We start from the raw sequence: 50053 nt of genomic DNA on the forward strand, positions 1-50053 counted from the left end.
GCACCATGCCATCCTAGATGGGGTTGAAGGGCTTGCTTTAAGGCGCTATACTGATTCATAGGGTTTTCGAGATTAGTGCTATTTCTCATAAAACCCTACTCCCGCCTACTTTTCAAGCTTTTTGTCCTGTACTTAGCACCACAACTAGGGGAGAGCTTTAAAGATTAGCTATTTTTCTGGTGATAGTGAGGATGAAAGGTTTCCAAGCAAGACTGATTAAATAACCCAATCCTGCCACTAAAATAATTGTCGCCCCTGAGGTGAGATTTAAACTATAGGATAACCATAAACCAATCAAAGTAAAGACAATTCCTAAAATAATCGCTAGGACCATCATTCCCTTCATATTTTTAACAAATTGTCCACTGATAGCCGCAGGAATAGTTAACAAAGCAATTACCATAATTAATCCTACTACCTGCATTACTGCCACAATAGTTAAAGCGGTTATTCCCATTAAACCTAAATAAATTATCTCCACGGGAATATTACGAATAATCGCAAAGGTTTCATCAAAAGATATGGCTAACAACTCCTTATAAAAGATACTAACTAAGGCTATAATTAATATATCTATGCCCGCCATTATCCATAAATCATCCCTCGGTACAGTTAAAATACTACCAAAAAGATAACTCATTAAATCAGCTTTATACCCGGGGGTTAAATCAATAAAAATTACCCCAATCGCCATACCAATCGCCCACATCACCCCGATTAAAGTATCGGCTCTCTCGCGGATGCGACGCTGTAAAAACCCCATGCCTAAAGCCGAAAAAAAGGTAAAAAATATCGCCCCCACCACGGGATTAATCCCCAAAAAATAACCGATTCCTATCCCTCCATAGGCAGCGTGAGCGATTCCCCCACTGATAAAAACCACGCGATTAACTACTACCAAAGTACCAACAATCCCACAGGCAATACTAACCAATATTCCTGCTGCGATCGCATGGCGCATAAAATCAAATTGTAAAGCCTCTAGCATAGGTTGTTTTCAGTAATCAGTAATCAGTAATCAGTAATCAGTCAACAGTCAACAGTAATCAGTAATCAGTAATCAGTAATCAGTAATAAAGACAGTACTGTTAATGTTATTTAATAAGGACCCAGACAGAATTAATTACACATATTTTTCCCTTGCCTCGGCAAAAATAAGGATTAAATGGCCTAAAATCTGTCACGAGACCATTTAATTAATTATTATTCATTCTTAATTCTCCTAACTACTGACTACTGGCTACTGACTCCGTTCGTGAGCTTTTGTCGAACGCTGATCTCACGGCCGAAGCCTAACCCTAACAACAATTTTTGATTTTTACAAGGGGTTTTCTCTTTCCAGAGTGTGGATTTAATTTTGTCCAACTACTTACTCCTCACTTCATACTGCTGACTGAAAACTCAAATCTGATCACTAATCACTGCCTAGTAATTTAGGATCATACATCCACTGACATCAATTCCTCGACTAAATCAAAATTAGCCGTTACCGATTGCACATCATCGAGGGATTCTAGGGTGTCGATTAACTTGAATAAAAGACGGGCCTGCTCTCGATCGCTCACTTCTAGGGTATTAGTGGGAATCCAGCGTAATTATGCTTCTTTAAGCTTAAATCCCGCTTCTTGGAGAACTTTATTCAATCTCTCCAGGTTAGACACCTCAGTAAACACCTCTGCTCCTTGACCTTCCTCCTGACTCTCAAAAAACTCGTAGGATTGGGCTTCTCCCTCTAGGGAAGCTTCTAAAAGCTTATCCTCATCAATAGTTCCCTCAAGGCGAATTACCCCCTTATGGTCAAACATCCAGCCCACACAGCCCGTTTCGCCTAAATTACCGCCATTTTTGCTAAAAGCCGCCCGCAGAGCCGCTGCCGTGCGATTGCGATTATCGGTCAGTGCTTCGATCAGGATCGCCACCCCTCCGGGACCATAACCCTCGTAGCGAATTTCTTCAAAAGCCGAGTCATTTTCAAAAGTTCCCGCCCCTTTAGCGATCGCTCTTTCGATATTTTCATGAGGAATACCGGCCGCCTTGGCTTTTTCGATCGCCGTGCGTAGCTGAAAATTGCCCGCCGGATCGGCAACCCCGTTACGGGTAGCCACGATAATCGCCCGGGATAACTGGGTGAAAGTTTTGCCTTTTTTTGCGTCAACGCGGGCTTTTTGTCGTTTAATATTTGCCCATTTACTATGACCAGCCATATCTATAACGGTTATCTTAATGGTGAGGTACGCTGTATCATCGAAAATACTGGGTTTAAAACCCCGTCCTTTTAGGACGGCTTGACATTGAGAATGTTTCGCTAATCAGTGAACTGAAAACTCACATCTGATCAATGATAACTGATAAATGATACGATTAGTCTGGGCTTCACCTTGACGAGAAAGATTGTCATCGATGGCGAAAAATTCTCTTCGAGATTATTTAAATAAAACGGCGACCATAATAATTAACCATTGCCTGACTAATCAAATGGGCAAATTGGTAGTTGGATATAATCCAGGTATCAAGCCAGAGATTAATATCGGCTGTTCTAACAATCAAAACTTTGTGCAAATTCCTTTTTGGCAGTTGAGACAAAAACTGAAAGATTTGTGTTCGAGGTACGGAATGGGGTATGGTGAACAAGAGGAATCTTACGCCTCTAAAGCTAATTTTTACGATCAAGATCAGATTCCTATTTACAATGCCAATAATCCCAGTCAACAGAAGTTTTCTGGCAGAAGGATTAAGGGAGGATTCTATAGAATAAAGGATAAGCATCTTGTGGCCGCCGATATTAATAGGAGTGCCAATATTTTAGTTAAAAGTAAGCACAGACTCAGTGTTGAGCGAGTGTCTAGCGGGTTTTTGGCTACCCCTTTCAGGATTTACATCTCTTAAGAATCCCCGTCCGTTTTAAGTGTCAAAATTAAAATAAATAGGGTCATCTGGCCGAATTCGGTTAAAACCGACTTGAATTATTACTTTGTCTGAGGAGCTTTTCAAATTGACAGACGATCGCGTTTATTGGTTAGCATGGTCAAGTATTGCTGGAGTTGGGCCAATTTCCCTGAAGCGACTCTATCAGCATTTTGGCAGTGTCGCTGTGGCTTGGAATGCGTCCGCTTCTGCGATCGCAGAAGTGGCGGGATTTGGCAAAAAGTTAATGGTAGCGGTCCAGGAAGGGCGATCGCAAATTGACCCAGAAGCTCTTTTCGCCGAACATATCCAGAAAAACCCCCTTTTTTGGACTCCTAGCGACCCAGAATATCCCCGCTTTCTCTGGGAAATTCCCAGTCCGCCCCCCTTACTTTACTATCAAGGAAAGGTCAATTTAGGGGAAAATCAGGGAAATATCCCCACCGTCGCCATTGTGGGTACTCGTAACCCCACGGAGCACGGCCGGCGCTGGGCGCGGCGCTTAAGTACCCTTTTGGCCCAACAGGGATTTACTATTGTTTCTGGTATGGCCGAAGGAATTGATGGAGAGGCACACCAAAGCTGTTTAAAAGCGGGGGGAAGGACGATTGCCGTCTTGGGAACGGGGGTCGATGTGGTTTATCCTAGTCGTCATCGGCAGCTACAGGCGGACATCCAAAAGCAGGGTTTAGTCATAAGTGAACATCCTGCGGCAACTCAACCGAATAAAGCCCATTTTCCCAGTCGTAATCGCATTATCGCCGGTTTAAGTCGTGCGACGATTGTTGTCGAGGCCCCAGAAAGGTCAGGCTCCCTGATCACTGCCAGTTATGCTAACGAATTTGGCGGCGATATCTATGCTTTACCCAATTCTCCCGATATTGCTGCCGCTAGGGGTTGTTTACAACTGATTCATCAGGGGGCAGAAATTATCGTTTCTGAGGAGAAATTATTAGAAATGTTGGGGGCAATTCCCACCATAAACCAATCTGCACCAGTTAATCTCTCCCCTTCACTCCCTCCAGAGAAATCCCCAGTAGTTAATCTTACTCCTCAACCGAATCTAGAACCTAGATTGGTACAAGTGTATGAGTTGTTTGATAGAGATGCTCTGTTGTTTGACATTATTGTTCAAAAAATGCAAATCCCCACCTCAGAAGTGGCGGGGATCTTATTGGAATTAGAATTAATAGGTTTAGTGACTCAGTTACCCGGTATGCGTTACCAGAAAACCTAGTCAACTACTCTACAGGTGTTTAGTTAGGGTATTAGCTAAAGTGGTTTTCGGTACAGCCCCGACCACCATATCGACTTTTTGACCTCCTTTGAAGATCATCAGAGTGGGAATACTGCGAATCCCGTACTGACTAGCGACATTGGGGTTTTCGTCGGTGTTGAGTTTCACCACCTTGACTTGCCCTTCGAACATTTCGGCAATTTCTCCGACAACGGGAGCCACCATTCGACAAGGGCCGCACCAAGGAGCCCAGAAATCCACTAGGACAGGGTCGGCACTATCTAAAACTACTTCTTTAAAGGTGGCATCTGTAACGGCAGGAACCTCTGACATACTTAAGAAATCCTCTAGTAATCACGGTTATCTAGAATACGCAAAAATTCCATTCTAGAGATTCGTGGTGCGATGTTGACATTCCACTGGTGAAAAGGACGAGAACTAGCTCTAAATCCAATGTAGAGGCTTTAACTTGCATCAGAGGTAGCTTCTTGGATCAATTTCACAAGGGGCATTCTTGTATTTTATAACCCTAGAGGCTCTATTTTGACTTTTTTTTGATAAAGTTTTGTAATATTGCCCCGGTCAGGGAGGGGTGATGGCAGCCAGATCAAATTTTCCTGAAGAAAAACCCGAAAAGTCAGCGATTTTATCTAGACTTAACCTGAGTTTGATTATGATCAGCATAGGCCACCTCCTAATTGAGCTTTTCTATGAAAATTCTGGTCTTAAATGCGGGATCGAGCAGTCAAAAAAGTTGTTTGTACGATTTAGAGTTTCTCCCCGGCCATCCTCCCCAACCAATTTGGGCAGCGGGGATCGATTGGACTGTTAACCCTGATTACGGGGTTTTAACGGTAAAAGCTAAGGGAATTAAACAGGAAATTAATCTTTCTAGTCAGGATCGTCCGGCGGCAATTGCTCGGATGTTAGATACCTTAGTCACTGGCGAAACTAAGGTAGTAGCCAACCTCGCCGACATTAGTATAGTCGGTCATCGAGTTGTCCATGGTGGCACGGAATATTCCCAGGCGACCATGATCACTCCGCCAGTCAAAGAAACGATTAAAAAGCTGATTCCCCTTGCTCCTAGCCATAATCCCGCTCATTTAGAAGGAATTGAGGCAATCGAGCAAGTTTTCGGCGATGTTGCTCAAGTAGCAGTGTTTGACACTGCTTTTCATCGTTCTATCCCTCCTGAGTCTTCTCTTTATCCCATTCCCTACCAATGGAGTGAACTGGGAATCCGTCGCTATGGTTTCCATGGCACCAGTCATCAGTACTGCTCCCAACGGGCCGCCGAATTGCTGGGAAAACCCCTAGAATCCTTGAAAATGGTGATCTGTCATCTGGGCAATGGTGCTTCCCTATCGGCAGTCAAGGGGGGTAAAAGTATCGATACCACCATGGGATTTACTCCCCTAGAGGGATTGATGATGGGAACCCGCAGCGGTTCGATCGATCCAGGGATTCTGATTTATCTAGAGCGAGAATATCAATATAATCCCGATAGTTTAAATGGCTTGCTCAATAAAGAATCCGGTTTAAAGGGAATTTCCGGTATTTCTGGGGATATGCGGGCAATTACCACGGCAATGGCCGAAGGCAACCAGAGGGCAAAATTAGCATTTGAGATGTATATTCATCGTCTGAAAAGTTTAATCGGATCGATGATCGCTTCTCTAGAGGGGTTAGATGTGTTGGTATTTACGGCAGGAATCGGCGAAAATTCAGCTTTAGTACGGGAAAAAGCCAGTCAAGGCTGGTCTTTTTTGGGTTTAGAGTTAGATTTGGCTAAAAATGCCGCCCATCCCCAGGATGAGGATATCGCCAGCGAGACATCTAAAGTGCGAGTGATGGTAATTGCTACGGCGGAAGATTGGGCGATCGCACGAGAATGCTGGCATTTATCTCCATAGACCTTACCGTTGGCCATTCTCTTTTGGCTGTTCCGCTGCGGGAATCTCGATAATCGGATGGTTGAGAGCAATCATCAAATGGTCTCCCTCTTGGCTAATATTGCCCGGACTGATTGCCATTCGAGAGAGAGGAGCATTGCGTCCCGAGACGAAGTAGGAGCCAACAGCGATCGCCATAGCAGTGAAAATTGCGCCACCATAAACATAATATTGCCGACGACGCTGACCATCGACTTTTCTCAACACCTGTTCTGCTAACTGGTCGCTGGCAATAGTAACCGGTACGGGAATTTGCTTTAAATTAGTTTGTAATCCCAAGAGCTGCTGATAGAGTTTTTTAGCAGCAGCATCATGGTCTAACCAATGCTGAACTAGCTTCCTTTCCTCTACCGTTACTTCGTTATCAATATAGGCACTAATTAAATCGAAACGATCAGCTTCTTCGTTATCCTCATCTAAGAATAAAATATCCTCGGTTGCGGAGTTGGAATCGCCGTCATCGTGACGTAACAAAGACTTGATCCATTGAACGTCTTCGGGTTGATAATTATTCATGGTTGACCTCGACCGGAAGCGATCGGTATGCAATCACTTTTCACCAGCACGGAGCTAGTTAAATTTAACGACTCCTCACTTCGGCCGTTAGTGCCGAATCACCACAATTTTCTTTAGCCTTCCGTAAAATAGGGCTGTAAAACAGATTGTAATTTAGCGCGAGCGCGAGCAATGCGGGATTTAACAGTTCCTAAAGAAACTTCCGTGATCTCGGCAATTTCTTCGTAGGCCATACCTTCAATTTCTCGGAGAATAATAGTTGTCCGAAAAGCTTCAGGTAAATCAGCGATCGCCGCCTGTAATTGATCGTAGAATTCGTGGGTGGTGAGATGTTCATCGGGACTGGGGTAATCGGACTCGATATCCCAATCGATTTCGCCATCTTCCACGCGCCGGGGAGCATCGAGGGAAATGGGGTGATTAACCCGCTTGCGTTTCCGCAATTCGTCGTAAAAAAGATTGGTAGCAATGCGACTTAACCAACCGCGGAACTTGAGGGGTTCATGGAGACGGTTAATATTGCGATAGACGCGAATCCAGACCTCTTGAGCCAAATCAGCGCGATCTTGCCAATCGGGAGCCAAATGATAGAGTAATTTATCAACATGAGCTTGATAGCGTCGCAGCAGTTCCGCAAAAGCTGCTCGATCTGGCTGACACCCTTCCTGACAGCGTGCAATTAGATCGTAGTTGGAGAGTTTGTCAGGGGACACGGGGTTTTGAGACTTTTTGGACTCAAGTGACCAAGATGCTGGAATCGATTGACTCATGGGATTTCCTCAAGGGTATAAGCTCCTCACTCAGAGGTTGAGGACGGGAGAAGTCAGTAAAGGTTCCCGAAAATAAATAATTTTTTTCCCATATTTTTATTCTAACTGATCGAAGCGATCGGATCGGGTTCCCATAGCTGAGTCGATAGCCAAACTCTCAAGCTCAAACCCCTTCCGTCGGATTTCTTGTTTTCTTCTGGTTTGTCTGACTCTAGTTGCTGATTTACCGAAGGGTTTGTCGATTCACCTTCCTCTTAGTTGTAAAATGCCTGTAACTCTAGTCTCTCCCCAACCCCCAACCCCTATTTTCCGTCTAAACTTTTGTCTAGGGGTAGTCTGGGAAAGTATGGACAACTGTTAAACTAAGTAATTCGGGACTCAGATCACAATATAGACTATGGCTTACTATTGGTTTAAAGCATTTCACCTGATTGGGGTGGTTGTTTGGTTTGCGGGATTATTTTATTTAGTACGTTTGTTTGTATATCATGCGGAGGCAGCAACAGAAACGGAACCCGCACAAGCTATTCTGAAAGCGCAATACGAGATCATGGAGAAGCGACTCTACAATATCATTACCACACCGGGGATGATTGTCACCGTGGCCATGGCGATCGGTTTAATCTCCACAGAACCGGAAATTTTAAAATCGGGATGGTTACATATTAAATTATCCTTTGTGGTTCTTTTACTGCTCTATCATTTCTACTGTGGTCGCATCATGAAAAAGCTAGAAAAAGGGGAATGTAATTGGACGGGACAACAATTCCGGGCGTTAAATGAAGCACCAACCCTGTTATTAGTAGTTATTGTCCTTTTGGCAGTATTTAAGAATCAATTACCCCTCGATTTGACCACTTGGTTAATTGTAGCTTTAGTGGTATTAATGGCGGTGACAATCCAACTTTATGCTAAAAAACGTCGCCAAGATCAAGAAAAACTTCGGCAAAATACTCCCCAAAAAGAGGAAGTAGCGACCAGGTAAATTATCCTAATCCTTTTCTAGGTTTCCAGGATAACAGTTAAGAGTGGTTTGACAGCTGTGGGATGGTCTTTTTAGTCCATCCCAATTGTATAGGGAGAAACCTTTAGCTTTTAATTTTTTGGCTTTTTGCTATTTTTGAGCTTATACCAAAACTATTTGTAATAGTGTGATTAACTCCCAAGCTATGGATTGTTTCTCCCCGCTCCGGCGCTCCGCTGCTCCCCTATACTTTTTAAACAGGATTTAGTATTATAAACCTCTTGCATAATTAATTTTTCAGGGTTCAAAAACGGCAAAAATAAGGATTAAATTGCCTAAAGTCTGTAAATAGACCATTTAACTGATGATTATTTATTCTTAATTCTCCTGACTACTGACTACTGGCTACTGACTCCTAACCCTAACAACAATTTTTGATTTTTACAAGAGGTCTTATGAATAATTGCTGGATAGATTGGGAAAAAATAACTAGGGATTTTCTGAGTTCCCGCAAAATCAAGCAAGTTGCTGAATTGCGAGGATTCTATCGAGTTAATCCCTCTGGTATTCCTAGAATTCCCCCCGATTTAGAGTTGAGAGACTACCAAAATACAGCGATTATCAGTTGGTTTCGTAATCGGGGACGGGGAACTTTAAAAATGGCCACCGGCAGCGGTAAAACTATTACTGCTTTAGCTATTGCCATGGAACTTTACCAAGCGATAGAATTGCAAGTATTATTAGTGATTTGCCCCTATCGTCACCTAGTCAATCAATGGCAACGAGAAGCGGAAAAATTTAATCTTAAACCTATTTTAGCCTACGAAAGTGTCCATATATGGCAAAGTCAACTATCCACAGAATTATATAATGTGCAAGCGGGTAATCAAAAATTTGTCACTATTTTAACTACTAACTCAACTTTTATTAGCGAGGGGTTTCAATCACAAATAAAATTTTTTCCTGATAAAACTTTAATCGTTGGTGATGAAGCCCATAATTTAGGTTCCCCCCGATTAGAAGAGTTATTACCCCGTTCTTTAGGTCTAAGATTGGCTTTATCCGCCACTCCTGAAAGATATTTTGATGAGGAAGGAACCGACGCTATTCTTGATTATTTTGGGCAAATTCTACAGCCAGAATTTACCCTAGCTGATGCTATTAGTAAAGGTGCTTTAGTCAATTATTTTTATTATCCAGTCTTGGTTGAATTAACCGATGGTGAGGCTTTATTATACGCAAAATTAACCCAAAGGATCGGCTGGATTTTACAGAAAAATAGTAATTTCAATGGCAATGAAAATTTGACAGCATTGTTAATGCAAAGGTCACGATTAGTCGGTTCAGCAAGTAATAAATTACAGGCTTTACAACAACTGATGCAAGAGCGTTTAGATACGAATCATACTTTATTTTATTGTGGGGATGGTTATCTGGAAAATTATACTGCTAATTATCGTCGTCAAGTAGAGGCAGTTACTCATTTATTGGGCAATCAATTAGGTTATCGAGTTGCTACCTACACCGCAGAAACTTCCCTAGAAGAACGAGAAAAAATTCGCCAACAATTTGAGGAGGGTTATCTGCAAGGATTAGTGGCAATTAGATGTTTAGATGAGGGAGTAGATCTGCCATCAATTCAAAACGCAGTCATTCTGGCTAGTAGTGGTAATCCTCGACAATTTATTCAGCGTCGCGGGCGAATATTGCGCCCCCATCCCGAAAAAAAACAGGCCACTTTATTTGATATGATTGTTATGCCACCCACCTTAGATCGAGAAATCTGGGAAGTAGAAAGGAATTTATTACGCAAGGAATTAAAACGCTTTCTAGAGTTTGCCCAATTAGCTATTAATGCTCAAGAAGCTGAGACTAAACTAGGGGAGATTCAAGATAGATATTGTCTTTTGTCTAATTAAAACTTGAAAAGTTAAATCTTGGCAGCTTTTATGCTAGGATAGAGGTTAGTCAAGAATTGATCGCTGAGAAAAATTAACCCAACCGAATAGCGATCGATAAAGTTGTATAATTTTCTTTCCTCTACTTCTAAACTTCTATGCCTCCCCGTCAACAACCCCGCCGCATTGCCCGAGAACTTGCCCTTTTGAGTTTAAGTCAGATTAAAGGCAATCCTGAAAACCTGGAACAGCAAACTTTAAACGATTTAATTTTAGTCGCAGTTAGAACCTTAACCCTGGAAATTCAAGAAACCTTAGAAACTGCCGCTGCTGAAATTAGTCGTGGTAATGAACGGATTCTCGCTAGTGATACCAAGGCAACAAATCTAAAAAGCGCCCAAACCATGGTAAAAGAGGCAATTTCTCTTACCCATAATGCCATTAATCGTTTGGGAACCGTGATAGATTTTCCCGAAATTGTCCAGTTATCTAGTCAGTACGAAGTGCGGGAATATGCCCTAGAATTAATCGGTACAGTCTATCGTCGTCGTGCGGAAATCGAACAGGAATTAACCAGCGCTTTAGTAGATTGGCAACTGCATCGTTTACCAAGAATTGATCGGGATATCCTGCAAATTGCCGTGGCAGAAATGCTCTATCTCGATATACCTCAAAAAGTAGCAATTAATGAAGCGATCGAATTAGCCAAACGTTATTCTGATGATGAAGGTTATCGCTTTATTAATGGCGTTCTCCGACGGGTAACAAATAAGCTAAACGAAGCAGAAAAAGCCGTATCTACCCAGAGTTAAACGGGGAGTAAATTAATACTACAATGACCACATTTTATAGGGAAATTTCTGTAAGTTGCTATTGTAGTAGCACCCATCTCCCGTGACTTCTTCGCCGATCCAATCAGGAATAGTAATGACTTGCTCCTCTTGTTCTAACTCAATTTCAGCCATAATTAAACCTTGATTATCTCCTAAAAACTCATCAACTTCCCAAGTTAAATCATCCAAAGAAATGCGATGACGAATTTTTTCAATTAAAGGTTTTTTACAGAGGTTTTCTAACATGATCTCCGCATCTTCTAGGGGAATTGCATACTCGAACTCCAGCCGACTAATACCCTCAGTCTTGCCTTTAATGGTTAAATAACCCAGATCTCCAACTACACGAACTCGCACAGTTGTCAATCCCTCTTGGGTAGGAATATATCCCTGACGATACAACTTCCCGGTCGCAAGCGATCGCCAAGAATCCCCTTTAACCAGAAACTTCCGTTCAATTTCAACAGTCATAAGTTTTTGATTAAGCCGTAGCCACGGCAGCACCCTGGGTTCCTAGTTGAATTAACTCGATCTTGTAGCCATTAGGATCTTCCACGAAAGCAATCACCGTAGAACCGTGTTTCATCGGGCCCGGCTCCCTGGTAACATTACCACCAAGGACTTTAATTTTCTCACAGGTGCTATGGATATCATCCACGCCTAGGGCAATATGACCGTAAGCATTACCCACTTCGTAGCGATCGACTCCCCAATTATAGGTCAGTTCGATGACAGCATGATTAGCCTCATCGCCATAACCGACGAAAGCGAGGGTAAATTGACCATTGGGATAGTCTTTCTGGCGCAGTAACTTCATTCCTAGCACATCGCAGTAAAATTGTAGAGATTCCTGCAAGTTATTGACCCGGAGCATGGTGTGTAAGAGACGCATGATTATTTTTAGATGACATCGATCGAAAAATTACTTATCCTTGATTGTAACCAGTGCTTGGGCCTTCTTATCTCCTTGAGGCTCAACCATTATAATAATACAAGTGTACGAAAAACTCACCAGTAAAATCACCTGCTCCCCAAAGCGGTTAATAGCTGTGAACAGAATCACCTAGTTTGATCAAATCTCTGGGACTGCAATATAATGTTAAATGTCTAGGGAAGTATAGAAAATAGGAATTGGCACGGGTTAAAACTATGCGTTTTTATTTAGAGTATATCAATCACTTAGGTCGTTTACAGAAAAAATCCGCCCATCGTCGTCTGCAAGCGGGTTTCACGATTACAGAAGTTTTACTGGCAGGTGTAATGATGCTGATTGCCGTCTTGGTGTCGGGAATTGGCGTGATTAACCTGCTCAGAAGCAATTATCGAGCTAATGCCGATAGTGAAATCCGAAATAATCTTAATCGTACTCTAGAGTTTGTTTCAGACGACCTGAGACGGGCAAGAATTATCCTTCCGAGGGAAGATGTGATCAAGACGGATAAAGTACCCAATTGGGAAACAATAAAAGCAAACAAAGGAGCGCAAGCAGTTCTTGCTTTCCAAATTCCCGACCCCAACAATCCCGGTAATGCTCCACTCACTCAACAGATCGTTTACTATACCGCAGACCCTCAAAACAGCTTAACCGGTCCGCGAGTCTTGTGGCGCTATGGTCCGGACTTGGACGCTAATGGCAACTACATCACCCCCGCAGATATTAATACTTGGCAACATTCCCCCGTCACTGATAGGTTAGCGGCGGCTGCTGTTAGCCCCAATTGTCCCAAGGATTTTAACCGAATCCCCGCCAATCCTAGCAGTGCGGACGGTTTTTATACCTGTGTTCGCGAACTTGGTGATCAAGTGATTTTGAATGCCAACGCTCAGGTAGAGATGACTACTCTGACTGCTGGAAAAAGGGATAAAGTTGACTACGCTGCCAGTACCAGAGTTGCCACCAGAGCCTTTGAACTATTTGATATCCCACCCACTTTTGCTCTGGGAGCTAATATAGGAGCTAAGAAAATAGAAACTATACCCGTCCTTAACATAGCAGCAAATGTTATGGCTGAAGTTATTCAAGGACCCAATTGTTCCCCCTGCAGTGTTGCTGCTTCGCCTGACCCTAATGCTCCGCCACCAGGAGTAGATATTCCTTCAACTGTTCCGGTAAATGCTGGAGAAGCTGTTATAATCAGGGTCAATGACCTGATTAATAACCAATTTCCGGATACCAGTCAGGGTCAAGAAATAAATGCATATACCTCTACTAGCACCAATTCACCCAGGCCCCTTAATAATAACCAGGTTTTATTGGTGTTTACGACGAGTACGACTCCGCTAAACTCCTATCAGGTTTTATTAACTATTACCCCTAAATAAACTTATGGCAATAAGCTGGAACCTTGATGTTCTCCTCCTTAGTTAACTCTATTACTTCCAGGAAATCATGGTAAAATCCCCTTAACTGGATTCTGGGCTAAAAAATCTAACTTAAACAGCGAATTGCCTCCAATAAACCCCTCGCTTTGTTGAGGGTTTCTTCGTACTCTTTCTCCGGCTCAGAATCAGCTACTAACCCTGCTCCCGCTTGCACAGAAACCAGATAATTTTGATTACCTTGGGGACGAACAATCATAGTGCGAATCGTGATCGCACTATTTAACTGTCCCTCAAAATCGTAGTAACCATAAACCCCTGAATAGGGACCACGACGACAGGGTTCTAATTCATGGATAATTTCCATGGCGCGAATTTTCGGGGCCCCACTGACGGTTCCCGCCGGAAAACAAGCTTTTAATAAATCCCAAGCAGTTTTATCGGTTGCTAAATCCCCCACCACATTACTAACAATGTGCATAACGTGGGAATAACGTTCAATGATCATTAATTCATCCACTTTGACCGTACCTCGATCGCACACCCGGCCTAGATCATTTCTGCCCAAATCCACTAACATAATATGCTCGGCAATTTCTTTGGGATCTTGCAGTAAATCCGTTGCTAAAGCTTGGTCTTCATTGAAGTTTTGTCCCCGGCGACGGGTGCCAGCAATTGGTCTGACCGTAGCCTTTATTTTACCTAATTCGTCCCGTTCTGCCTTAACCATCACTTCAGGACTAGAGCCAATAATTTGCCAATCCTTAAAGTTATAAAAAGCCATGTAGGGAGAAGGATTAATCAGACGCAGAGAACGATATAAATCGAAGGGATGACCCTGATAATTGGCATTTAAACGCTGGGAAATAACCACCTGAAAAATATCCCCCGCTTTGATATAATCCTTAGCTTTCAGGACATTTTGACAGAATTTTTCCTGAGTTGTATTGCTTTCATAGACTAATTCTTTCCCCTGACCAACCGGTAATAATTCTAGAGTTTTGGCATTAGTTGGTAGGGGTAATCGTAACTTGAGAACTAACTGGGTCACTCGATCGCAGGCCGCTTGATAAGCGGCCGCTAAATCGGGATTTTTACCCCGGATATCGGCATAAGCTATCGCCCAGATTTTCCGTTTAACTTGATCGAAAATAATTAGATTATCCACCTGCATCCAAATACCATCCGGTAGATCGGCATCGGTAGCGGGATAAATAGGCACTCGCGGTTCGATCCAATTAATTAATTCATAACCCCAAAAACCAAATAAACCCCCTATTCCGGCGGGTAATTGCGGCAATTTAACCGGCACAATCGGGGCTAAACATTGAGTTAAAATCTCGAAAGGATCCCCGGAAAAAATCTCTTGAGAACCATCGCGAAAAGTTTGGGTAGTGGTGTTTCCCCGCGCTTCTAATACCCAGACGGGATCGCCTCCTAAAAAGCTGTAGCGTCCCAAGGTTTCGCCCCCTTCCACCGACTCTAATAAAAAATTGTAGGCTTGATCGGCACAAATTTTATACCAGGCCGAAACGGGCGTTTCTAGGTCAGCGATCCATTCTTGATAGACAGGAATAAAGTTACCTTGGCCGGCGAGTTGACGAAAGCGATCGAAGTCGGGGAAGATCATATTTTGATGGTTCAGGAAACGGATAGCACAACACTTGTAGGGGAGAAAACTGATACTAAATCCTGTTTAAAAGGTATAGGAGAGTGGGAAGAAGGAATTAGGAATTAGGAATTAGGAGTTATGAAGGAGTGGGAAATGGGAAGTGGGAAGTGGGAAGTAACAGAAATCGAGAGTCAGAAGTTAAATCTTGGGGCTAAATAGCTTCTAAATCTAACTCCCCACTCTCGATTTTAGGGATTATTTATGCTTCGTAGGGAGTGACACCAGAGAACTTAATTGTCGCTGGTTCGGGGTTTTTGCCGATATTGCGGTCTTTTTTGCCGAAAAATTCACGACCGGCGTTAACTTTTTCGGGGAAGACACCATCAGCAGGGTGGAGATACTGCACTTCACCACTGGGGTAAATCCGATAGATTTTGTAATCTTCGATTTTGGGCTTGAATTTCGTCCGCAATTGGGTACCAAGAGCGAGCGCGTGTTCTTTGCGGGCTAAATAGAGGAGATTTTCGCCTTCGTTCATGATAGCGGCGCCACCGGTGGGCATTTCAAAGACTTGTTCTTTGCTGCTTGTCCAGGTGATGGCGTACTTTTCTTCCAGATCGGCTTTGGCGAGTAAACCGCCCGTGCTGCCACCGAACTTAGGAGCTTTTCCAGAAAGTTCTGTCATAGGATTTTGTTCTCTCTACAAAAATAAAGAAAAGGGGTTTTAGGGAATCCTATCACTGACACCCCCTCTCTCTAGTAGTCTTGTCAAGAACTGTAACATTATTTTGTACTAGACTATAGAACTAGGATTTACCGAAAAAGTTTTTCGTGGAGGCAGGGTGTGGCCCCCCCAACCCCCCCGACATCGGGGGGGCAGGGGGGGTGTGGGGTGTGGGGTTTTACCCATTTTCAGGCAAAAAGTGCCTAAATTTCCCCCCCCGATCACTGCCAGGACTGGCACTTTTTGATTTTAAAAAGGCCTAAAAATATTATCCAACAGGGTTTTTAGATTTATTCAGCCACACCGAACTAAGCCGCCTGGCGCTCGCCCACTGATTTAATCGATCGCCCTTCGGGAAATTTGCCAACTTAAAAAGATTACCGGAATTAATCCCACTAAGACAATGGCCAGGGCCGGGGCTGCCGCTTCCACCAAACGTTCATCACTGGCGTATTGATAAACGCGCACCGCCAGGGTATCAAAATTAAAAGGTCTTAAGACCAAAGTAGCCGGTAATTCCTTCATCACATCGACAAAAACTAACATAGCCGCCGTCAATAATCCCCCCGATAAAAGAGGAATATGCACTTTAATTAAAGTGGCACCAGTGCCATAGCCAAGGCTGCGGGAAGCATCATCTAAACTAGGTTTAATTTTACTTAAACTCGATTCTAACGTGGAAAAAGCTACGGCTAAAAACCGGACAATATAGGCAAAAATCACACAGAAAATCGTGCCGCTCAGAATTAAATTGATATTTAATCCTTGATTGAAAAAGTTATCTAGTTTACCGATAGGAATTAAAACCCCCACGGCGATAACAATGCCGGGGATAGCGTAACCAGCGGCAGCAATCCGCACAGAAAGCTTAAGAGTTTTATTCGGATTAAGTCTTTCCCCGTAGGCGAGAATTAAAGCTAAAACTACCGCAATAATTGCGCTTAAACTAGCCAGAAAAAAACTGTTTCCCGATAAACTAAAAAAGTCATTATTAAAAGTTTCTTGGGCGTGATTAAAGGCTAGATAGGCCAGATAGAAAGCGGGGGCAATAAACCCAAGAAATACTGGTAAAAAACAGGAGATCATTGCCAAGAAACTCCGAACAAGTCCTAGTTCGTACTTAGTCGGTGACTGGAAACGATTGGTCATTTCATAGTAACGAACTTGACGACGGGAGGATTGTTCAAGGAAAACTAAAACGAGGATAAATACCATTAAAACTGTTGATAACTGCCCCGCCGCTATGCGATCGCCCATACCGAACCAAGTATTATAAATCCCCGTGGTAAAAGCATTAATTCCGAAATACTGCACCGTACCAAAATCATTAAGAGTTTCCATTAAAGCTAGAGCTAATCCCGCCATAATTGCCGGTCTTGCTAGGGGTAAAGCGACGGTAAAAAAACCGCGCCAAGGATTACATCCCAAGGAGCGACTTGCCTCCACCGTACAGACAGATTGTTCTAAAAAACCGACCCTTGCTAACAGATAAACGTAGGGATAAAGCACCAGTATTAACATCAGAATCCCCCCCCAGAGAGAACGGATACTAGGAAACCAATAATCCTCGACACTATCCCAAGCGAAAACACTTCTTAAGAACGTCTGCACCGGACCAAAATAGTCCATCATATTGGTATAAGTATAGGCCAAGAGATAGGCAGGAGCGGCAAGGGGTAGTAATAATAACCATTGAAATTGTTGACAACCGGGAAATTGACACATCGTTGTTAACCAAGCGGTGCCGACACCGATGATTAAAACGCCGCTGCCCACCCCGCACATTAACCAAAAAGAATTAACCAGATAATCCCAGAGAACAGTTTCGATCAGATGTTGCCAGACTTGACTAGAATTAGTTAATAAACTACTGGCAACCGATAAAATCGGCAGGGAAACAAGCAGGGCAATTAGTAAAACCGCAATTGTCCATCCCTGTCTAAAAAAAGAGCGAGATTCTTTCAGCAAAAACATTTTCAATAAGATTGTTAAAGCAATTTTTAGAGAACACAGAAAATCTAGCAGAACATTAGTATTAATTAAAACTCTCACTAAAGATATTTCTCCACCCGACGCTCTTCCAACATGGCAGTTACTTCTTGGTCGGTTGGTGCAAGTTGGTCTGTTTTGAGTAAGCCACGCATCCTTTGAATTGCACCAGAACGATCAGGTCTAGCAATTGGGGTACTCTGCAAGGACTCAATAATGGCGCTAACCAGCGCCAGTCGATCGCTCGGTGATAGCTTAACCGCTTCTTCCTTTAGGTCTTGCAGTAACATAGACATTCTTTGGGGCTGAATATTCTGGAATTTACTAAAAATAATTATAACCCTGATTTATGATCAGGGCTGTAGGGCGAGTTAGCAACAACGTAACCCGGGGAATATCAGGAAATTGATGGTGCGTTACACGAGGAAAATTAGTTAATCAATAGGCCTAGGTCTAGGTCATTGGCTCCTAAAAATTAGGATTTCTGTAACAGCTTGCGGTAGTCAAACACGCGAATGAGAGTCCCTTTTTTCGGTAAATCGGCGGCACGAATCCGTAATTTATTGTCCTCGATTAAACGGATATTTTTATCCTTGACTAACTTGAGAAACTCATCTACAGACACCAATTCACAGGCATTTTTATCGGCGGCACTGGTAAAGTATTGAGTTGGGACAGCAATTCGCGGTTGTAAAACTTCGATCGCCTGTTTTGCTTCTTGGGGATTATAATTTTTTGGACCACCTCCCACGGGAATAAAAGCTAAATCTGGCGAACCTAGGAGAATTCTTTGTTCTAATGCGAGCGGGGCCGCTGCTCCCCCTAAATGGACAATACTAATCCCCGCTTGGGTCCAACGCCAGGCCACATTCATACCGAAACGTTGCCCACCCATGCGATCGTGGGCGATACTAATGCCCTGTAATTTTAATTTACCAAGATCATAGGCCCCCGGCTCAAACAAAATTTTCGGATTACCGGGTAAATTCTCGGCCGCCCCTTCATCCCACAGTTGACTACTAATTAAAACGATATCTGCTTCTACTTTTGGCAAAGGAAAACCCGCCGTACAACCAATCGCCCGGAAGGGATTAACTAGGACTCTTTGCCCTCCTCCAGTGAATAAAAAGCAACTATGACCCAACCATTGAACTAAGAGGGAATTATCGGGTTTTTGGGGGGAAGTGGGGTTAGTCGGTTTCGGTTTAGTTTCCGCTAAAACTGCGCTTACTCCCACGGTTAAGAAACTTGCCCCCGCCGATAAGATAAAATTTCGCCTTTTCATAAATATAGATGCAGAATTAATCAAGTTAAGGTTAATTTCAGGGGTTGGGGATTAGCAAACACTAGAGGGATCGGAGAAAGTTTCTTAAAAGTTCCTTGCCGGCAGTGGTTAAAATACTTTCGGGATGAAATTGTACTCCTTGAATGTGGGGGTAATCCCGATGACGGACTCCCATGACCGTACCATCTTCGACCCAGGCCGTGATCTCTAAATTATCCGGCATGGTGGAGCGCTCGACCACTAAACTATGGTAACGGGTGGCAGTAAAAGGATTTTCTAACCCTTGAAATACCCCTTCATTGTTGTGATAGATTGGCGAAGTTTTGCCGTGCATCAAGACCGGGGCCCGGACCACATCCCCTCCGAATACCTGACCGATACTTTGATGACCGAGACAGACCCCCAAAATCGGCATATAGGGGCCAAATTTGGCGATTAATTCCAGAGATATGCCCGCATCGACCGGACGACCGGGACCGGGGGAAATGACAATTCCATCCGGCCGCATTTGTTCGATTGTGGCCAGATCGATTTTATCATTACGATAGACCTCGATCGGCACGGCGATCGGGAACTCGGAGGCTAATTCTCCCAAATACTGGACTAAATTGTAGGTAAAACTATCATAGTTATCGATGACGATTATCAAGAGTCCCTCTCCTTTCTCTAGCCTCGCTCAGTATTTTTATTCTACATCCCGGCTGTCTCGATCGAGACAGCCGGGATGTAGGAGGTAGGCTATTTTTGAGCAGTCAGCTAGAATCTGCCCGGAATTGCTAATCACAGCCTAAACTATCTCTGGTGGCCACTCCCGTGACTGGATTAATCCCATCGGCCCGTTCACACATTAACTTGACCTGATAGTTATCAATTACCGCGTTAGTGAAATCGGCCCCGGTAATAATTGTGTCATAAAAACGGCTGCGAGTAGCGATCGCATCGGTAAAAATAGTATTAGTTAAATCGGCAAAATCGAGGGTAACTCTATCTACCAAAGATGCGGTTAAATCGGCCCCTTTTAAGTTAGCTTTTAAGAGGACAGCCTCGGTGAGAATACTATAGGATAAATCAGCCCCTTCTAGGTTAACTCCCCGCATAGCGGCAGCGGCGAAAACTCCTCCGCGCAAATCCTGATGGGAAAAATCCCGATCTTGCAGCTGGGCAAAACTATAGTTAATCGTTTTATCTTGGGCCAAAGCCCCCGGACGGGCCGCAAAAAGTAGCCAAAGAATCGCCAGCAAAATAATTAAAACCAGACTGAAAAAATTTTTCAACATTGTTACTGTTGAGCGTTGAGAAACTGGGCTGCATCATCACCCACCCGAATAGTTAGGTCTGAGTCTAAAGCACCAGTGGAGGATGATTCTACTTTACCGATTCCCAATTGATTTTTCAAGAGGTTAGCGGACTGAATATCACCTTTTTGGGCAATAATTGCCGTGGTTTCTAGCTTTTGAGAGGAGTCATCGCTAATATAAACATTTGTGTAGCCCTGTTTGGCCAGATAATCACGAGTACGACGGGCTAAACCTTTGGTATGGGTGGCATTTTGAATGGCAATCCGCAGACTATAAACGGAGGGTTCTCCCTGGGAATAGTTATCGGTAAAATTATTAGCCACAATGGTCTTAATTTCGCTACGGTTCAAAATCCAATAACTCCGACCATCGTATTCCTCGAGGTTATTAAACCGGCCGGGGAGTAGGATCATTCTTAAGTCATCCTGTTTAATTTCCCGGCCAAAATTAGCGATAGCCAGCATTTCCTCGACGGTTAAATTCGTATCGATATATTGTTGTAAAACCTGTACTGCTTTCGGGAGACTGGGGAGAATTGTCGGACTAAAAATCTTTTGTTGTAGTGCTTTTAATAAAATTTGTTGTCTTTGTACGCGACCAATATCGCCGTATTGCTGGTTACGAAAACGGGCAAATTGTTCGGCTTGGTCGCCGTTGAGATTTTGCCAACCTTCTTGTAAATCAATTTCTAATTTTTGGGTGACATCTTTATGATACATTCGTTCGGGTACATAAACCTCTACACCCCCGACTAAATCGACTAATTCCTTAAAGGCATCGGTAGTCACCCGGACATAGCGATCAACGGTGACATCCCCTAAAGTATTACTGACCACTTCCGCCGCTAGAGTTGGTCCACCGTGAACATTGGCATCGTTAATTTTGGTGAAACCGTGGCCAGGGATTCTGACGCGGCTATCGCGAGGGATAGACAACATTCTCACGGTTTTATCGCTAGGATCGAAGCGCACTAGGAGCATGGTATCGCTGCGACCTTTAAATACATCGTCGCTGTTTTTGGCATCTAAAACTCGATCGATGCCCATAACTAAAATATTAACAGGACGAGAAAGCTGCTGATTGATTAAGCTATTCCAAGCTTGGGCCTCAAGGATGTCTGTTTGGGTGGGAAAAGTCGTTTTTTGGAAGATAGCCCCAATTGGTGCGGGTAAGGGACTAATTAAAGCGACGGCAGCCCCGAGAGTGGCGGAAACTAGGGCGGTAAAACTGAGGGTTATTCCCCAAAATAAGCCCTTTTGCAGGGGAGATGCTTTTTTTAAACCAGACATGACTGAACTGACCACTGCGACGGTATTTTCTGAGTTTTGGCTGTATTCTTGCTTTTCAAACCGCCCCGAAACATTGGCCATGGACTAACCTCAACATCTGATTAAAAGCTTACTTTAGGAGGTGACTGCTGATCCCTAGAATCTATCTCTAGCCCAAAAGTTCCAGATATTGGTCACTCCCCTCTCGCCGGCTATTGTAACATATTGTTAAGGAACTGGCTATCATAGACCTGTTGTAAAAATCAAAAATTGTTGTTAGGGTTAGGGGTCAGTAGTCAGTAGTCAGGAAAATTGAGAATGAATAATAAGCTGTTAAATAGTCTATTTACCGATTTTATGCCATTTAATCCTTATTTTTGCCGTTTTTGAACCCTGAAAAGTTGATTATGCCAGAGGTTTAATAATTTTTCAGGGATTCAGTTCAGTTATAGATTATGCTAAGACGCATTTTAAACGCTTATCCTTAGATTAACTCAATCTCCCCGGCCCCCCGCCCCCCCGATGTCGGGGGGGCAGGGGGGGTGGGGGGTTGGGGGGGTCTTGCCCCTTGCAAGAGTGCAAGAGTGCCTTATCTCAACAAGCAATTTAAAGGCACGGGCAGCTTATCTCTGTAGTAAAGAATTAAGAGAGGTGGAAACTTGAAGATAACAGAACTAAGGTTATTCTCTTTATTTATTTTCTGATTCAATCCTCAATTTATACCTTAGTTTTTGGCTAGTCGTGCAGTTTTTTCTGTCAAAATAATTCTGATATATTTTTTATGAAAATCATCTCTCTTCCCCTATCATCCACCCAAGAATATCTCTGTAAAAGAGACTTAAATCTCTACAATTCTCCCAGTTGTCAAGAGTTAGCTACCCAAGCACAACGGGGAAGACAATTAAAATTTATTTCCCTAGAAATTACCGAAAAAGGGCTACAAATTCAGCTAAGGGAAGATAATTATTTAGCTTGGCTATCCGGAGAAGATTTAGATGCAATTGCGGTGGCCACCACAGCTTATCAAAAAATTCCTCTAACTCGTTCAGACATAGAAAAACATATTCCTGAGATTATCACTTTTACTCAGGAAGCAAGGAACCGTACCAATCATTATCTCTGGGGTGGAACCCTTGCACCTAATTACGATTGTTCAGGATTAATCCAGGCCGCTTTTGCCAGCTTTGACATTTGGTTGCCGAGGGATTCCTATCAACAGGAGGCTTTTTGTCAAAAAATAAACCGAGAGGAATTACTACCGGGAGATTTAATTTTCTTTGGTGATAAAAGAGTTAATCATGTGGCTTTATATCTAGGCAATAATCAATATATCCACAGTTCAGGACAAGAAACAGGTAACAATGGTATCGCTATAAATCTCCTCACCGATGATCAGGATAGCGTTAGTCGTCATTATTATCAAAAATTATGGAGTTTCGGTCGAGTTATGCACAATTAATCAGTTATCAGTTATCAGTGATTGGTCACTGTTTACTGTTTACTGTTTACTGTTCACTGTTTACTCTCCCCCATAGATAATTATGTCAGAAAACATCTCCCTAAGCGGTCTATCAATTCGTCGTCACATAGGAGTATTGATGTTAACTATAGCAGTTATCATCATCGGTCTTTTTTTTCTAAATCGTTTACAAGTAGATTTGCTTCCTTCTATCACTTATCCCCGCATTAGTTTAAGGATGAATGTACCCGGAGTGTCCCCGGAAGTCATTCTCGAAGAAGTCACTAAACCCCTGGAAGAAGGAATGAGTGCCACCGAGGGAGTAGTGCAAGTTTATTCAGAAACTCGCGAGGGAAGGATGCGAGTAGATTTATTTTTTCAACCCGGGGGAGATTTAAATGTCGCTTTAAATGAAGCTACCGAAAGTTTTAATCGTGTCCGACAAAATTTACCCGATATTATTGAGGAACCGCGCTTAAATAAATTTGAACCCTCTCGTTTACCCGTCTATGAATTCGCTCTCGTTTCCGATACCCTACCCCTAAAAGATTTAAGATTATTTGCCGATGAAGAATTAGGGAGAGAATTAGGATTTGTGGAAGGAGTGGCAGTGGTGGACGTGATTGGGGGAGTTAGAGAAGAAATTCAAGTTAATATTGACCTGCAGCGATTACAATTTTTAGGAGTGGGATTAAATCAGGTTTTAGACACCCTAAAAAGACGCAATCAGGACATCTCTGGGGGCCGACTAGAGGGAGAAACCGGGGAACCTTTAACCCGTGCGGTGGGGAAATTTAAAAACGTAGGGGATATCCAAGATTTAGCACTGACCGATAGTAATAATCCCGAAGAAAAAATCTATCTGCGGGATGTGGCCAGAGTTATCGATGGGACAGAAGAACAAAGAATTTTTGTCACCCTAAATGGAAAAAATGCCGTCAGGGTTAGCGTCCAAAAACAACCGAATGCGAACACGATTGCTGTGGTAGAAGGGGTCAAAAAACGCATTGCCGAATTAAAAAAATCCGGGTTAATGACCGGGGGAATACAAGTCGTCACCACTACCGATGAGTCTGTATTTATCCAAAACGCGGTTAATAACGTGGTTTCCTCGGGACTAGCGGGGACAATTCTAGCAGGATTGACTGTATTCGTCTTTCTCGGTTCCCTGCGACAGACTTTTATCATTACCCTAGCGATTCCTCTTTCTACCCTCGTCGCAATTATCTGTATGAAGTTATTCGGGTTATCGATAAATGTGTTTAGTTTGGGAGGATTGGCCCTAGGGGTGGGTATCGTGGTGGATAATTCCATTGTCATGCTGGAAAATATTGCCCTTAAAGTTAATCAAAACCAAAATAAGCAAGATTTTTTAGAAATTGCCCGGAATAGCAGCCAAGAGGTAGAATCTGCTTTAGTGGCCTCCACTGCGACTAATCTCGTCTCTATACTGCCATTTTTATTACTGGGTGGTTTTATCTCCCTGCTGTTTAACGAGATTATCCTCACTATCAGTTTTGCTGTGGCTGCTTCTCTGTTGTGTGCGTTAACCGTTGTTCCCATGTTAGCCAGTCGTTTGTTAAATATGGGGGTTTCTAGTGGCATTCAGCGATTTTGGCTCTTAAAAGTCTTTAGTCAACGTCTAGAAGGTTTAACCATCCTCTACGGTCGTTTTTTAGCTAAAATCATCCACTACAGAATACCTGTTATCCTGCTGGCCTTTTTAATTTTAGGGGGAAGTAGTTTTTATCTCTGGCAATATATCCCCCAAGAAGTCTTTAGTCGTATTCAAACCGGACAGGTGAACGTTTTTGCCCAATTTCCTCCTGGTACCAATTTAAATACTAACCGTCAGGTGATGCGGGAAGTAGAAAAGATTTTATTATCACAACCGGAAACTGAGTATGTTTTTACTACCAGTGGCGGTTCTCTTTTTGGCACAACTACCAATGAAAATATTTTGCGCGCTTCTAGTACGATTAATCTCAAAAAAGGCACTAATACAGAAGCATATATCGAACGGATGAGCAAAGCACTAGAGCAATTAAACCTCGTTAACGTGCGTTTGCGTCTCACCCCTGGTCAAGTGCGCGGTATTATTCTGAATAACTCTCCCTCCGTTGGTGCTGACGTGGATGTGATGTTACAGGGACCCGATGGGAAAACTCTAGAGCAAGCTGGTGAAGAAGTCCTCAGTATTCTCGATGAAAAAGTCCCTAGTGCGCGTTTTCGTCCCGATGCTGACCCCAGACAACCAGAAATCCAGATTAAACCCGATTGGACTCGCTTAAATAGTTTGGGATTGAGTACCCTGGAAGTGGGACAAACGCTACGGACCGCTATTCAAGGATCGATCCCCACCCAACTGCAACGGGGAGAAAGATTAATCGATATCCGGGTGCAATTGGACCCCAACTCGCGGCAAAAAATTAGTGACATATCACAAATACCTATTTTTGTCAATAGACAAGAAGACTTAAAATTAGCAGATATAGCCCGGATTGAAGCGGGAAAAACCCCCGGAGTCATCCAGAGAATCAATCAGCGTCAAGTTTTTATTATTATCGGCAGTTTAGTCGAAGGGGCGAAATTAAGTGACGCACTCGCGGGAGTACAATCGGTTTTAAATTCCACTCCCTTACCCGATGGTATCAGCATTTTACCCAGTGCTGCCGCCACGTCTAATCAAGAAATTCAGGGTTCTTTGGGTTTATTAGCGGGTTTATCGGTATTTTTAGTCTTTGTGGTCATGGCTGTGCAGTATAACTCGCTCATAGACCCTTTGGTGATTATGTTAACCGTTCCTTTGGCCCTAGCGGGGGGAATTTTCGGACTATATTTGACCAAAACCCCGATTAATGCCATTGTCATTGTCGGGGTGGTTTTATTGGTGGGCATTGTGGTTAATAACGGGATTATTATGGTGGAATTAGCCAATCAATTGCGGCAAGAATTCGGTTTTACTCGACTACAAGCCATTTTAAAGGCCGCTCCCCAACGTTTACGACCGATTTTAATGACTACCGTGACCACGGTTTTAGGTTTATTTCCCCTCGCTTTAGGATTGGGAGAGGGGGGAGAATTCCTGCAACCTTTGGGAATTGTCGTTTTTTCGGGTTTGTCTTTAGCAACTCTGTTAACTCTGTTTATTATTCCCTGTTTTTACGTTTTATTCTCCAGAAAATAATCTTCTTGTGTGGGAAGAGGGAATTATGAATTATGAATTATGAATTATGAAGTGGGATAAAAATAATCTCCCGACTCCTGACTCCTGATACTAAATCCGTTGAGTAACGCACAGAAAACGGGTTTCTCGGAGAAACCCGCTTTCTACTCATGCACTCATGCAAAAGGGGGAATACATAATCAGTCTTTAATAACCAGATTTAGTATGACTCCTGACTCCTGAATACTGTCTCCCGACTCCCGACTCCTGACTCCTGACTCCTGACTCCTGACTCCTATCTCCCGACTCCCGACTCCCGACTCCTGACTCCTGACTCCTGACTCCTAACCCAATGTTGGCTAAAGATAAGCAAAAATTATTGATTGACTCCAAAAACTTGAGAATATTTAAATTAACATTCCGCAATATTTACAAATTCTTAAGAATTTATTGAGAAAGATTTTTATTTAACAACGATGTTACGCTGGTAACAGCGATTTGATAGAATTTCATAATGGGTTATTTTGTGCTTTTTTGGGCAGCAATGGTTGAAACCCTTGCCACACCTAGAAGGTTATCCTAATTAAGACGGGTAAATCAGTCAATTTCACCCATAACGATGATCTTTTTTTTGTGTAGTTTTATTGCAAAAAAAAAGTTTTTTTGACAAAAAGCACAAAGTATGAATTATGAATTATGAAGTGGGGAAGTGGGAAGTGGGAAGTGGGAAGTGGGAAGTGGGAAGAATAAAGAAAAATAATCTCCTGTCTCCTGTCTCCTGAATACTGTCTCCTGGCCCCTAACCCGACAAAAAACTTATTGCCGCAAACCCTAAGTTAGGGGCTGCTGAATAAATCTAAAAACCTTGTTGTATAAGACTTTTAGACTTTTTTCCCCTCAAAAAGTGCCAGCACTTGGAGTGATCGGGGGGAAAATTCAGGTACTTTTTCCCTGAAAATTAGGTAGTTGACCACCTGAAAATCGCTAAAACCCTACACCCCACACCCCACACCCCACCCCCCCGATGTCGGGGGGGTTGGGGGGGCCACACCCTGCCCCCACGAAAACCTTTTCAGCAAACCCTAAGTTAAATAAGCGATAGTTACCCCCGAACCGCCCTCATTTTGGGGTGCTAATTGAAAGCGTTTTACCTGGGGATGACGGGATAAAAAATCGTGAACACCTTGACGCAATTTCCCCGTACCTTTACCGTGAATAATCCATAATATGCCCGATGGGGTGGCGCGGGTGATCGCCTGTTCGATATCCGTTTCTGACTCTGCCACCCTGGAACCGCGAATATCGACGGTATTATTAGAAGTACGAATTAAAGGAGTCTCCTGGGGTTTTGTGGGAGTTTGGGGCAAATTTTTGGCAGGTTTTGGCACAGTTTCCACTTTTTGACCATCCAAAGACTCAATCTGGTCTAAGGGTAGGGTCATCTTCATCATACCGAAACGCAGGGAAATCTCCTCTGATTCTGGTGAAATTGCTAAAACTTCGGCAGTTTGTCCCAAATTGGGCAAGCGTACCCTTTCCCCCACTTGCGGACGATAATTAACCTTAGTTTTTTCCGTTTTTGGTAATAACCTTTCTGCGATCGCAGTTAACTCCTCTGTGGCTTTTTGAGCATCTCTACCAGTTTTTGTTCCCGCTTGCAATCGGCGAATAACGTCATTAATCTCTGCTTTTGCCGATAATAAAGCCTTTTGTATCTCCTGCTCTTGATAACGCTTTAATTCTCGCTCTCTCTCCTGTAGAGAATTAGCCCGCGTGGACACCTCTGTATAAAATTTCTCCGTTTGTTGGAGTAATTGACTAGCTTCTTGAGCTTTTGACTCCTGTTCCCGTCTTTGCGCTTCCAAACCAGCAATTACTTGATTTATCTCCTCCGATAACCCCCCCAGATGATTTCTCGCTTCGGCCACAATTTCGGCACTTAATCCCAAACGCTGGGCAATAGTTAAAGCATTAGAACGGCCCGGAATGCCCCATAATAGTCGATAAGTGGGGGAAAGAGTGCGATCATCAAACTCTACCGAGGCATTTTCAAAGCGAGAATCTCGATACTTTAACGCTTTTAATTCCCCGTAGTGGGTGGTAGCCACCGTCAGTAAACTATGATCGGCGAGGTATTGTAAAATAGCGATCGCTAAAGGACTTCCCTCGGCCGGATCCGTACCGGCTCCCACCTCATCGAGTAAAACCAAGGAACGAGAATTTAAAGCCGCTAAAATGCGGACAATCCGGCGAATGTGACCCGAAAAAGTCGATAAACTCTGTTGCAAAGACTGTTCATCGCCAATATCGGCTAAAACCTGATCGAACCAGGGTATCTCTACTGGTTCCCGCGCTGGAATAAACAGGCCCGCTTTCGCCATTAAAGCCGCTAATCCGAGAGTTTTTAAAGTAACGGTTTTTCCGCCGGTATTTGGTCCGGTGATGGCAACAACGCGAATTTCTGGGCTAATCTGCACATTTATCGGTACGACCTCCCCCCCCTGTTCGTGGTGTTTTTGCCACCAGAGCAAAGGATGACGCAAATTCCGTAAAGTAATCGTTTCCGAACCATCGATAAAGTGGGGGGGATTACCCTCTAACCATAAACTGTAACGGGCCCTAGCGGTGGCCAGATCGAGCCTAGTAGCGATCGCTAGTAAATATTCTAAGTCCTCAAAGGCTTCGGCGATCAGATTACTTAACTGCCGCAGGATTTTTTCTTCTTCGATTTGTTCCTGACGACGATATTGCCGTAGTTGATTGCCTTGGTCAACGATAGAGTGAGGTTCAATGTAAAAAGTTGCCCCTGTGCTGGAAGTATCGTGAATTATCCCCGGTATTTGCTCTTTTTGCGATGCTTTGACGGGAAGCACCCAGCGCTCGCTTCTTTGGGTAATCACCGCTTCTTGGATAGCACCGCCCTGTTTTTGCATGATATCCTGCAATTTTCGGTAAATTCGCTCTCTAATCACCTTCATTTGTCCCCGAATTTCCCGTAATTGGGGACTAGCGCGATCGGATATCCGGCCATCTTCATCGATACAACGGTGTATTTCCTGTTCTATCTCTGGATAGGTGCGAATTTCCGCTACTAACTCTTTTAAAACCGGTATATCTTCCTGTTCGTCAATTAAACGCCGTAAACGTCGCACTCCCGCTAAAGTCGTGGCAATATTTAAAAGTTCCTGTCCCGATAATAAACCCCCCAGATGCGCCCTTTCTAGGGCATCTCCGATGTCGGTAATCCCATCAAAGGAAAGACGACTATCTAATTTTTGTTCTAAGCTATAAACTTCTTTGGTTTGGCAGAGTAGGTTTAAACTTTCCTCTTTGCTTTCTGGTAACGGCAATTGACGAATTGCGATCGCACCGAGTTTAGTCGCTGCAAAAGTAGCTAGGTGTTGACATAGCCGCGGCCATTCCAATAATTCTAGGGTTTCGTCTTGAATCAATTTTGTAGTTTTTTATAATACGCTTTGTATTTCTAGTCTAACTGGATTTGGCCTGATTTTGCAGGAGTCATTTCAGTCAACAGTCATCAGTAATCAGGGAAAAGACAGCACTGTTACTCGCACCTAATACCTGTCACTTAACAATCCCGCTAGACATCTCCAAAAATTATAACCCAATCACAGTTTGCTTTACTGAAATGTGTATCTATCCTTGCTAATTCAATTTAACTGAAAAAATATGGGGCAATTAAAATCATTTCTACTTGGGTAAGTTTCTGTCCTACAAAGACTTCTAGTCTAGATATAATATTAGGTCGAGTTCTACTGATAACTGATCACTGATAACTGATCACTGTATCTAAATTCCTTTCTGGAGAGAGAATTGTACTTGTTTAAATTCTTGTTTTAAACGTTGTTTGAGTTTGTCGGGTATGGGACGGGAACCGTAGGCGGTATAATAACCTGCTACAGAGTTTAAGGCCGTTTGCATAGTAGTGAAAGAACGCAAACCCCCGGATTTTTTATCTTTTCGGTAGAGGGAGATGTAATCGTTGATTTGTTCCTTTGCTTGCGACTCAACTGCCGCTTTATTCGGGTCATCTTTGACTAAATCAAGGGCTGTGGTTAAAGTTTCAATCACCGTCAGGGTATCTTTTCCATAATTACCCGTTAACCCCGAACTACTAGAACAACCCATCAATCCGATGACCAGGACGAGAACCAAAGCTAATAAGCGAGAAATGTAAGGTTTTAGAGACATATTTTCAACACCATAAGTTAATCCCAAGTCACCTTATCCTATCAGGAAACCGTGACCAGTTCTTCATGAGAGTCAACCTGCTGCAAAAATCAAAAATCTTTCCTTTTGTCGGGGGTCAACTGGGGGTAAATAGCCAAAATATAGGCTTTTTTGGCGGCAAAAGCACCATTTTTGCCTAAAAGTTGCCATGCCATCAACCCGGAGTGAGTTGATTCTGGACTAATTCGGGCTGCGATAAGGCACTGGTGGCGGTTTCCCGAAGGTAGATAAGCTAAGACGCATTTAAAGCGCTTATTCTTAAGATTAGCCGAATCTCCCCCAATCCCTTTACTGTTGCCTCTTGCAAGAGTGCCTCTTGCCTCGTCTCAACAAGCAATTTAAATGCGCGGGCAGCTTATCCGCCATATCATCATTAGCTATGGCTGTCAATACCTCTTTAGATAGGGTTTGCGGCAAAAAGTTTATTGGTGGGGTTAGGAGTCGGTTGGGGAAGTCCGAATAACAAAATGACCTCGCTCCCCTGGAAAGGGTTACACTGATATTCAGCCAACCCTAAATAAGCCAGAGTGGAGAAAAGGCTGAAACATATACTCGTCGGTGCTTGGGATTTTTGGCAAGCAGCGGCAACCCAGCAGCCTTTTGTCCCATTTCTGAGAGAGAAGTTAATACTTTGTAATAATTATTAGCGGGGCGAGTATTGCTGATCCCGTCTGCTTGGAGAAATTGCGATAAAATTAACGATCATAACGATCAATAAAAAAATTTTATGGTTGTAACTGTTAATAATTCCCTGACAATAAGGGAATTTCTGCAATTACCAGAAACTCAACCCTCTAGGGAATTTATTGATGGTCAAATTATTCCCAAACCCATGCCCCAAGCTAAACATAGCACTATTCAAGGTGATTTGGTTCCAGCTATTAACGCCAGTCTAAAACCCCAACGAATTGCCCGTGCCTATCCTCAATTGCGTTGTACTTTTGGCAGTCGTTCTCTAGTTCCTGATGTTTCAGTTTTTCTCTGGGAAAATATTCCTCGCGATGCCGAGGGAAAAGTATTAAATACTTTTGCGATCGCTCCTGACTGGTTAATTGAAATTCTCTATCCCGATCAAAATCAGACTAAAGTTGTTAAAAATATCCTTTATTGTCTAGATCACGGCACTCAAATGGGTTGGTTAATCGATCCTGAAGAAGAAATTATCTTTGTTTATTCTAGTGATAGAACTATCGCTATTTTTGAATCAGAAAATGCTCTTTTACCCGTCCCTGCTTTTGCGATCAGTTTTCAAATCACCCTCGGTCAATTATTTGACTGGTTAAGAGGTTAACGGATTATCAGTTATCAGTAAACAGTGATCAGTGATCAGTGACAAATTCCCCAACCTCGCCACTTCCCCACTCGATCGAGTACAATAAAGTGTTCAGCAAAAGCGATCGGCTATTAGCTTTGATTAGTCCTTCGGTAAGAGTTATAAACCAGAGAAAAGAGCCATTAAGAGCGGCAATTAGCTGAAAAAGCTCAAAAACTGAATTTTAGGCTGAAGGCTGACCGTAGCTTGCTGAAAGCTGAATCCCGTTGATAATTTTTTTACTTGAATCGCCGTGGTTATCCAAATCGACTCAACTCAAAACTACGAAACCAAAACCCAAGAGATCGCTAGACAACTTTTAGCCGAAACTCGGGAAAAAAAAGGTCTTTGGTCTGCTTTACAGGATCAAATGCGTTGGGATGATAAATTACTCGATTGGGCAATGTCTAACCCCAATTTACGAGTACAATTATTCCGTTTTATTGACTGTTTACCCGCTTTACGCAGTAATGCCGAGATCGCTAATCATCTCCAACAATACCTCGGTGATGCCTCCGTAGAACTGCCCAGTGCGCTGAAAAGTATCCTCAACTTTAGTGATCCTAACTCCCTACCCGCTCAAACGGCCGCCAGTCTGATCAGTAAATCCGTAGAAACCTTAGCTCGTAAGTATATCGCTGGGGAAGACCTAGAGCAAATTACTCGCACTGTCACCCGTCTGCGGAAGGAAAAAATGGCTTTTACCATAGATCTCCTCGGTGAAGCGGTAATTACTGAAGCGGAAACCCAAGTTTATCTACAAAGTTATCTCGATTTAATGACCCATTTGGCTCAAGAAGCGAGCAAATGGAATAAAGTTAGCCAAATTGATGAAGCGGACGGCGACTTATTACCACAAGTGCAGGTTTCTGTCAAGCTAACTGCCTTTTATTCTCAGTTTGATCCCATGGATCCGATTGGCAGTAAGGAGAAAGTTTGCGATCGCATTCGCCTACTGTTGCGACGCGCTCAGGAGTTAGGGGTGGCAGTCCATTTTGATATGGAACAGTACGTTTATAAAAACCTCACCCTGGCTATCCTGAAAGAATTACTCCTAGAAGAAGAATTTCGCAGTCGTACCGATATTGGCATCACCCTACAGGCATATTTAAGAGATTCTGCCCAAGATTTACAAGATTTAATTAATTGGGCCAAAAAGCGCGGTTATCCCCTTACTGTCCGGCTAGTCAAAGGCGCTTACTGGGATCAGGAAACGATTAAATCTCGGCAAAATCACTGGCCACAGCCGGTATATAACGAAAAATCGGCCACAGATGCCAATTATGAACGGATGACGCGGTTATTATTGGAAAATCATCAATATTTATACGCCGCTATCGGTAGTCATAACGTGCGATCGCAAGCCCTAGCCTGTGCGATCGCAGAAAGTTTAGAAATTCCCCGTCGTCGCTTTGAAATGCAGGTATTGTACGGCATGGGCGACCAATTAGCCAAAGCCTTAGTGAAGCGGGGTCATCGGGTGCGGGTTTATTCCCCCTACGGACAACTCTTACCCGGTATGGCCTACCTAATCCGTCGTTTATTGGAAAATACCGCTAATAGTTCCTTCCTCCGGCAAAATTTGGAGGATCGTCCCGTGGAAGATTTAATCGCAGCCCCCCGGGTTTTAGGCAAGGATAACCCGATTATCCCCGGTTTTCCTAATGCCGCCGATACGGATTATGCCAACGAGCAATTACGAAATAAAGCGAGTCAAGCCCTTACTTTTGTCAAAAATTCCCTCGGTAAGACCTATTTACCCCTAATTAACGGCGAATACGTCGCCACCAATGTTCAAATTAATTCCGTTAATCCCTGTAACCCGCAGGAAATAGTGGGGAAAGTGGGCTTAATTGAGGTGGAACAGGCAGAAAAAGCGATCATAGCGGCGAAACAGGCTTTTCCCGCTTGGAGACGCACTCCAGTGGCTAAAAGAGCCGAAATACTGCGAAAAGCGGCGGATTTGATGGAAGCGCGACGACACGAGTTATCGGCCTGGATTTGTTTGGAAGTGGGCAAAGTTATCCAACAGGCGGATCCGGAAGTGTCAGAAGCGATCGATTTTTGCCGTTATTACGCCTCCGAGATGGAAAGACTGGATTTAGGGCATAATTTCGACGTAGCAGGTGAGAATAATCGTTATTTCTACCAACCCCGGGGTATTGCTTTAGTGATTTCTCCCTGGAATTTCCCCCTAGCCATTGCGGTGGGGATGACAGTAGCGGCTTTAGTAGCAGGTAACTGTACGCTATTGAAACCTGCCGAGACTTCCTCGGTGATTACGGCGAAATTTGCCGAGATTCTCCTAGAAGCGGGTATTCCTGCCGGAGTCTTCCAATATATCCCGGGTAAAGGTTCGCAAGTGGGGGCGCATTTAGTTAGCCATCCCGATGTTCACCTAATCGCCTTCACCGGTTCACGAGAAGTGGGCTGTCGCATCTATACAGATGCCTCCATCGTGCAAAAGGGTCAAAAACACCTAAAACGAGTTATCGCCGAAATGGGCGGCAAAAATGCCCTAATTGTCGATGAGAGTGCCGATTTAGATCAGGCCGTTGTCGGTGCGGTTAAGTCCGCTTTTGGCTACACCGGCCAGAAATGTTCGGCCTGTTCGCGGATAATCGTTCTGGAAAGCGTCTATGATAGCTTTGTGGAGCGCTTTGTCGAGGCTACCGGGTCCCTCAATATCGGGCCGACGGATTTACCGAGTACGGAAGTAGGACCGGTTATCGACGAGAAAGCTCAAGCAAGAATTCGGGAATACATCGAAACTGGTAAAAAAGAGGCAGAATTAGCCCTAGAAATGCCAATTCCAGAAGTGGGTTACTTCGTCAGTCCCACCGTCTTTAAGAATGTTCCCCCCGATGCGGTAATAGCGATGGAGGAAATTTTCGGTCCGGTGGTGGCGATTATCAAAGTGAGTAATTTCGAGGAAGCTTTAGCCGTAGCTAACGGAACCGACTATGCTTTAACCGGTGGCTTATATTCTCGCACTCCTGCCCATATTAACCGAGCTATGCAGGAATTTGAAGTGGGAAACCTCTATATTAACCGGGGAATCACCGGCGCGATTGTCTCCCGTCAACCCTTCGGGGGTTTCAAGATGTCGGGGGTAGGTTCCAAAGCAGGGGGTCCGGATTATCTGCTGCAATTCCTCGAACCTCGTCACATCAGCGAGAATATTCAACGTCAGGGATTTGCACCGATTGAAGGGGCCGATTAAGCGATTTATAGCTAGGGTTTGCGGCAAAAAGTTTGTTGGTGGGGTTAGGAGTCAGTATTCTCCGAGTCAGGAGTCAGGAGTCATAATAAATCCAGTTATTAAAAACTGATTATTTATTCTCCGTTTTGCCTTCTGCATGAGTAGAAAACGGGTTTCTCCGAGAAACCCGTTTTCTGTGCGTTACTCAGGAATCAGGAGTCGGTCGTCAGGCTTCGGCCGTGAGCTCAGCCGAACGGAGAATATTTCTATTTGTTTTCTCTTCCCCCCACTTCCCTATCTCCCCACTCCCCCATCTCCCCATCTCCCCCCCCGCAACGCGCACGAAGTGGTCTCCCCACTCTCCTAGACTTTTTAAACAGGATTTACTATGACAGGGGACTCCCCGGCCGTTGTCTTTCCCACCCGATTTCTTGGCTGTCAACCTACTGCTATATACTTAAGTTGAGAATTGCGTCGGCCTATCAAGAAAAGACTATGACGATTGAAACCGTTGCCACAAAACCCTTTAGTGACCAGAAACCCGGAACTTCCGGACTGCGAAAATCCGTTCCCGTTTTTCAACAACCCCATTATCTGGAAAATTTTATTCAAGCTATCTTCAATACTTTAGACGGTATCGAGGGTCAAACCCTAGTCGTCGGTGGAGATGGTCGTTATTATAACCGTCAAGCTATTCAAACTATCCTGAAAATCGCCGCCGCTAACGGTATCGGCAGAATTCTCGTGGGAACCGATGGTATTGTCTCCACTCCCGCTATTTCTGGGTTAATTCGTGAAAATAACGCTTTTGGCGGTATTGTTCTCTCCGCTAGTCATAACCCCGGCGGTCCAGAGGGGGATTTTGGCATTAAGTACAATATTACTAACGGCGGACCGGCACCGGAAAATATCACCGATGCAATTTATGCCGAGACTAAGGTGATTAGCAGTTATAAAATCCTCTCAGGGGCCGATATTAATCTTGATCGCCCCAGTTCCTTTAAACTGGGAACTATGGATGTGGAAGTGATCGATGCGGTTACTCCCTACGTCAAAATGATGGAAAAGATTTTTGATTTTGATCGCATTCAGGCCCTACTCACTTCTGGTAAGTTTAAAATGTGCATGGATTCTCTCCATGCGGTGACGGGTCCCTACGCTTATGCTCTATTTGAACAGCGTTTAGGTGCGCCCAAGGGTACAGTATTAAATGGTATTCCCCTAGAGGACTTTGGTGGGGGTCATCCCGATCCTAACCTAGTCTATGCCCATGATCTGGTAGAAATTCTCTTTGGTCAAGATGCACCCGATTTTGGGGCTGCTTCCGATGGAGATGGCGATCGCAATATGATCCTCGGTCAGAATTTTTTTGTTACCCCCAGTGATAGTTTAGCTGTACTAACTGCCAACGCTCATCTAGTACCGGGCTATCAAAATGGTATCACGGGAGTGGCGCGATCGATGCCCACCAGTGCGGCGGCCGATCGGGTAGCGGCTAAACTGGGAATTGACTGTTATGAAACTCCCACCGGTTGGAAATTCTTCGGTAATTTGTTAGATGCGGGGAAAGCAACCCTTTGCGGGGAGGAAAGTTTCGGCACGGGTTCCAATCATATTCGCGAAAAAGATGGTTTATGGGCGGTTCTTTTCTGGTTAAATATTTTGGCAGTTAAAGGGGAATCGGTAGAGGAAATTGTTCGCAGTCATTGGCAAGAGTTCGGTCGTAATTTCTATTCTCGTCATGATTACGAAGAAGTCGCCTTAGAACCGGCAAAAGAGATGATGGCACGTCTCCAGAAGCTGGTTTTAGACCTTAAGGGTCAACAATTTGGTAACTATGAAGTGGAATATGCCGATGATTTTAGCTACACGGATCCCGTGGATGGTAGTGTGAGTAAAAATCAAGGGATTCGCATTGGTTTTACCGATGGTTCTCGGATTATTTACCGTCTATCGGGGACGGGAACTAAAGGGGCAACTCTCCGGGTTTATCTAGAAAGTTATGAACCGGACGCGAGTAAACACGATATCGACACCCAAAAGGCCCTACAGCCGTTAATTGATTTAGCCGAAGAAATCGGTCAAATTCGTCAATCTACCGGACGGGAACAACCCACGGTTATTACCTAGGGTTGGCTGAAAAAGTTTTTCGTGGGGGCAGGGTTCCCCCCGATCCCTCCAATGGCTGGCACTTTTTGAGGTCAAAAAAGCCTAAACTAGATTTATTCAGCCAGCCCTATCTATTGCCCATGGCTTGTCCGGCGAGATAACCAGTGGTCCAAGCGCATTGAAAATTAAATCCCCCCGTGACTCCATCGATATCTAGTACCTCCCCGGCAAAATATAACCCCGGACAGATTTTACTTTCCATAGTTTTAAAATCCACTTCCTGAAGATTCACTCCTCCAGAGGTGACAAATTCCTCCTTAAACACCCCTTTCCCTTTGATTTGATATTCCCCCTGCTGTAATTCAATCATCAATCGATTGAGAGTATTTTTAGATAATTCTGCCCAGGGAGTTTCCGAGTTAACAGTCAAGTAACTTAATAAACTCTGCCAAAGACGCTTAGGTAACTGCTCAAAGGGACAATAATTAAAAAGTTTTCTTTTGGGATATTCACTTTTAGTTTGTAAGATAATTTCTCGCAATTTTTCAGGAGGATAATCCCCCAACCAATTAATGATTAAAGGCATTCGGTAATGATGCTCGTGAAGTAACCGCGCCCCCCAAGCAGAAAGTTTTAAAATAGCCGGTCCACTGACTCCCCAATGGGTAATTAACAAGGGTCCGATTTGTTCTAATTTACTTCCCCCAAGACGAACTCGCACTTTATCCACAGTAACCCCTAACAAATCTTTCAGACGAGGATCGGCAATTTGAAAGGTAAATAAAGAAGGGACAGGAGAGACTAGAGAATGACCTAAATCTTGAGCGGTGCGATAACCAAAAGGACTACTTCCCGTAGCAATTAAAAGCTTATCTGCCCTAATTTGCTCATCTCTTTTTAATTCAATTAAAAAACTTTCTTCCTGTTTTTTAACCGATTTAACCGGGGAATTTAGCCTTAAATTAACCCCAGCAAAAGTCGCACTTTCCCGCAGACAATTAACAATAGTTTCAGAATTATCGGTGCTGGGAAACATTCGTCCATCCGCTTCTGTTTTGAGTTTTACCCCTCGCAATTCAAACCATTTAATAGTATCTTGGGGTTGAAACCGACTAAAAGCTCCCCGTAGTGCTTTGCCACCGTGAGGATAATAATTAACCAATTGGGAAACATCAAAACAATGATGGGTGACATTACAGCGTCCCCCTCCCGAAATCCGCACTTTCACCAGGGGTTCTTTTGCCGCTTCTAGGATAGTAACGCCAGCTTTTGGGTTAGATTCTGCCGCTTTAATTGCGCCAAAAAATCCCGCTGCCCCGCCACCAATTACGACTATTTGAGTCATATAAGTAAGTGGTTATAATTAAATTGAAGATATATCCCCCCTTAATCCCCCCTTGATCCCCCCTTAATCCCCCCTTGATAAGGGGGGTGTCTGATAATTTTTAACACCTACCTACTTATCAAGGAAAAAGTTAAGTTTAAACCGCCAAAAATCGCTGAATGACTTCTTGACTTAATTCGCTCGTGAAACCGGAAGCAACAATTCCCCCTTTCTGCATGGCGTAATATCGATCAGCTTGGCGGACAAAATGCAGGTGTTGTTCTACTAATAAAACGGCGATTCCTTTGCTGGCAACAATACGCCGTACCGCCGCTTCAATTTCGAGGATAATTGACGGTTGAATTCCTTCCGTGGGTTCATCTAAAATTAATAATTTTGGTTCCCCCACTAAGGCGCGAGCGATGGCTAATTGCTGTTGTTGTCCACCGCTTAAATCTCCTCCCATCCGCGATAACATGGTTTTTAAAACGGGAAACAAATCAAAGATTTCTTCGGGAATTGTGGCATTTTTTCTTTTTGTAGGTAAAGCTTCCAAACCGAGAATTAAATTCTCTTTTACCGTTAAACGGGGAATAATATCCCTACCCTGCGGCACATAACCCAGTCCTAATCTGGCTCTTTGATCTGAGGTTTTATTAATCAGGTTTTCTTGCTCATAATTAATTGTTCCCGCTCGCGGTTTTAAGATACCCATCAAGGTTTTTAATAGGGTAGTTTTACCCACGCCATTACGTCCGATTAAACAGACCATTTCTCCCGCATTAATGTTAAGATCAACATCTCTTAAAATATGACTTTCTCCGTAGTAAACATTGAGATCAGATATGTGTAACATTGTCAACCCTTTTTAACTAATTTTAATCATTTTACTCTTTATTCTTCCGAGGAACCTAGATAAACTTCAATAACTTTCGGATCATTTTGAATTTGCTCCATATTCCCCTCACATAGAACAGTTCCTTGGTGTAAAACCGTGACTTTGCGGGCAATTTGCCGGACAAATTCCATATCGTGTTCGATGACAATAATTGAATGACTTTTCGCTAGATTTAATAACAAATTACCCACGTTTTCCGTTTCCTCATCGGTTAATCCTGCCACGGGTTCATCTACTAGCAGCAAATCTGGTGACTGGGCCACTAATTGACCAATTTCTAAGCGTTGTTTTTCCCCGTGAGAAAGTAAAGAAGCGGATAAATCAGCTTTAGCAGTTAACCCGATAGTTTCCAATAAACCAATAACTTTTCTGCTATCTTCTAGGGGAGGACGACCGAAAAGAGTTGAGAAAACATTTTTATTGCGATTGCTAACTAAATCGAGATTTTCTCGGACAGTTAGATTTAAATATACCCTAGGAGTTTGAAATTTGCGACCGATACCTAAACGAGCGATCGCAAATTCAGGAATTTTGCGGAGATCTCGACCTTTAAATAATACCCGTCCGATGGTGGGTTGCACTTTCCCCGTAATCACATCTAAAAAAGTGGTTTTTCCCGCACCATTGGGACCGATAATCACCCGCAATTCTCCCGTATCCATACTGAAATTAAGATTATTGAGAGCCTTAAAACCCCCAAAACTAACGGTAAGATTCTCGATTTCTAGGATTTTTCCAGTCATAATTTCTAAGAGGGAATTGGGAAGTATTTTCAGTGAACAGTAAACAGTAATCAGTGAACTGAAAACTCACATCTGATAACTGACTCCTGAATACTAATAGAATAAAATCACTTATGCTCTAATTCTTCTTTTTCCAGTTGCGCTTCTGGATCTTCCTCAATACTAGGATAGGTAATTAAAGTTTTGCGGAAACCAAAATGAGTCAGCAAACGTTTAATCCCACCGAGAATACCATCGGGAAGCACTGTCACCACAATTAGGAATAGGGCCCCTTGTAAAAATACCCAGACTTCCGGAAATTGTTCGCTTAAAAAAGTTTGGGCTAGGCGTACTAATAAAGTACCGATAACTGCCCCCACAAGGGTAGCACGTCCCCCCACAGCCACCCAAATCACCATTTCAATGGAAAAAGCCACATCCATAGAGTTAGGGGTGATAATTCCCGTTTGCACCGTATAAAGAGCGCCGGCAACACCAGCAATCGCCCCAGAAATGGCAAAAACTAACACCTTAAACCAAGTAGGATCATAACCAGAAAAACGAACCCGCACCTCGTCATCGCGAATGGCGACTAACAAGCGCCCAAATCTGCCCGTAGTTAACCAACGACAGAGGAGATAAATAGCCAGTAAACAGACAATTGTGAGTAAATAAAAGGCCACTTGAACGGCATCGGAACCCACCAGTAACCCGAAAATTGTTTGGGTATCGGTTTTTAAGCCATTAGTGCCGTTAATTAACTTTTGTTGGCCGTTAAAAAAGTTAAAAAATACCAGTAAAGCCGCTTGGGTTAAAATCGAGAAATAAACCCCTTTAATGCGATTGCGGAAGATTAAATAACCTAATAATGCCGCCATGATCGCTGGTACGATAATTAGGGCTAGAATTGTCAAAGGTAGGGAATAAAAAGGTTGCCAAACAAAAGGTAATTCTGTCACCCCGTAGAGAGTAAAAAATTCGGGCAGTTGTCCCGGTGGTAACTGAAGATTTAGGTACATGGCCAAAGCGTAACCACCGAGGGCAAAAAAGATGCCATGACCAAGACTTAATAAACCCGTATAACCCCAGATTAAATCTATCCCCAAAGCGACAATAGCCAGGGAAAGAAATCGCCCCAATAAACGCAAACGGAAAGCCGACAAAGCTAAGGGCAGTAACACCGCAAAGATGACCACCAATCCAACAATAACAGCGATTTCCGTGATTAACTTTTTCTTTTCCCGTTGTCGGGATTCGTTTCTAGTGATGGTTTCGGTAATCATAATCTATAACTCGGCAGTACGTCCTTTAGGAGGAAAAATTCCCGCAGGTTTGAATTGCAAGAAAGCAATAATTAAAGCAAAAATCATCACTTTTGCCATGCTAGTGGTGGAGAAAAAGGTGAAGAAATCCGTTAGGGGTTTTAGTGCTTCTACGGAACCAAAAATCAGGGCAAAAGTTCCCGAACCAATTAAATAATTAGCCACACCGATGGCCATAGCTGCGATAATAGTTCCCAGGAGATTACCCACTCCCCCCACCACCACTACCATGAAGGTATCAACGATATAATTTTGTCCCACGTTTGGACCGACGGAACCCAAAAAACTAATCGCACAACCGGCAACTCCAGCTAATCCCGAACCGAGGGCAAAAGTCAAAGCATCCACTTGATTTGTCGGAATGCCTAAACAGGCACTCATCTGGCGATTTTGGGTGACGGCACGAATGCGTAAACCCCAAGAAGATTTATTTAAAAACCAATAGGTTCCTAACAAACAAATGGCAGTCAAAATAATAATAAATAGACGGGTGTAGGGCATTTGAAAACCGGGTAAAGGTAAACCTCCCCGTAACCAAGCAGGAGCCGTGACATCGACGTTTCTGGCACTAAACCAGGGTCTAGCGAGAACGGGATTAAAAGATAAAAGATAGCCTAATAATCCAGCGATAGCTAGGGATAAAGGCAGGGTGACACCGATAGCTAAATTGCGAATTCTCTCCCAATCTAAGCGACGACTTAACACCGTCATCGCCCCAAAAAATAACAGACATAAAACTATTAAACTAATTACTAATAAGCCGTTGACACTTCTGACAAATTGCTGCAGAATTAAGCTAACTCCCCAAGTGGCCAGCAGCGTTTCTAGGGGTCTGCCGTAGAGGAACCTAATCACCCCCCTTTCTAATAATAATCCCGCCAATCCCGACACTAAAAAAGCGATCGGTAGGGCGAATAAAACATAAGTATCAAAGAGGGGAGAACCGAAACCTTTAAAGACATTTTGCACCACAAAAGTACTGTAGGCCCCTAACATCATTAACTCACCGTGAGCGAGATTAATTACCCCCATCAGTCCAAAGACAATCGCTAGTCCTAAAGCGGCCAGCAATAGCACAGAACCGATGCTAATACCATTAAACAATCCTTCCAATAATGCTGACACTTTTCGTTATTCCCGTGCATTTTTAAGCTTTAAAAAGTGGGGTGAACAGTAATGCCCACCTCACTCTCGTTATTGTCTGAAAAAACTCCTAAAACTAGGATTTTTCCATTTTGAACTTACCGCCCTTAGCCGGATCCGTCCAGTCACAGGCAAAGCCCTTAGTTTCGGGGACAAATTGGTTCCAAGGTTGCGGATCCACTACCCCCGGAGTTGACCAAACGATGTTAAATAGACCATCATCTCTCACCTGACCAATGCGGACGGTTTTGGAGATATGATGATTGGGGAACATTTCCACTGGTCCTTCGGGAGCATCGAATTTCTGTCCTACGGCTGCGGCGCGAACTTTGTCGAGATCATCGGCGGTTGCCGCTTGTTCCACCGCTTGCTTCCAGAGATAGACCATGATGTAGGCCGCTTCCATGGGGTCGTTAGTGACGCGCTCCTGACCGAATTTAGCTCGAAAAGCCTCAACAAATTTCTTGTTAGCGGGGGTATCTACGGTTTGGAAATAGTTCCAACAAGCGTATTGACCGAGGAGATATTCCTTCCCGATCTGTTTAACTTCTTCCTCGGCAACACTCACCGACATGACCGGATATTTATCGGGAGTTAAACCGGCCGCTTGCAGTTGTTTAAAGAAAGCCACGTTACTGTCACCGTTGAGGGTGTTGAAAATAACGCCGCCATCGGGTAAAGCTTGCTTAATTTTGGTGATAATCGGGGTAACTTCCGTGTTACCTAGGGGTAGATAGTCTTCGCCCACGGTTTCGCCGCCTTTCGCCTTTAACTGCTCTTTAATAATCGTGTTGGCAGTGCGGGGAAAAACGTAGTCGGAACCGACGAGGAAGAATTTTTTCCCTTTATTTTCCAGCAACCAAGTCACTGCCGGCTCGATCTGTTGGTTGGGGGCGGCCCCAGTGTAGAAGATATTTCTAGAACACTCTTGACCCTCGTACTGGACAGGATACCAGAGCATATGGTTTTTGGCTTCAAACACGGGTAAAACCGCCTTACGACTGGCGGAAGTCCAACAACCGAAGACAGTCGCAACTTTGTCCTGATCGATCAGTTTGGTGGCTTTTTCGGCAAAAGTTGGCCAATCGGAAGCGCCATCTTCCACCACTGCCTCGATCTGTTTACCAAGAACACCACCGGCGGCATTGATTTCCTCGATCGCCAGTTTTTCCGCATCGACTACGCTGGTTTCACTGATGGCCATGGTGCCACTGAGGGAGTGCAGAATACCCACCTTAATTGTCTCTCCAGAAGCTGGGGCGGGACTAGCAGCCGGGCTAGGACTAGCCGTGGGGGTTTGGCTTTGATTGCCACCGCAAGCTTTTAACAGAATACTGGTTCCCAAAGCGGCAGAACCGTACAGGAGAAATTTACGTCGTCCTAAATTTGACATGATGATCTTGAACTAACCTCGCTGACAATATTAGCTACTTCACACGGATGTTTTTGCTGAGGAGATTTTCGGGAATCTTTCTAGGAATATCTGTGTGATCCTACGGCTAGGTTAGCAGTTTTTTTGTAATTTTCGCTACTTTTTAGATGTTTTTTGTAACTTTTACTACTTTTTCAGGAAAAATTAATGATTTTTCTGGAATTTGCCTCAGTTTTTTAGCTATCAGGAGTCGGTCGCCGGTCGGGGAAGTCATAATAACACAATAGCCTCGCGTGCCTGGAAAAAGTGCCAAAACCGTTTTCTAGTAAGGCTTCCAGTAATATTCAGCCCAACCCAATGATCAATCCGAATCTGGCCAAAGCAGCCGGACAGCAAGCAGAGCAAAACCGATGGCCGCTATCGCTTTTAAGATCTTAGCGGGGAATAATTGCGCCATACTGCCCCCCGCAAGGACTCCTAAGAAACTGGTGAAGATTAAGGCGGTAATTGAGCCAAAAAAGACAGCTTTAGGTGATTTGGAACTGCCACCGAGAGCGATCGCTACTAATTGACTTTTATCGCCGATTTCTGCCAAAAAAACCGTGATAAATGTCAGTCCGAATAATTGCCAATTCATAAATTCTAGGGAGATGGGTGATGGGGAGGTGGGGAAGTGGGGAAGTGGGGAAGTGGGGAAGTGGGGAAGTGGGGAAGTGGGGTGTGGGGTGTGGGGTGTGGGGTGTGGGGTGTGGGGTGTCGGAAGAATAAATAGAAATAATCTCCTGTCTCCTGTCTCCTATCTCCTGACTCCTGACTCTTGATCACTGATTGCTTAGAGAATATCGCCGATCAGTAAACCGGTGATCAAAAGGAGAAGGATAGCGACACCGATATCTAAAGTTTTCGGGGAAAGACGACGCGCAATCCAATAACCGATCAGGACACCGAGGAGACTGGTAGCGATTAAAGCGGTGGCTGCCCCGGCAAAAACCACCCAGGGGGATTGGGATTCAGCGCTGATCAGAAGGGTGGCTAATTGGGTTTTATCGCCGATTTCAGCAAAAAATATCGTCAGGAATGTGGAACTAAACACCGTCCAAAAACTCCAAGAAGGTGGCTGATCTGGCTTTTTCTCGGTTGAGGCGATCAATTTGCTATCACTCATCGGCTAATTTAACAATATCGGGTTAAGAAATAATTTTCATACTTTTTTCATTTTAGCCCGACCGGTTTTCTGGCGATAGTTTCTGCTGTTGGGGGCGCTGTCTCCTCCCCCCAATAGTTAAAAAACCCTAGTCGATCGAGGTAGAGTTTCCATCCTAGAGTTTAATAATTATTAGACTAGGACGAGCGCAAATTGCTTGGAGGTATAGCCCCTATGGCCAGTGAAAGTGTTGTACAGGACAGAGATTATACTCTGATTATTGACAAAAGTGGCAGTATGTCCACTGCTGATAAACCCAGCGAGAAAACCCGTTGGCAAATTGCCCAAGAATCCACCCTCGCCTTGGCTAGAAAGTGCGAGGAAGTCGATCCGGACGGCATCACCATCTATCTTTTCTCTGGACGTTTCCGACGCTATGATAATGTTACTTCCGATAAGGTGACACAAATTTATCAAGAAAATGAACCCATGGGGAGGACAGACCTAGCAGCTGTGCTGCAAGATGCCCTTGATAATTATTTTCAGCGCAAAACTGCCGGCAAAACTAAACCCAACGGAGAAACTATTCTGGTGATTACCGACGGAGAACCAGATGATCGCAAAGCGGTGATGCGTCAAATTATCGAAGCTTCTCGAAAACTCGATAGCGATCAAGAATTAGCCATTTCTCTGATTCAAGTAGGCCATGATCGACAAGCGACCGAATTTCTTAAAGCTTTAGACGATCAACTAGAATCGGCAGGGGCTAAATTTGATATCGTTGACACAATTACTATCGATGACATGGAAGATATGACCCTAGCGGAAGTTCTTCTCAACGCCATTACCGATTAATTGCTGCTTAAGTAGGGGTGATATCTCTTCACCCCTACTTAAGCAGGATTTAACTGCTAGTCAGGGCGACAAATTTATCTTTTTCCTCATCGGATAATTGCTCCGATTGTCCGGTGATTTGTTTGTAGATTTTGAGATATTCCAAAGCGGATTTATACCAACTAAAATCTTGAGTCATTGCCCGTTGCTGTAGTTTTTGCCAATCCTGTTTATAACGGAAACTTTCCCAAGTCCGGATCATACAGGTAAACAGGTCTAAAGGTTCATAGCGATCGAAACTAAATCCTGTTCCTTTTTCCTGAATTGGGTCGTGGAAAGATACCGTATCGACTAAACCACCGGTGCGGCGTACCATGGGGATGCAACCATAACGCATGGCCATTAATTGGGAGATGCCACAGGGTTCAAAACGGGAAGGCATTAACAAAGCATCGGCCCCCCCATAGATGCGACGGGAAAGGGCATCACTGTAGAGAAGATGCAGAGACATTCGCCCCCGGAAACGGGAAGTCATCTCCCATAGTTGGGTTTCATAATAGCGATCTCCTGTACCTAAAATAATCAATTGTGCATCAGTATAGGTGAGAAAGCGATCTAAAATTTGCATCACTAGATCAATACCTTTTTGTTCTACCAAACGCGTCACCATCCCCATGACAAAGGCATTTTTACTGACCTGTAGCCCCACTTCTTCTTGCAGGGCAATTTTATTAGCCAGACGTTTTTCGATGGTTTCTGGGGTAAAATTCTGCTTAAGATAAACATCTTTAGCCGGGTTATACACCTCCGTATCGATGCCGTTGACAATCCCCACCAGATTGCCGGAAATATAGGACAATAATCCCTCTAAATTTTCGCCATAAATGGGGGTCTGTATTTGACGGGCATAGGTAGGAGAAACGGTAGTGACGCGATTAGCAAATTGAACCGCCGCGGCCATGGTATTATCGCCCTGCATATACCAAGGACACCAAGTCATTTTTTCTAACGCCTCCCGCCAAGGCCCCTGGTAGGCGAGATTATGGATAGTAAAAACGGTGCTAATATCGGGGTCTTGGTGCATCCAGACGGGAATCATGCCCGTATGCCAATCATGACAGTGAATAACTTGCGGTTTCCAGTAATTCCATGCGAATTCCGCTGCACCATTGGCAAATAGGGTAAATCGCCAGGCCTCATCTTCGCCTCCGTAGATATTGCGTCCAGAAAAAGCTAGATGACCAAAGAGGTAGAGAGGAATATCCGTATCGGGTAAAACCGTCTCATAGACCAAAAAATCCTGAAACATGGCGAATCCTGACCAAATGGGTTCGGAAGGGATATCCATTTTTTCCGCGAGAAAACCGTAGTAGGGCAGGAAAATCCGCACGTCATGACCTAGCTGACGCAAGACTTTCGGTAATGCCCCAATTACGTCCCCCATTCCCCCAACTTTGGCAATTGGGGCGGCCTCGGCACCCACAAATAGAATTCGCATACTGTTCCCGCTTCTGTGAAGATCGATATGGGCAATGTTAGTGATTATAGGGGACTTATTCACCCAATCGATCAAATATCTTGATTATTTTCTGGGCTGTTGGCGATTTGTCAGTTATCGGCAAACAGTAAACAGTATGATAACTGATAACCGATAATTGCCTTTTTCTAGGATTGAGAATCAGAATCCACCTCGGTCTTCACTTCGGGGATAATATCGGGTCTTTGGGCATCTTCCCAACCGACTGGGCGTTTAGAATTATACCAAGCGATCGAACCAATGCTGACAGCAGCGAGAAAACCGACCACATAAACTGCCACAAAATAAACGGGGAATTTGCCACTGGCCACTTCTAGGAGTAGATACATAATTTTTTCACGATTAAGCTTTTAATTTGTATATCTTAACAGAATCGGCCCGCTCATCCCTATTCTCGATCGCTACCGGTCCACCAACCGGAAGGCAGCCAAATACCGCCATGAAAAGCTATTTTTGCCGGTGTCATCATATATCCCCAAGCTTCGCCGATCAATTCTCGCTCTAGATTATAAATAGGAATTCTGCGACGCTGATACTCGTTTTCTTCTGGAGATCTGCCGGGTTGATAATCTTCCAAACCATCCAAAAGCCCTATATCATAATCTGCGTTAAAAGTCAATAAAATTCCCTTGACCCAGCCATCCCCCTCGGTCAGTCCGGGATAACCGAGGGCGGTAAGATGGTATAAATGCCCCTTTGTGTAGGCGGTTTTAGAGTTGAGCACTTTTCCCGCACAGTAGGCAGAATAGTTACTCTCCTTCGGTTTCAGGGTTCCATAAACAAAGACTTCCATCATCGGTCCAATTGTGCCGCTACTCCTCCTAATAGGATATCGCGAACAAATTGACTGGCTAAAAGTTCGTGGGGAAAACCAAGAGAAATGGCACTGATATTATCGAGTCGTTGCCGATGTTCCCCGGTGAGGTTAAAGTCCAGACAGGCGAGATTATCCTGCAATTGGGACAATTTTCGAGCGCCAATGAGAGGAATTACGGAGTTAGGCCGATTTCTGAGCCAATTTAATGCCACTTGTGCCGGTGATTTCTCAATTTCTCTGGCAATCTCTAGGACAGTCTCGGCAATTTTCAGATCGCGATCAAAAATTTGAAAAGGTTGGTCGGTCATGCTTAAACGACCATCGACGGGGTTGGGTTGATTATATTTTCCCGTTAAAACCCCTCCTCCCAGAGGACTCCACGCTGTCACCCCGATATTTAATGCTTTGGCCATGGGCAATAATTCCCGTTCGGGGGTGCGTTCCTTGAGAGAATATTCTATTTGTAGTCCGATAAAGGGTGTCCATCCCCGCAGGGTGGCCAGGGTGTTCGCTTGGGAGACAATCCAAGCAGGACTGTCAGAAATGCCGATATAAAGGACCTTTCCCATCCTGACTAAATCATCGAAAGCGCGCATCACTTCTTCGATAGGAGTGAGAGAGTCCCAAAGATGAAGCCAGAGTAAATCGATGTAATCAGTACCTAAACGCTTTAAACTAGCTTCTACCGCTTGAAAGAGGTTTTTTCGATGATTTCCGCAGGCATTGACATCGCCGGGGCGCGTGTTGAGAGAATATTTGGTGGCGATTACCCATTTTTCTCGATCGCCCTTGACAAATTCCCCCACTAATGTTTCACTGGTTCCGTTAGTGTAGAGATTAGCAGTATCGAGAAAATTGCCGCCCGCTTCCGCAAAAGCCCGAAAAACCGCCCGACTTTCTTCTTTATCCGACCCCCAACCCCAATCTTCCCCGAATGTCATCGTTCCTAGACATAGTTCGGAAACTCGCAGACCACTATTACCTAAAAGTTTGTAACGCATATTTCCAGTAGGGTTTCTTAGCCTAGTCTAACGGCAAAAATCTTCACTGTAGGTAAATTGTCTGAAATATTGGCTCTTTCCATGCCTATTTCGGCAATAATTCCTCCCATTTAGCTATCTATTTTTTTAGAGTAAGCTAAGACGCATTTTAACCGCCTATCCTTAGATTAGCTGAATATTCCCCCCCTTGCCCTAGGGCTGATTCATTCTCCGAATCTAATTCTTTTTTTTGCTACCCTTAATCGCTTATGAGGTAGGCTAGGGAGCAGGGAAGTACAGGTTTTTGCTCTCATAGTAGGTTGATTCATGAATCAACTCATAGTAGGTTGATTCATGAATCAACCTACAAAGCGCGACGTTTTGAAAAATTTTCAGATATGTATTTCCGAGAAATCGACTAAAAACGTTGCCATATAAGGATTTGAGAGAATGACATTTCAGAGAATGAAACGAACCTACCCGACTGACTATAACCACGCCCTTCGCCTCAATGCTAAATCCAGTAAAACTTACAGTAACCGAGGGGCTGTTTATAATGACTTAAAAGAATACTTAAAGGCGATCAACGACTGTAACAAAGCTATTAACCTCGATCCTAAATTGTCCGGAGCTTACTTTCATCGAGGGTTGGCTTATGCCAAATTAGGAAACCCTCAAAAAGCACTCGCCGACTATAACAAAGCTATTAACCTCAATCCTTATGATGCTGACGCTTACCTTCAGCGAGGCTGAGAGGGGGACAAGCGAGCTAGAAGGTAGATAGGGCAAGCGATATCGCTCTTTGTCCTTTGATGTAATCCTTCAACCGATAGCGGCTAATTTGCATTAGCTCTTCTATATTTTTTGGGAACATTTGATGTAGCTGGAG

General features: G+C 43.8%; 43 protein-coding genes and 1 pseudogene. 15 read left to right on the forward strand and 29 right to left on the reverse strand.

Annotated elements, in window-relative coordinates; genetic code table 11:
* Positions 1-157 precede the first annotated feature (157 nt).
* The gene (locus O9334_RS09765; protein WP_045358722.1) at positions 158-988 is read right to left on the reverse strand and encodes a metal ABC transporter permease; all 831 of its coding nucleotides are present in this window, start codon (positions 986-988) and stop codon (positions 158-160) included.
* Positions 989-1439: 451 nt separating this feature from the next.
* Positions 1440-2204: pseudogene (locus tag O9334_RS09770) on the reverse strand (YebC/PmpR family DNA-binding transcriptional regulator).
* Positions 2205-2400: 196 nt separating this feature from the next.
* Here O9334_RS09770 and O9334_RS09775 point away from each other — a divergent pair.
* Positions 2401-2886 (forward strand): IS200/IS605 family accessory protein TnpB-related protein, encoded by a 486-nt coding sequence (locus O9334_RS09775; RefSeq protein WP_288000065.1) that lies wholly within the window; start codon positions 2401-2403, stop codon positions 2884-2886.
* Between the two features lie 106 nt (positions 2887-2992).
* Complete coding sequence (dprA, locus tag O9334_RS09780; protein ID WP_045358725.1) at positions 2993-4141, forward strand: DNA-processing protein DprA; 1149 nt, start codon at positions 2993-2995, stop codon at positions 4139-4141.
* A gap of 9 nt (positions 4142-4150) precedes the next feature.
* On the opposite strand, the gene trxA is transcribed toward dprA, so the two are convergent.
* Positions 4151-4474 (reverse strand): thioredoxin, encoded by a 324-nt coding sequence (trxA, locus tag O9334_RS09785; protein ID WP_045358726.1) that lies wholly within the window; start codon positions 4472-4474, stop codon positions 4151-4153.
* Between the two features lie 377 nt (positions 4475-4851).
* On the opposite strand from trxA, the gene O9334_RS09790 reads away from it, so the two are divergent.
* Positions 4852-6057 carry an acetate kinase gene (locus tag O9334_RS09790; RefSeq protein WP_288000068.1) on the forward strand — a complete coding sequence of 402 codons (1206 nt, stop codon included), beginning with the start codon at positions 4852-4854 and terminating at the stop codon, positions 6055-6057.
* 3 nt (positions 6058-6060) lie between these two features.
* Here O9334_RS09790 and O9334_RS09795 read toward each other — a convergent pair whose 3' ends face one another.
* Together O9334_RS09795 and O9334_RS09800 are read right to left on the reverse strand one after the other, a co-directional pair.
* The gene (locus tag O9334_RS09795) at positions 6061-6612 is read right to left on the reverse strand and encodes an anti-sigma factor family protein (RefSeq protein WP_045358728.1); all 552 of its coding nucleotides are present in this window, start codon (positions 6610-6612) and stop codon (positions 6061-6063) included.
* A 113-nt stretch (positions 6613-6725) separates the two neighbouring features.
* Entirely contained in the window at positions 6726-7382 is a 657-nt protein-coding gene (locus O9334_RS09800) for a sigma-70 family RNA polymerase sigma factor (RefSeq protein WP_045358729.1), read from the reverse strand.
* Positions 7383-7779: 397 nt separating this feature from the next.
* On the opposite strand from O9334_RS09800, the gene hemJ reads away from it, so the two are divergent.
* The 3 genes from hemJ (at position 7780) to nusB (ending at position 11056) form a co-directional block, all read left to right on the forward strand.
* Entirely contained in the window at positions 7780-8367 is a 588-nt protein-coding gene (gene hemJ / locus O9334_RS09805; RefSeq protein ID WP_190380098.1) for a protoporphyrinogen oxidase HemJ, read from the forward strand.
* 434 nt (positions 8368-8801) lie between these two features.
* Positions 8802-10265 (forward strand): DNA phosphorothioation system restriction enzyme, encoded by a 1464-nt coding sequence (locus O9334_RS09810; protein WP_045358731.1) that lies wholly within the window; start codon positions 8802-8804, stop codon positions 10263-10265.
* A 137-nt stretch (positions 10266-10402) separates the two neighbouring features.
* Complete coding sequence (nusB, locus tag O9334_RS09815; RefSeq protein ID WP_002789075.1) at positions 10403-11056, forward strand: transcription antitermination factor NusB; 654 nt, start codon at positions 10403-10405, stop codon at positions 11054-11056.
* Between the two features lie 18 nt (positions 11057-11074).
* On the opposite strand, the gene O9334_RS09820 is transcribed toward nusB, so the two are convergent.
* Complete coding sequence (locus O9334_RS09820) at positions 11075-11548, reverse strand: CYTH domain-containing protein (protein ID WP_288000072.1); 474 nt, start codon at positions 11546-11548, stop codon at positions 11075-11077.
* 10 nt (positions 11549-11558) lie between these two features.
* Positions 11559-11969 (reverse strand): lactoylglutathione lyase, encoded by a 411-nt coding sequence (gloA, locus tag O9334_RS09825; RefSeq protein WP_190380097.1) that lies wholly within the window; start codon positions 11967-11969, stop codon positions 11559-11561.
* A gap of 257 nt (positions 11970-12226) precedes the next feature.
* Here gloA and O9334_RS09830 point away from each other — a divergent pair, with 257 nt between their 5' ends.
* A complete protein-coding gene (locus O9334_RS09830; protein WP_288000074.1) occupies positions 12227-13399 on the forward strand; it encodes a PulJ/GspJ family protein in 1173 nt (390 codons plus the stop codon).
* A 106-nt stretch (positions 13400-13505) separates the two neighbouring features.
* Here the strand turns inward: O9334_RS09830 and trpE are convergent, their stop codons facing one another.
* The 8 genes from trpE to O9334_RS09870 all read right to left on the reverse strand — a co-directional run bounded on the left by trpE (position 13506) and on the right by O9334_RS09870 (position 21674).
* Positions 13506-15026, reverse strand: a complete 1521-nt coding sequence (gene trpE, locus O9334_RS09835) for an anthranilate synthase component I (protein ID WP_190380095.1) — start codon at positions 15024-15026, stop codon at positions 13506-13508.
* 241 nt (positions 15027-15267) lie between these two features.
* On the reverse strand, positions 15268-15693 hold the full coding sequence (locus O9334_RS09840; protein WP_045358736.1) for a photosystem I reaction center subunit II PsaD: 426 nt from the start codon (positions 15691-15693) through the stop codon (positions 15268-15270).
* A 375-nt stretch (positions 15694-16068) separates the two neighbouring features.
* Positions 16069-17706 (reverse strand): ABC transporter permease, encoded by a 1638-nt coding sequence (locus O9334_RS09845; protein WP_045358842.1) that lies wholly within the window; start codon positions 17704-17706, stop codon positions 16069-16071.
* A 77-nt stretch (positions 17707-17783) separates the two neighbouring features.
* Positions 17784-18011, reverse strand: coding sequence for a hypothetical protein (locus tag O9334_RS09850; RefSeq protein ID WP_045358739.1), 228 nt, complete (start codon positions 18009-18011; stop codon positions 17784-17786).
* A 185-nt stretch (positions 18012-18196) separates the two neighbouring features.
* Entirely contained in the window at positions 18197-19006 is an 810-nt protein-coding gene (locus tag O9334_RS09855; protein WP_045358740.1) for an MBL fold metallo-hydrolase, read from the reverse strand.
* Between the two features lie 61 nt (positions 19007-19067).
* Positions 19068-19655: an anthranilate synthase component II gene (locus tag O9334_RS09860; RefSeq protein WP_045358741.1), complete on the reverse strand. Its 588-nt coding sequence runs from the start codon at positions 19653-19655 to the stop codon at positions 19068-19070.
* A gap of 127 nt (positions 19656-19782) precedes the next feature.
* The gene (locus tag O9334_RS09865; protein ID WP_045358742.1) at positions 19783-20283 is read right to left on the reverse strand and encodes a pentapeptide repeat-containing protein; all 501 of its coding nucleotides are present in this window, start codon (positions 20281-20283) and stop codon (positions 19783-19785) included.
* 2 nt (positions 20284-20285) lie between these two features.
* Positions 20286-21674: an LCP family protein gene (locus tag O9334_RS09870; protein WP_288000080.1), complete on the reverse strand. Its 1389-nt coding sequence runs from the start codon at positions 21672-21674 to the stop codon at positions 20286-20288.
* Between the two features lie 679 nt (positions 21675-22353).
* Between O9334_RS09870 and O9334_RS09875 the strand changes: the two genes are divergently transcribed.
* Both O9334_RS09875 and O9334_RS09880 read left to right on the forward strand, forming a co-directional pair.
* The gene (locus O9334_RS09875) at positions 22354-23031 is read left to right on the forward strand and encodes a C40 family peptidase (RefSeq protein ID WP_045358744.1); all 678 of its coding nucleotides are present in this window, start codon (positions 22354-22356) and stop codon (positions 23029-23031) included.
* 82 nt (positions 23032-23113) lie between these two features.
* Positions 23114-26218 carry an efflux RND transporter permease subunit gene (locus tag O9334_RS09880; RefSeq protein ID WP_288000083.1) on the forward strand — a complete coding sequence of 1035 codons (3105 nt, stop codon included), beginning with the start codon at positions 23114-23116 and terminating at the stop codon, positions 26216-26218.
* Positions 26219-27279: 1061 nt separating this feature from the next.
* On the opposite strand, the gene O9334_RS09885 is transcribed toward O9334_RS09880, so the two are convergent.
* Together O9334_RS09885 and psb27 are read right to left on the reverse strand one after the other, a co-directional pair.
* Entirely contained in the window at positions 27280-29649 is a 2370-nt protein-coding gene (locus O9334_RS09885; RefSeq protein WP_288000085.1) for an endonuclease MutS2, read from the reverse strand.
* Positions 29650-30007: 358 nt separating this feature from the next.
* Complete coding sequence (psb27, locus tag O9334_RS09890; protein WP_045358747.1) at positions 30008-30409, reverse strand: photosystem II protein Psb27; 402 nt, start codon at positions 30407-30409, stop codon at positions 30008-30010.
* Between the two features lie 766 nt (positions 30410-31175).
* Between psb27 and O9334_RS09895 the strand changes: the two genes are divergently transcribed.
* From O9334_RS09895 to O9334_RS09905, 3 genes are all read left to right on the forward strand, one after another.
* Entirely contained in the window at positions 31176-31739 is a 564-nt protein-coding gene (locus O9334_RS09895) for a Uma2 family endonuclease (RefSeq protein ID WP_288000087.1), read from the forward strand.
* A gap of 274 nt (positions 31740-32013) precedes the next feature.
* A complete protein-coding gene (gene pruA / locus O9334_RS09900) occupies positions 32014-34983 on the forward strand; it encodes an L-glutamate gamma-semialdehyde dehydrogenase (protein WP_288000089.1) in 2970 nt (989 codons plus the stop codon).
* A gap of 474 nt (positions 34984-35457) precedes the next feature.
* Positions 35458-37092, forward strand: coding sequence for an alpha-D-glucose phosphate-specific phosphoglucomutase (locus tag O9334_RS09905; protein ID WP_288000091.1), 1635 nt, complete (start codon positions 35458-35460; stop codon positions 37090-37092).
* A 106-nt stretch (positions 37093-37198) separates the two neighbouring features.
* Here O9334_RS09905 and O9334_RS09910 read toward each other — a convergent pair whose 3' ends face one another.
* The 7 genes from O9334_RS09910 to O9334_RS09940 all read right to left on the reverse strand — a co-directional run bounded on the left by O9334_RS09910 (position 37199) and on the right by O9334_RS09940 (position 44489).
* Entirely contained in the window at positions 37199-38416 is a 1218-nt protein-coding gene (locus O9334_RS09910) for a BaiN/RdsA family NAD(P)/FAD-dependent oxidoreductase (protein ID WP_288000093.1), read from the reverse strand.
* Positions 38417-38552: 136 nt separating this feature from the next.
* On the reverse strand, positions 38553-39251 hold the full coding sequence (urtE, locus tag O9334_RS09915) for an urea ABC transporter ATP-binding subunit UrtE (protein ID WP_002732163.1): 699 nt from the start codon (positions 39249-39251) through the stop codon (positions 38553-38555).
* A 38-nt stretch (positions 39252-39289) separates the two neighbouring features.
* A complete protein-coding gene (gene urtD, locus O9334_RS09920; RefSeq protein ID WP_045358751.1) occupies positions 39290-40036 on the reverse strand; it encodes an urea ABC transporter ATP-binding protein UrtD in 747 nt (248 codons plus the stop codon).
* Between the two features lie 107 nt (positions 40037-40143).
* Positions 40144-41298 (reverse strand): urea ABC transporter permease subunit UrtC, encoded by a 1155-nt coding sequence (gene urtC / locus O9334_RS09925; protein WP_288000096.1) that lies wholly within the window; start codon positions 41296-41298, stop codon positions 40144-40146.
* 3 nt (positions 41299-41301) lie between these two features.
* On the reverse strand, positions 41302-42462 hold the full coding sequence (locus O9334_RS09930) for an ABC transporter permease subunit (RefSeq protein ID WP_288000098.1): 1161 nt from the start codon (positions 42460-42462) through the stop codon (positions 41302-41304).
* 94 nt (positions 42463-42556) lie between these two features.
* The gene (gene urtA / locus O9334_RS09935) at positions 42557-43873 is read right to left on the reverse strand and encodes an urea ABC transporter substrate-binding protein (protein WP_045358753.1); all 1317 of its coding nucleotides are present in this window, start codon (positions 43871-43873) and stop codon (positions 42557-42559) included.
* Between the two features lie 340 nt (positions 43874-44213).
* The gene (locus O9334_RS09940; RefSeq protein WP_045358754.1) at positions 44214-44489 is read right to left on the reverse strand and encodes a TMEM165/GDT1 family protein; all 276 of its coding nucleotides are present in this window, start codon (positions 44487-44489) and stop codon (positions 44214-44216) included.
* Positions 44490-44502: 13 nt separating this feature from the next.
* Between O9334_RS09940 and O9334_RS09945 the strand changes: the two genes are divergently transcribed.
* Positions 44503-44673, forward strand: a complete 171-nt coding sequence (locus tag O9334_RS09945; protein WP_288000101.1) for a hypothetical protein — start codon at positions 44503-44505, stop codon at positions 44671-44673.
* Between the two features lie 11 nt (positions 44674-44684).
* Here O9334_RS09945 and O9334_RS09950 read toward each other — a convergent pair whose 3' ends face one another.
* Positions 44685-45017 (reverse strand): TMEM165/GDT1 family protein, encoded by a 333-nt coding sequence (locus O9334_RS09950; protein WP_288000103.1) that lies wholly within the window; start codon positions 45015-45017, stop codon positions 44685-44687.
* Between the two features lie 213 nt (positions 45018-45230).
* Between O9334_RS09950 and O9334_RS09955 the strand changes: the two genes are divergently transcribed.
* The gene (locus O9334_RS09955) at positions 45231-45851 is read left to right on the forward strand and encodes a vWA domain-containing protein (protein WP_045358756.1); all 621 of its coding nucleotides are present in this window, start codon (positions 45231-45233) and stop codon (positions 45849-45851) included.
* 49 nt (positions 45852-45900) lie between these two features.
* Here O9334_RS09955 and glgA read toward each other — a convergent pair whose 3' ends face one another.
* From glgA to O9334_RS09975, 4 genes are all read right to left on the reverse strand, one after another.
* Positions 45901-47328: a glycogen synthase GlgA gene (gene glgA, locus O9334_RS09960; RefSeq protein ID WP_045358757.1), complete on the reverse strand. Its 1428-nt coding sequence runs from the start codon at positions 47326-47328 to the stop codon at positions 45901-45903.
* Positions 47329-47495: 167 nt separating this feature from the next.
* Positions 47496-47696 (reverse strand): photosystem II assembly protein Psb35, encoded by a 201-nt coding sequence (gene psb35 / locus O9334_RS09965; protein ID WP_045358758.1) that lies wholly within the window; start codon positions 47694-47696, stop codon positions 47496-47498.
* A gap of 59 nt (positions 47697-47755) precedes the next feature.
* Positions 47756-48163 (reverse strand): gamma-glutamylcyclotransferase family protein, encoded by a 408-nt coding sequence (locus O9334_RS09970; RefSeq protein ID WP_080754264.1) that lies wholly within the window; start codon positions 48161-48163, stop codon positions 47756-47758.
* Positions 48160-49185: an aldo/keto reductase gene (locus tag O9334_RS09975; RefSeq protein ID WP_045358760.1), complete on the reverse strand. Its 1026-nt coding sequence runs from the start codon at positions 49183-49185 to the stop codon at positions 48160-48162. The genes O9334_RS09970 and O9334_RS09975 overlap by 4 nt, the downstream gene beginning before the upstream one ends.
* A gap of 444 nt (positions 49186-49629) precedes the next feature.
* On the opposite strand from O9334_RS09975, the gene O9334_RS09980 reads away from it, so the two are divergent.
* Positions 49630-49917, forward strand: a complete 288-nt coding sequence (locus tag O9334_RS09980; protein WP_052426699.1) for a tetratricopeptide repeat protein — start codon at positions 49630-49632, stop codon at positions 49915-49917.
* Positions 49918-50053: the final 136 nt, after the last annotated feature.

This window comes from Microcystis sp. LE19-8.1F (assembly GCF_027531715.1).
GTDB lineage: Bacteria > Cyanobacteriota > Cyanobacteriia > Cyanobacteriales > Microcystaceae > Microcystis > Microcystis wesenbergii_A.

Coding starts and splice junctions, on each gene's coding strand:
- O9334_RS09855 (WP_045358740.1), bottom strand. CDS start 19,006: ATGAAAAGGCGAAATTTTATCTTATCGGCGGGGGCAAGTTTCTTAACC.
- urtE (WP_002732163.1), bottom strand. CDS start 39,251: ATGTTACACATATCTGATCTCAATGTTTACTACGGAGAAAGTCATATT.
- gloA (WP_190380097.1), bottom strand. CDS start 11,969: ATGCGTCTCTTACACACCATGCTCCGGGTCAATAACTTGCAGGAATCT.
- O9334_RS09795 (WP_045358728.1), bottom strand. CDS start 6,612: ATGAATAATTATCAACCCGAAGACGTTCAATGGATCAAGTCTTTGTTA.
- O9334_RS09840 (WP_045358736.1), bottom strand. CDS start 15,693: ATGACAGAACTTTCTGGAAAAGCTCCTAAGTTCGGTGGCAGCACGGGC.
- O9334_RS09975 (WP_045358760.1), bottom strand. CDS start 49,185: ATGCGTTACAAACTTTTAGGTAATAGTGGTCTGCGAGTTTCCGAACTA.
- O9334_RS09765 (WP_045358722.1), bottom strand. CDS start 988: ATGCTAGAGGCTTTACAATTTGATTTTATGCGCCATGCGATCGCAGCA.
- O9334_RS09905 (WP_288000091.1), top strand. CDS start 35,458: ATGACGATTGAAACCGTTGCCACAAAACCCTTTAGTGACCAGAAACCC.
- O9334_RS09775 (WP_288000065.1), top strand. CDS start 2,401: ATGGCGAAAAATTCTCTTCGAGATTATTTAAATAAAACGGCGACCATA.
- urtC (WP_288000096.1), bottom strand. CDS start 41,298: ATGATTACCGAAACCATCACTAGAAACGAATCCCGACAACGGGAAAAG.
- O9334_RS09950 (WP_288000103.1), bottom strand. CDS start 45,017: ATGAGTGATAGCAAATTGATCGCCTCAACCGAGAAAAAGCCAGATCAG.
- O9334_RS09845 (WP_045358842.1), bottom strand. CDS start 17,706: ATGTTTTTGCTGAAAGAATCTCGCTCTTTTTTTAGACAGGGATGGACA.
- glgA (WP_045358757.1), bottom strand. CDS start 47,328: ATGCGAATTCTATTTGTGGGTGCCGAGGCCGCCCCAATTGCCAAAGTT.
- O9334_RS09870 (WP_288000080.1), bottom strand. CDS start 21,674: ATGGCCAATGTTTCGGGGCGGTTTGAAAAGCAAGAATACAGCCAAAAC.
- O9334_RS09970 (WP_080754264.1), bottom strand. CDS start 48,163: ATGATGGAAGTCTTTGTTTATGGAACCCTGAAACCGAAGGAGAGTAAC.
- O9334_RS09980 (WP_052426699.1), top strand. CDS start 49,630: ATGAAACGAACCTACCCGACTGACTATAACCACGCCCTTCGCCTCAAT.
- O9334_RS09895 (WP_288000087.1), top strand. CDS start 31,176: ATGGTTGTAACTGTTAATAATTCCCTGACAATAAGGGAATTTCTGCAA.
- O9334_RS09800 (WP_045358729.1), bottom strand. CDS start 7,382: ATGAGTCAATCGATTCCAGCATCTTGGTCACTTGAGTCCAAAAAGTCT.
- nusB (WP_002789075.1), top strand. CDS start 10,403: ATGCCTCCCCGTCAACAACCCCGCCGCATTGCCCGAGAACTTGCCCTT.
- O9334_RS09850 (WP_045358739.1), bottom strand. CDS start 18,011: ATGTTACTGCAAGACCTAAAGGAAGAAGCGGTTAAGCTATCACCGAGC.
- urtA (WP_045358753.1), bottom strand. CDS start 43,873: ATGTCAAATTTAGGACGACGTAAATTTCTCCTGTACGGTTCTGCCGCT.
- hemJ (WP_190380098.1), top strand. CDS start 7,780: ATGGCTTACTATTGGTTTAAAGCATTTCACCTGATTGGGGTGGTTGTT.
- O9334_RS09790 (WP_288000068.1), top strand. CDS start 4,852: ATGAAAATTCTGGTCTTAAATGCGGGATCGAGCAGTCAAAAAAGTTGT.
- O9334_RS09820 (WP_288000072.1), bottom strand. CDS start 11,548: ATGACTGTTGAAATTGAACGGAAGTTTCTGGTTAAAGGGGATTCTTGG.
- trxA (WP_045358726.1), bottom strand. CDS start 4,474: ATGTCAGAGGTTCCTGCCGTTACAGATGCCACCTTTAAAGAAGTAGTT.
- O9334_RS09875 (WP_045358744.1), top strand. CDS start 22,354: ATGAAAATCATCTCTCTTCCCCTATCATCCACCCAAGAATATCTCTGT.
- urtD (WP_045358751.1), bottom strand. CDS start 40,036: ATGACTGGAAAAATCCTAGAAATCGAGAATCTTACCGTTAGTTTTGGG.
- O9334_RS09940 (WP_045358754.1), bottom strand. CDS start 44,489: ATGAATTGGCAATTATTCGGACTGACATTTATCACGGTTTTTTTGGCA.
- O9334_RS09865 (WP_045358742.1), bottom strand. CDS start 20,283: ATGTTGAAAAATTTTTTCAGTCTGGTTTTAATTATTTTGCTGGCGATT.
- O9334_RS09880 (WP_288000083.1), top strand. CDS start 23,114: ATGTCAGAAAACATCTCCCTAAGCGGTCTATCAATTCGTCGTCACATA.
- psb27 (WP_045358747.1), bottom strand. CDS start 30,409: ATGTCTCTAAAACCTTACATTTCTCGCTTATTAGCTTTGGTTCTCGTC.
- O9334_RS09910 (WP_288000093.1), bottom strand. CDS start 38,416: ATGACTCAAATAGTCGTAATTGGTGGCGGGGCAGCGGGATTTTTTGGC.
- O9334_RS09945 (WP_288000101.1), top strand. CDS start 44,503: ATGGGTGATGGGGAGGTGGGGAAGTGGGGAAGTGGGGAAGTGGGGAAG.
- psb35 (WP_045358758.1), bottom strand. CDS start 47,696: ATGTATCTACTCCTAGAAGTGGCCAGTGGCAAATTCCCCGTTTATTTT.
- O9334_RS09810 (WP_045358731.1), top strand. CDS start 8,802: ATGAATAATTGCTGGATAGATTGGGAAAAAATAACTAGGGATTTTCTG.
- O9334_RS09955 (WP_045358756.1), top strand. CDS start 45,231: ATGGCCAGTGAAAGTGTTGTACAGGACAGAGATTATACTCTGATTATT.
- O9334_RS09830 (WP_288000074.1), top strand. CDS start 12,227: ATGCGTTTTTATTTAGAGTATATCAATCACTTAGGTCGTTTACAGAAA.
- trpE (WP_190380095.1), bottom strand. CDS start 15,026: ATGATCTTCCCCGACTTCGATCGCTTTCGTCAACTCGCCGGCCAAGGT.